The 54871-nt window shown below is 65.6% G+C and carries 49 protein-coding genes; 21 read left to right on the forward strand and 28 right to left on the reverse strand.

From position 1 onward, the window contains the following. Window positions 1-203 precede the first annotated feature (203 nt). On the forward strand, window positions 204-554 hold the full coding sequence (locus tag DWA33_RS25485) for a hypothetical protein (RefSeq protein ID WP_244601324.1): 351 nt from the start codon (window positions 204-206) through the stop codon (window positions 552-554). A gap of 464 nt (window positions 555-1018) precedes the next feature. After that, window positions 1019-1303, forward strand: coding sequence for a hypothetical protein (locus tag DWA33_RS16690; protein WP_011159765.1), 285 nt, complete (start codon window positions 1019-1021; stop codon window positions 1301-1303). 69 nt (window positions 1304-1372) lie between these two features. Here the strand turns inward: DWA33_RS16690 and DWA33_RS16695 are convergent, their stop codons facing one another. Both DWA33_RS16695 and aadR read right to left on the reverse strand, forming a co-directional pair. Further along, window positions 1373-3484 carry a molybdopterin-containing oxidoreductase family protein gene (locus DWA33_RS16695; RefSeq protein WP_114359368.1) on the reverse strand — a complete coding sequence of 704 codons (2112 nt, stop codon included), beginning with the start codon at window positions 3482-3484 and terminating at the stop codon, window positions 1373-1375. A gap of 557 nt (window positions 3485-4041) precedes the next feature. Further along, window positions 4042-4761, reverse strand: coding sequence for a transcriptional activatory protein AadR (gene aadR / locus DWA33_RS16705; protein WP_110784875.1), 720 nt, complete (start codon window positions 4759-4761; stop codon window positions 4042-4044). Between the two features lie 194 nt (window positions 4762-4955). Between aadR and DWA33_RS16710 the strand changes: the two genes are divergently transcribed. Next, window positions 4956-5270: a c-type cytochrome gene (locus DWA33_RS16710; protein WP_114359371.1), complete on the forward strand. Its 315-nt coding sequence runs from the start codon at window positions 4956-4958 to the stop codon at window positions 5268-5270. Here the strand turns inward: DWA33_RS16710 and DWA33_RS16715 are convergent. The 3 genes from DWA33_RS16715 to DWA33_RS16725 are packed head-to-tail and all read right to left on the reverse strand — an operon-like array spanning window position 5230 to window position 8366. After that, window positions 5230-6435, reverse strand: a complete 1206-nt coding sequence (locus tag DWA33_RS16715; RefSeq protein ID WP_114359373.1) for an ABC-type transport auxiliary lipoprotein family protein — start codon at window positions 6433-6435, stop codon at window positions 5230-5232. The two genes, DWA33_RS16710 and DWA33_RS16715, sit on opposite strands and share 41 nt — an antisense overlap. 12 nt (window positions 6436-6447) lie before the next feature. Beyond that, window positions 6448-7227: an ABC transporter ATP-binding protein gene (locus DWA33_RS16720; RefSeq protein WP_114359375.1), complete on the reverse strand. Its 780-nt coding sequence runs from the start codon at window positions 7225-7227 to the stop codon at window positions 6448-6450. Between the two features lie 2 nt (window positions 7228-7229). Further along, window positions 7230-8366, reverse strand: a complete 1137-nt coding sequence (locus DWA33_RS16725; RefSeq protein ID WP_181902426.1) for an ABC transporter permease — start codon at window positions 8364-8366, stop codon at window positions 7230-7232. A 162-nt stretch (window positions 8367-8528) separates the two neighbouring features. Here DWA33_RS16725 and DWA33_RS16730 point away from each other — a divergent pair, with 162 nt between their 5' ends. Then, on the forward strand, window positions 8529-8939 hold the full coding sequence (locus DWA33_RS16730; protein WP_114359452.1) for a hypothetical protein: 411 nt from the start codon (window positions 8529-8531) through the stop codon (window positions 8937-8939). A gap of 42 nt (window positions 8940-8981) precedes the next feature. Here DWA33_RS16730 and DWA33_RS16735 read toward each other — a convergent pair whose 3' ends face one another. Together DWA33_RS16735 and DWA33_RS16740 are read right to left on the reverse strand one after the other, a co-directional pair. Continuing rightward, window positions 8982-11705: a bifunctional acetate--CoA ligase family protein/GNAT family N-acetyltransferase gene (locus tag DWA33_RS16735; RefSeq protein WP_114359377.1), complete on the reverse strand. Its 2724-nt coding sequence runs from the start codon at window positions 11703-11705 to the stop codon at window positions 8982-8984. 139 nt (window positions 11706-11844) lie between these two features. Continuing rightward, on the reverse strand, window positions 11845-12273 hold the full coding sequence (locus DWA33_RS16740) for a CBS domain-containing protein (protein ID WP_181902427.1): 429 nt from the start codon (window positions 12271-12273) through the stop codon (window positions 11845-11847). Between the two features lie 252 nt (window positions 12274-12525). Here DWA33_RS16740 and DWA33_RS16745 point away from each other — a divergent pair, with 252 nt between their 5' ends. Then, window positions 12526-14088 (forward strand): bifunctional aminoglycoside phosphotransferase/ATP-binding protein, encoded by a 1563-nt coding sequence (locus tag DWA33_RS16745; RefSeq protein WP_114359381.1) that lies wholly within the window; start codon window positions 12526-12528, stop codon window positions 14086-14088. Here DWA33_RS16745 and DWA33_RS16750 read toward each other — a convergent pair. Both DWA33_RS16750 and DWA33_RS16755 read right to left on the reverse strand, forming a co-directional pair. After that, the gene (locus DWA33_RS16750) at window positions 14070-15836 is read right to left on the reverse strand and encodes a PHA/PHB synthase family protein (RefSeq protein WP_114359454.1); all 1767 of its coding nucleotides are present in this window, start codon (window positions 15834-15836) and stop codon (window positions 14070-14072) included. The genes DWA33_RS16745 and DWA33_RS16750 overlap by 19 nt on opposite strands. A 222-nt stretch (window positions 15837-16058) precedes the next feature. Next, entirely contained in the window at window positions 16059-16895 is an 837-nt protein-coding gene (locus tag DWA33_RS16755; protein ID WP_114359456.1) for a universal stress protein, read from the reverse strand. A gap of 187 nt (window positions 16896-17082) precedes the next feature. Here DWA33_RS16755 and DWA33_RS16760 point away from each other — a divergent pair, with 187 nt between their 5' ends. The 7 genes from DWA33_RS16760 to DWA33_RS16790 all read left to right on the forward strand — a co-directional run bounded on the left by DWA33_RS16760 (window position 17083) and on the right by DWA33_RS16790 (window position 24008). Beyond that, window positions 17083-17916: a universal stress protein gene (locus DWA33_RS16760; RefSeq protein ID WP_114359383.1), complete on the forward strand. Its 834-nt coding sequence runs from the start codon at window positions 17083-17085 to the stop codon at window positions 17914-17916. 85 nt (window positions 17917-18001) lie between these two features. Beyond that, on the forward strand, window positions 18002-18733 hold the full coding sequence (locus DWA33_RS16765) for a CBS domain-containing protein (RefSeq protein WP_114359385.1): 732 nt from the start codon (window positions 18002-18004) through the stop codon (window positions 18731-18733). Between the two features lie 145 nt (window positions 18734-18878). Beyond that, window positions 18879-20405 carry a sensor protein FixL gene (gene fixL / locus DWA33_RS16770; RefSeq protein ID WP_114359387.1) on the forward strand — a complete coding sequence of 509 codons (1527 nt, stop codon included), beginning with the start codon at window positions 18879-18881 and terminating at the stop codon, window positions 20403-20405. Further along, the gene (gene fixJ, locus DWA33_RS16775) at window positions 20398-21009 is read left to right on the forward strand and encodes a response regulator FixJ (protein WP_114359389.1); all 612 of its coding nucleotides are present in this window, start codon (window positions 20398-20400) and stop codon (window positions 21007-21009) included. The genes fixL and fixJ overlap by 8 nt, the downstream gene beginning before the upstream one ends. A gap of 82 nt (window positions 21010-21091) precedes the next feature. Further along, window positions 21092-21484, forward strand: a complete 393-nt coding sequence (locus DWA33_RS16780) for a response regulator (RefSeq protein ID WP_114359459.1) — start codon at window positions 21092-21094, stop codon at window positions 21482-21484. A gap of 199 nt (window positions 21485-21683) precedes the next feature. After that, window positions 21684-22376, forward strand: a complete 693-nt coding sequence (locus DWA33_RS16785; protein ID WP_114359390.1) for a helix-turn-helix domain-containing protein — start codon at window positions 21684-21686, stop codon at window positions 22374-22376. Between the two features lie 324 nt (window positions 22377-22700). Beyond that, on the forward strand, window positions 22701-24008 hold the full coding sequence (locus DWA33_RS16790) for an O-acetylhomoserine aminocarboxypropyltransferase/cysteine synthase family protein (RefSeq protein WP_114359392.1): 1308 nt from the start codon (window positions 22701-22703) through the stop codon (window positions 24006-24008). A gap of 153 nt (window positions 24009-24161) precedes the next feature. Here DWA33_RS16790 and DWA33_RS16795 read toward each other — a convergent pair whose 3' ends face one another. Genes DWA33_RS16795 through DWA33_RS16855 form a run of 13 tightly spaced genes read right to left on the reverse strand, consistent with a single transcriptional unit; the run spans window position 24162 to window position 38476 of the window. Further along, window positions 24162-25526: an NADH-quinone oxidoreductase subunit N gene (locus tag DWA33_RS16795; RefSeq protein ID WP_114359395.1), complete on the reverse strand. Its 1365-nt coding sequence runs from the start codon at window positions 25524-25526 to the stop codon at window positions 24162-24164. A 10-nt stretch (window positions 25527-25536) separates the two neighbouring features. Beyond that, window positions 25537-26979: a complex I subunit 4 family protein gene (locus DWA33_RS16800; RefSeq protein ID WP_114359397.1), complete on the reverse strand. Its 1443-nt coding sequence runs from the start codon at window positions 26977-26979 to the stop codon at window positions 25537-25539. After that, window positions 26970-29039, reverse strand: a complete 2070-nt coding sequence (locus DWA33_RS16805) for an NADH-quinone oxidoreductase subunit 5 family protein (RefSeq protein WP_114359400.1) — start codon at window positions 29037-29039, stop codon at window positions 26970-26972. Before DWA33_RS16805 ends, DWA33_RS16800 begins: the two co-directional genes overlap by 10 nt. Before the next feature lie 2 nt (window positions 29040-29041). Next, window positions 29042-29350 carry an NADH-quinone oxidoreductase subunit NuoK gene (gene nuoK / locus DWA33_RS16810; RefSeq protein WP_011159790.1) on the reverse strand — a complete coding sequence of 103 codons (309 nt, stop codon included), beginning with the start codon at window positions 29348-29350 and terminating at the stop codon, window positions 29042-29044. Beyond that, complete coding sequence (locus tag DWA33_RS16815) at window positions 29347-29853, reverse strand: NADH-quinone oxidoreductase subunit J family protein (RefSeq protein ID WP_114359403.1); 507 nt, start codon at window positions 29851-29853, stop codon at window positions 29347-29349. Before DWA33_RS16815 ends, nuoK begins: the two co-directional genes overlap by 4 nt. Further along, on the reverse strand, window positions 29850-30371 hold the full coding sequence (nuoI, locus tag DWA33_RS16820; protein ID WP_114359405.1) for an NADH-quinone oxidoreductase subunit NuoI: 522 nt from the start codon (window positions 30369-30371) through the stop codon (window positions 29850-29852). Before nuoI ends, DWA33_RS16815 begins: the two co-directional genes overlap by 4 nt. After that, window positions 30368-31327: an NADH-quinone oxidoreductase subunit NuoH gene (gene nuoH, locus DWA33_RS16825; RefSeq protein WP_114359407.1), complete on the reverse strand. Its 960-nt coding sequence runs from the start codon at window positions 31325-31327 to the stop codon at window positions 30368-30370. The genes nuoI and nuoH overlap by 4 nt, the downstream gene beginning before the upstream one ends. Beyond that, window positions 31324-33957 carry an NADH-quinone oxidoreductase subunit NuoG gene (gene nuoG, locus DWA33_RS16830; protein ID WP_114359409.1) on the reverse strand — a complete coding sequence of 878 codons (2634 nt, stop codon included), beginning with the start codon at window positions 33955-33957 and terminating at the stop codon, window positions 31324-31326. The genes nuoH and nuoG overlap by 4 nt, the downstream gene beginning before the upstream one ends. Beyond that, window positions 33954-35240, reverse strand: a complete 1287-nt coding sequence (locus DWA33_RS16835; protein WP_114359411.1) for a complex I 51 kDa subunit family protein — start codon at window positions 35238-35240, stop codon at window positions 33954-33956. Before DWA33_RS16835 ends, nuoG begins: the two co-directional genes overlap by 4 nt. Further along, a complete protein-coding gene (gene nuoE, locus DWA33_RS16840; protein ID WP_114359413.1) occupies window positions 35237-35725 on the reverse strand; it encodes an NADH-quinone oxidoreductase subunit NuoE in 489 nt (162 codons plus the stop codon). Before nuoE ends, DWA33_RS16835 begins: the two co-directional genes overlap by 4 nt. Beyond that, on the reverse strand, window positions 35722-37467 hold the full coding sequence (nuoC, locus tag DWA33_RS16845; RefSeq protein ID WP_114359416.1) for an NADH-quinone oxidoreductase subunit C/D: 1746 nt from the start codon (window positions 37465-37467) through the stop codon (window positions 35722-35724). The genes nuoE and nuoC overlap by 4 nt, the downstream gene beginning before the upstream one ends. Continuing rightward, a complete protein-coding gene (locus DWA33_RS16850) occupies window positions 37464-38090 on the reverse strand; it encodes a NuoB/complex I 20 kDa subunit family protein (RefSeq protein WP_114359417.1) in 627 nt (208 codons plus the stop codon). Before DWA33_RS16850 ends, nuoC begins: the two co-directional genes overlap by 4 nt. Further along, a complete protein-coding gene (locus DWA33_RS16855; RefSeq protein ID WP_114359460.1) occupies window positions 38087-38476 on the reverse strand; it encodes an NADH-quinone oxidoreductase subunit A in 390 nt (129 codons plus the stop codon). Before DWA33_RS16855 ends, DWA33_RS16850 begins: the two co-directional genes overlap by 4 nt. A 429-nt stretch (window positions 38477-38905) precedes the next feature. Between DWA33_RS16855 and DWA33_RS16860 the strand changes: the two genes are divergently transcribed. The 4 genes from DWA33_RS16860 (at window position 38906) to DWA33_RS16875 (ending at window position 44986) form a co-directional block, all read left to right on the forward strand. Beyond that, window positions 38906-40705, forward strand: a complete 1800-nt coding sequence (locus DWA33_RS16860) for a glucan ABC transporter ATP-binding protein/ permease (RefSeq protein WP_114359462.1) — start codon at window positions 38906-38908, stop codon at window positions 40703-40705. 208 nt (window positions 40706-40913) lie between these two features. Beyond that, window positions 40914-42275 (forward strand): D-alanyl-D-alanine carboxypeptidase family protein, encoded by a 1362-nt coding sequence (locus DWA33_RS16865; RefSeq protein WP_244601325.1) that lies wholly within the window; start codon window positions 40914-40916, stop codon window positions 42273-42275. A gap of 285 nt (window positions 42276-42560) precedes the next feature. Next, a complete protein-coding gene (locus DWA33_RS16870; RefSeq protein WP_114359421.1) occupies window positions 42561-44252 on the forward strand; it encodes a long-chain fatty acid--CoA ligase in 1692 nt (563 codons plus the stop codon). A 248-nt stretch (window positions 44253-44500) separates the two neighbouring features. After that, the gene (locus tag DWA33_RS16875; protein ID WP_114359423.1) at window positions 44501-44986 is read left to right on the forward strand and encodes a peroxiredoxin; all 486 of its coding nucleotides are present in this window, start codon (window positions 44501-44503) and stop codon (window positions 44984-44986) included. Between the two features lie 150 nt (window positions 44987-45136). On the opposite strand, the gene rnhA is transcribed toward DWA33_RS16875, so the two are convergent. From rnhA to ispH, 3 genes are all read right to left on the reverse strand, one after another. After that, window positions 45137-45604 (reverse strand): ribonuclease HI, encoded by a 468-nt coding sequence (rnhA, locus tag DWA33_RS16880; protein ID WP_110786319.1) that lies wholly within the window; start codon window positions 45602-45604, stop codon window positions 45137-45139. After that, window positions 45601-46584 (reverse strand): homoserine kinase, encoded by a 984-nt coding sequence (locus DWA33_RS16885; protein WP_114359425.1) that lies wholly within the window; start codon window positions 46582-46584, stop codon window positions 45601-45603. The genes rnhA and DWA33_RS16885 overlap by 4 nt, the downstream gene beginning before the upstream one ends. A 102-nt stretch (window positions 46585-46686) precedes the next feature. Further along, window positions 46687-47649 carry a 4-hydroxy-3-methylbut-2-enyl diphosphate reductase gene (ispH, locus tag DWA33_RS16890; protein WP_114359428.1) on the reverse strand — a complete coding sequence of 321 codons (963 nt, stop codon included), beginning with the start codon at window positions 47647-47649 and terminating at the stop codon, window positions 46687-46689. Between the two features lie 259 nt (window positions 47650-47908). Here ispH and DWA33_RS16895 point away from each other — a divergent pair, with 259 nt between their 5' ends. Further along, window positions 47909-48625, forward strand: a complete 717-nt coding sequence (locus DWA33_RS16895; protein ID WP_114359430.1) for a DUF1013 domain-containing protein — start codon at window positions 47909-47911, stop codon at window positions 48623-48625. Window positions 48626-49128: 503 nt separating this feature from the next. On the opposite strand, the gene DWA33_RS16900 is transcribed toward DWA33_RS16895, so the two are convergent. After that, window positions 49129-49506, reverse strand: a complete 378-nt coding sequence (locus DWA33_RS16900) for a hypothetical protein (RefSeq protein WP_114359431.1) — start codon at window positions 49504-49506, stop codon at window positions 49129-49131. A 543-nt stretch (window positions 49507-50049) separates the two neighbouring features. After that, a complete protein-coding gene (locus tag DWA33_RS25735; protein ID WP_114359433.1) occupies window positions 50050-50280 on the reverse strand; it encodes a lysozyme inhibitor LprI family protein in 231 nt (76 codons plus the stop codon). 229 nt (window positions 50281-50509) lie between these two features. On the opposite strand from DWA33_RS25735, the gene DWA33_RS16910 reads away from it, so the two are divergent. The 4 genes from DWA33_RS16910 (at window position 50510) to yidD (ending at window position 53470) form a co-directional block, all read left to right on the forward strand. Next, window positions 50510-52207 carry an AIPR family protein gene (locus tag DWA33_RS16910; RefSeq protein ID WP_114359435.1) on the forward strand — a complete coding sequence of 566 codons (1698 nt, stop codon included), beginning with the start codon at window positions 50510-50512 and terminating at the stop codon, window positions 52205-52207. 193 nt (window positions 52208-52400) lie between these two features. Further along, window positions 52401-52646, forward strand: coding sequence for a hypothetical protein (locus DWA33_RS16915; protein ID WP_167443227.1), 246 nt, complete (start codon window positions 52401-52403; stop codon window positions 52644-52646). A gap of 138 nt (window positions 52647-52784) precedes the next feature. Then, window positions 52785-53084 (forward strand): hypothetical protein, encoded by a 300-nt coding sequence (locus tag DWA33_RS16920; protein ID WP_114359439.1) that lies wholly within the window; start codon window positions 52785-52787, stop codon window positions 53082-53084. Then, window positions 53081-53470, forward strand: a complete 390-nt coding sequence (gene yidD / locus DWA33_RS25740) for a membrane protein insertion efficiency factor YidD (protein ID WP_114359441.1) — start codon at window positions 53081-53083, stop codon at window positions 53468-53470. The genes DWA33_RS16920 and yidD overlap by 4 nt, the downstream gene beginning before the upstream one ends. A gap of 131 nt (window positions 53471-53601) precedes the next feature. On the opposite strand, the gene DWA33_RS24930 is transcribed toward yidD, so the two are convergent. Beyond that, entirely contained in the window at window positions 53602-54132 is a 531-nt protein-coding gene (locus DWA33_RS24930) for a RipA family octameric membrane protein (RefSeq protein ID WP_147270250.1), read from the reverse strand. Between the last annotated feature and the right edge of the window lie 739 nt (window positions 54133-54871).

Genomic DNA, 54871 nt, shown 5'->3' on the forward strand with positions numbered 1-54871 from the left:
CGTCCCGCAACGCGGCAGATGTCCCAAGGATCGGCCGCAAGAATTCGGCGGTGAGCAGAGCCGATCTGCTGTCTGCGAGTCGCGCTGCCGGCTACCTCTCGGACCGCAACCTGGCGGCGATTTATCCACCATTGCAGTACGTAGCCGGTGCATTTCGATTGACGCATCTGATCAGCGCTCCAATGATGCGATGAGGGACCGCAATGACATCATCGCAATTGCCAGGCAACGCATTCGCCGAGAATGCCGACGAAGGTTCGGAGCAACAGGCTCGGAGTTCGGCGGCGACGTCGGCTATTGCTGTCGTGCAAACTGCGATGGACCCAAAGTTCCAGGCCGCGGCGAACGGACCGATTCCTCCGCATCCCCTCCCGGCCGCAGGCCGACCGCCGAACCGGCGCGAATCGTCCGCCGAACGCGATGAGATCGCAAAACGCATTGCAGCCTTCCGGAATTTGCAGATCAGTCTGAAGCGCGAGCGCGAGGATTATTACGAGCGGACTCTCGCCCGCACCCGCGCTGCACTCGCGTCCGACGCGAAATCAGCACGCTGAGCAATCACGCCTTCCGCGCAGCGCCGCACGCTGATCGGCCCTCCGCTCGCTACGTCTTTGGTTGGATGACACCGGGCACGGGCTCGCGCTAACCAGCGCTCCGGGCCGGGTAGCCCCCCTCACTCGCGACAAATCGTCTCCATCGCCGCCGCTCGCTGCGAAATACACGCCCCATGACCGGTGATTTGCACCAATCCGCGGCACGCTTCCACATTGCGGGAAAACACGGCAGTCCTCAGGCCGACCACGACGTAACGCACTGTCCAGCCTGCGCGACACTCATCACTATCGACCAAACGACGATTGCCACTACGCGCCATCTACCTATTTTGGCCAAAATCGAAACTACACACACTTAACGAATGCTAACCGAAGCCGCCTTGATCACTTCGAAGATTCGAAATTCTCAATTGTCGGCACGAAATGAGTGTAGTAGAAGGGCGCTTCACTAAAGGAGCCTACGCGTGGCAAAGAAAGCGAAAGCAAAGACTGCGAAGACCGCAGCGAAGTCGAAGAAGGCCAAGAAGGTGGTGACCAAGGCTGCGGCGAAGACCGCTACCAAGGCCAAGGCCGCCAAGAAGGGCAAGATCACTCGCCGCGAGTACACCAAGGAAGACATCAAGGAGCTGAAGGCGCATTCCAAGGCGCGCACTCCGGTGGCGGAAATCGCCCGTCTGACCAATCGGACCGTCGGCTCGCTGCGCCAGAAGGCGCTGAAGCTCGGTATCGGCCTCGGCCACCAGCGCTGAGACTAGACGCGCAGCTCGCGAAGCGAAAACGACGACCGAACGCCGGTCAGGACCGCAAATTCGGCCCTCTCAGTCGCGCTTCGCGAGCGGCGCAGTCACTTTCTTCACCCAGACTTTGTTGTCGTGGAACGCCGCACCGCCGTGCGGCGCGACTGTTTCTGCGCTGGTCAGCACGTTGATTCCGCGCCCTCCGCGATGAGCCCGGTTCGGAAACACTGATTCGGCGACCAGAACGCCGCGGCGCAGCCCGCTGCTCAGCCGGACGGTGAGCAACGTCTCCCCCCGGATATTCCCCAGCATCACGACTTCTCCGTCACCGACGCCGATCTCGGCGGCGTCGTCCGGATGCATCAGCACGTTCGGTTCGCCCTCGCGCGCTCGCGACGACGGCGTTTCGTTGAAGGTGGAGTTGAGGAAGCTGCGGGCCGGACTGGTGGCGAGCCGGAACGGATGCTCGGCGTCCGCCTGTTCGGTCACAGCCCAATGGTCCGGCAGGCTCGGCATCGCCTGCCACGGCCCGAGCCTCAGCTTGCGCGCGAGGTCGACGTTGCCCCAGTCGACCCGGAAATGAAACTTGCCGTCCGGGTGCCCGAAGCCGTCGAGGAAGTGAGATGCGCGGAAATCCGGCTGCAGATCGCGCCACAGCTCGGCCTCGAGCTGGTCGATGCCGCCGTGGCCGCTGGATTTCAGCGTCGCGTCGATCACTTCGCGCGGCGACATGGCGAACGCCGGATGATCGACGCCGAGCCGCTGCGCCAGGCCCTGCAGCACCTCGTGATTGGACCGGCATTCACCCGGCGGATCCACCAGCCGGGCGCCGACCGAAATGTGCTGATGGCCGCCGCCATAATACAGGTCGTCGTGCTCCAGGAACATCGTCGCCGGCAGCACGATGTCGGCCATCAGCGCAGTCTCGGTCATGAACTGCTCGTGCACCGCAACGAACAGGTCTTCGCGGGCGAAGCCGGCGCGAACCAGCTCCTGCTCCGGCGCGACGGTCATCGGATTGGTGTTCTGGATCAGCATCGCCTTGATCGGAGCGCCGCCGTACAGCGCCTCGGCGTCCCCGGTCAGGATGCGGCCGATCTGGGACTGATCCAGCGCGCGCGTCGCCGGATCGAGCTGATCGAGCCCCTCGATCAGCGTCTTGTCGAAGCCGAAGATCGCGCCGTTGTTGAAGAACGCGCCGCCGCCCTCGTACTGCCACGCACCGGTCACCGCCGGAATACAAAGTGCGGCGTGCATCTGCGCAGCGCCGTTGCGGCTGCGGGTGAAGCCGTAACCGAGCCGGAAGAAACTGCGGTTGGTGTGGCCGACCGCATGCGCGAAAGCTTCGATCTCGGCCTCCGGCACGCCGCAGATCGCCGACGCCCAGGCCGGGCTTCGCGCCGCCAGATGGGCTTCGAGATCGTCCGGACAATCGGTGTAGCGCGCCAGATACGCACGATCGGCGAGGCCGTCACGAAACAGCACGTGCATCACGCCGCAGGCGAAGGCGCCGTCGGTCCCCGGACGCAGGATGATGCGGATATCGGCCTGCTGCATCGTTTCGTTGTCGTAGATGTCGACCGCCGCGATCCTGGCGCCGCGCTCTTTGCGGGCGCGGGCCGCGTGGGTCATCACGTTGACCTGGGTCGAGACCGGATTGGTACCCCAGATCACGATCAGATCCGACCTCGCCATTTCGCGCGGATCGACACCGGCGACCTTGCCGACGCCCGCCGCATAGCCCGCCCAGGCGACGTTGGCGCAGATCGTCGAGTAGAACCGCGAGTATTTCTTGACGTTGGCGAGCCGGTTGATGCCGTCGCGCATCACCAGGCCCATGGTGCCCGCATAGTAATACGGCCACACCGCCTCCGCGCCGTACTCCGCCTCCGCGGCATCGAACCGCGCTGCGATTTCGTCCAAGGCTTCGTCCCAGCCGATCCGTGCAAAGGCGCCGGAGCCCTTCGGCCCGGTGCGGCGCATCGGGTAGGTCAGCCGATCGGGATGATGAATGCGCTCCGCGTAGCGAGCGACTTTGGCGCAGATCACGCCCGCCGTGTAAGTCTGCCGTTTGGAGCCGCGAAGCCGTCCGATGGTCGAACCGTCGATCACTTCGACGTCGAGCGCGCAGGCCGACGGGCAATCGTGCGGGCAGGTCGAGTGACGGATGTCGATCGCGGCACGCTGGTTCATATGCGAATCGTTATCATGAGTTTTGCCGGCTGAGAATGACTTCGCGTTCTGGCTCGGGCGCGATCAGCCGAGCTGCAACCTTTGCCCGTCTGGTTCGTTGTGGCGGACGAGACAGCAGGGATGGACGTGGCAAATGCATCAAGCGCGGCAGATCGAATTCAATCGCTTGGCCACCGAGATGGAGGCTTGGCGCGCAGTTCCGTCGGACGATCGCGCACCGGCTCCGGGCTGGTGGTGGGGGCCAGCGATGGCACTTCGCCATGCCAAGCAGCCGCTGTCGCCCGAAGACTGCCGCAGATTCGGCCTGCCGGCTGGCGCCTCGTTCGCCGACGCCGGAAACAAGGTAATGGCGTTTCTTGCAGCGCAGCGGTCGCTGGGCCGTCCGAGCGATTTCCCGAAGCGGCGCTCCCGCGAGCTTGGGCTCGGTCGCGAGCGATTCGCTGTCGCGGCGGAGTGAGAATCGGGCCGGATCGTCGAACGCAAGGGCGTGCCGCAGCACGTCGCGCGTCCAGGGGATCAGAGTGGTCCGGCAGAAGGTCCGATCACCAGCGGCAGCATCAGGCCGCGGCGAGCGCGTCGAAACGTTTCGGGTCGAGCACGCGAACGCCGTCCGGGACGATCACGATCAGCTTCTCCCGCTCCAGCTTGGTGAAGGTGCGGCTGACGGTTTCGATCGTCAGGCCGAGGAAGTCGGCGATGTCCTGACGACCCATCGGCAGGCTGACGGTTTTGGTGACGCCTTCCAGGCGCGCGAGCCGCTCCCGCCAACCGACCAGGAAGGCGGCGACCTTTTCTTCGGCCGAGCGGCGGCCGAGCAGCAGCATCTGATCCTGCGCGAGGCTGAGTTCGCGGGTGGCGAAATCGTTCATGCGGAGCAGCATCTGCGGGCGATTTTCGATGAACCGCAGGAACGGACCGCGGAAGAACTTGCAGACGGTAACGCCGCCGATCGAATCGGCCGAGAACGAGTAGCGGTTACCGGGAGCCATGCCGAGGAAATCGCCCGGAAGCGCGAAGCCGATGATCTGGCGACGGCCATCGGGCAGCAGCTTGTAGAGGCGGGCGATGCCCTCGATCAGGCTGTACACCGAATCGGCGACTTCATCCTCGGAGAACAGTGCCTCCTTCGGCCCATACCGGACGTGCTGAGCAAGCCGCTCGAACTCCTCGTGTTCGGCCGGTCCGAGTTCGCCGCAAATGGCCAGCCCACGGACCGCACAATGCGTCTCACACCGAAATCCCTCGCAAGTCGTCGTCGGATAAGCGAGATGCGGCATTCATCACTCCATTCGGTCGCGAGACTGAACTCTTCCGGCGCGTGTCGCCGTCGACCGACCGCCCCTCTGCGCCAGGAGGGCCAATATGTCGCCAAATCGTCAAGACAGCTTGACACAGATCAAGGTGATGCCACGCCCTGGATGCATCGTGCAAGTTGTTCTATGATGAACTGTGATACCGACCGGGCGGCTTGATGCGACGTCTTTTCGCCGGTGCGGCGATCCTCTTGATGATGGTAGGCCAAGCGGCGGCGACGTCGTCGGAAAGGCGCGGCCTGAACTTCGCGAAATCGCATTGCGCGCGCTGTCATGCGATCGGATATTCGGGCAAAAGCCGGCTCAAGCAGGCGCCGCCGTTCCGCACCCTGCACAAGCGGTATCCGGTTGAGACGCTGGCAGAGGCGTTTGCCGAGGGCATCTATACCGGGCACCCGCGGATGCCGGAATTTGAACTCGATCCCGACCAGATCAACGACCTTTTGTCGTACCTGAAGACCTTGGAGCGGTAGGCGCCGGAGCCGTCGTCGGCCTCGCGGCTGCCGGCTCGGCCTCGCTATGGCCGGATGCGAGCGCCTGCGCGGCCCACGGCACCAGCTCCTTGGCAATCGCATCGAACGATTTGTCGAACGCGGTGACGGCCGCAGCCGGCTCCGGCTTGTCGAGCGGCGTCGCGTGCTGAAACAGCTTGGCTCCGATCAGCTTGCCGTCCTTGTCGATGATCTTGGCGCTGAAGGCGATCTCCGCCGTGAGGTCGGTGCCCTCACCCACGACCTGGAAGCTGCGGATATCGGTCAGCAATTGATAGTCCGGCTGCACGGAGTCGTTGGGACGCATCGGGGCGTGGGCGATGTCGTAATTCTCGAAGCTCTGGATCAATTTCTCCTGCAGCATCTTCGGAATGCTGTCGCTCCACTGCGCGCCGGCGAAGGCCGGGATCTCCAGCCCGGGCGACAGCAGCACCTTCTGGCTGTCGAACAGGATCACGGTGTTGGATTCCGGAATGACGAGCTGTCCCTTCAGCGGCGGCGACGGCGGCGGGAAGCCGGCTGCGGCGGACAGGTCATAGACGACCTTCTTCACCTCCGGCTCGTTGGCCCCGGTCATCCGCTCCACGCCGCCGAGAATTCCATCGAGCTTGCCGGTCTTGCTCGACAGCCACTCCGAGAACGTCCTGAAATTTGCGATGGTGTCCTTCAGCGGACCGGCGTTCTCGCCGAGCACGCTGTCGACCTTGCGCAGCGCCTCGCGGGCCGCCTGGGTCATGCTCATCCCGGCGCCCGGCTCGGCCACCAGCGTGGTGGCGATCGCCGAGCCGGTGAGCTGCTTGCCGCCCTCGAGCGCCACGACCGGCACACCGGTCAGGCCCTGAAAATCCAGCCCGACCTTGGTGTCCGGCCGTATCGGTGTCGACGGCGCCACCGCGATCGTCGCATCGACCCGCCGCGGATCGTCCGGCGCCAGCGCCAGCGCGGTGACCTCGCCGACCCGGATGCCGTTGAACAGCACCGCCGCACCGACCAGCAGACCGGGCACCGGGTCGCGGAACTGGATGTGGTAGCTGGTGCGCGCGCCGACACCGGAGGTGTTGTGCAGCCAGAACACGAAGCCGAACACCGCGAAGATCGCCGCGAGCACGAACGCGCCGACGATCACAAAGGGAGCACGAGTTTCCATGGGCGTGGCGTCCTAGTTCTGTCTGGGCTGGAGCATCGCCGAGCGTTTGCCGTGGAAATAGGCCCGCACCCAGGGATGGTCGGATTGCAGCAGTTCGCTCATCGGCCCCACCGCCACGATCTTGCCGTCGGCCAGCGCCGCGACGCGGTCGCAGACGACATTGAGGCTGGCGAGATCGTGCGTCACCATGAACACGGTGAGTCCGAGCGTGGTCTGCAGGGTTTTGATCAACTGATCGAAGTCGCCGGCGGCGATCGGATCGAGGCCGCTGGTCGGCTCGTCGAGAAACACGATCGAGGGATCGAGCGCCAGCGCGCGTGCCAGCGCCACGCGCTTGGTCATGCCGCCGGAGAGCTGTGACGGGTACTTGTCCCAATCGTCCGGCGCGATGCCGACCATCTCCAGCTTGGCGGTGGCGATCTCGTCCTGCAGCTGCTCCGACATCTCGAGCATCTCGCGCAGCGGAAACTTGACGTTCTGCCGCGCGGTGAGCGAGGAGAACAATGCGCCCTGCTGGAACAGGATGCCCCAGGTCGCCGCCACCGACGCGCGGGCGCGGCCGAAGCCGCGCTCGGTGTCGTGGCCCATCACTTCGATATGGCCGCTCTGCTTCGGGATCAGACCGATGATGGTACGCATCAGCACCGACTTGCCGCCGCCCGAGGCGCCGACCAGCCCGAGGATTTCGCCGCGGCGGACATCGAGCGACAGATGATCGAGCACGGTCTGCCGGCCGAATCCGACCACGAGGTCGGCGACGCGGATGGCGTAGATCTCGGCGAGCGCGTCCATCGCTACATCCCGATCGAGGCGAAGAACACGGCGAACAGCCCGTCGAGCACGATCACCAGGAAGATCGACTTCACCACCGACGTGGTGGTCTGCAGGCCGAGCGACTCGGCGCTGCCCTTGACCCGCAAGCCTTCGCTGCAGGCGACGATGCCGATCACCAGCGCCATGAACGGCGCCTTCCACATCCCGACCTCGAACGAATTCAGCGACACCGCCTCGTGCAGCCGGGCGATGAACACCGACGGCTGCATCCCGCCGTAGAACCACGCCGTCAGCAGGCCGCCATACAGCGCCGACATCGAGCCGATGAAGGCGAGGATCGGCAGCGCGATCACCAGCGCGATGATCCGGGGCAGGATCAGCACCTCGACCGGATCGAGCCCCATGGTCGAGAGCGCATCGATCTCCTCGCGCATTTTCATCGAGCCGAGCTCGGCGGTGTAGGCGCTGCCGGAGCGGCCGGCGACCATGATCGCCACGATCAGCACGCCGATTTCGCGCAGCACCAGAATGCCGACCATGTCGACGACGTACGAGTCCGCTCCGAATTTGCGGAAATGGAAAATGCCCTGCTGCGCGATGATGGCGCCGATCAGGAAAGTGATCAGCACCATGATCGGGATCGCCTGCCAGCCGACTCTGTACACCTGGTAGGTCAACGAGGTCAGCCGCAGCGAGCGCGGCCGGCGCAGCACGCCGAGCAGCGCAGCGCCGAGCGCACCCATCATCTGCAGGAATACCGCGACATCGGCGGTCGCGCTCCATGCGGAGCGGCCGATCTCGTCGAGCTTGGCGACGATCGGATTGGGCTTGGGGTGCGGCGTCGGTCCGCGGCGGTTGAGCTGGCGCACCTCGTCGATCAGCTCTGCGTAGCTCGCGTCGATGCCCTCGAACCGGGCGGTGCGGCCGGCTTGCACGGCGCTGCGCGACAGTCGCTCCAGCACCCAGGCGCCGATGGTGTCGATCTCGCCGATCTCGGCCATGTCGATGGTCAGCGACTTCGCCGCGGCGATCTGCGGCGCGACGTCGTCGGAGAGCCGCTCCATGAACTTGCTGTTCGTCGCCGTCCAGGCCCCTGCCGGCTTGAGCTCCAGCGTGTCGCCGTCGGTCTTGGCACTCAGCGCGGGCACCGAACTCACGGCTGGTCCAATCCGGTCTCGAAGGTCAGCATGCGCTGCTCCGTTTCGATTCGCGCCGAGGCATTGCGGTGCACAGTTTGCGTCGCGCACCGCGATTGATGCAAATCAATTATGGTCCATCTGCTCTGCGCCAGCATTGCAAACAACGCCAGGAGCGAAACAATGACCAAGGCCACGCCCTCCGCCATTCTCAATACCTCCTTGCCGGCGTGCTTTCGCCAGATCCGACTCGAGCTCGCGCGCGAGCCCGGCCATCCCGAAGGCGAAGCCAATATCGCCTATGTGATCGTCGCGCCGCTCGACAGCGACGACCGGATCGACGCCGAGATCTGGAAGAAGCACCGCGAAGCCTGCCGCGTCGCGCGGCAGCGGCCGCATCAGCCGGACAGCCTCGGCCATCTGGTGCACCGTCCGGGCGGATCATGGGCATTTCAATATGACAGCTCCACGAAGTTGCCCGACGAAGCCGGCTATCACTTCGCCGACGAACGATTCGTCCAGGGTGAGTACGTGTCGCTCCGCGAGGAAGGCGACATGCACACCTTCCGTGTGGTCTCGGTCAGCCGGCTGTAGCGACCAGCAGGACAGCGGCACCGGTGCGGTGCGTCACCGTCGTCATGCCGACTTGGCGGCGCGGGCCGCTTCTTCGGTCAGCGGTAACCGAACGTTGAGAATATCCGGCTCGGACGCATCGGTCTTGGTTTCGAAGCCGAGATCGCGGCACATCCGCAGCATTGCGGAGTTTTCGCGCAGGACCTGGCCGCAGACATAGTGCAGGCCTTCGGAGCGGGCGTATTCGATGATCAGCTTCATCAGCGCCCACCCCAGTCCTTTGCCCTTGAGATCCGAGCGCAGCAGGATCGCGTATTCGCCGCTCTCGTAAATCGAGTCGGAGTGGATGCGGACCACGCCGAGCATTTCGCCGGTGATCTCGTCGAACGCCACGAACGCCATCGCGCGGGCGTAGTCGATCTGCGACAGCCGCGCGATGAAGGCGTGGCTGAACTCCTTCATCGCCGCAAAGAACCGCAGCCGCAGATCCTCCGGCGTGACGTGCTTGAGGAAGTCGTGGATCGCCGGCTCGTCGTCGGGGCGGATCGGCCGCGCCAGCACCCGCCAGCCGTCCTTCACGGACAGATGCCGCTCCCATTCGGTCGGGTATGGCTTCACGGCAAAATGCGTGTTGCCGCGGCCGGCGAATTTGCGCTCCGGCGGCCGCACCACGACGCGGGCATCGATCGCCACCACGCCGCTGTCGTCGGCGAGCAGCGGGTTGACGTCGAGTTCGCGGATTTCCGGCAGGTCGGCGGCCATCTGCGACAGCTTGACCAGAGTCAGCGCCACCGCGCTGCGCTTGACCTCCGGCACGTCGCGATAGGCACACAACAGCTTGGAGACCCGGGTGCGCCCGATCAGCGATTCCGCGAGCGGCAGATCGAGCGGCGGCAGCGCCAGCGAGCGGTCGTCGATCAGTTCGACCCCGGTGCCGCCCTGCCCGAACGCGATCACCGGCCCGAAGGTCGGATCGTCGGCGATGCCGATGGTCAGTTCGCGCGCCTTCGGCCGCAGGATCATCGGCTGCACCATCACGCCGTCGAGCTTCGCATCGGGGCGCAGCCTGGCGGCACGCGCCAGAATCTCGTCGACCGCAACGCGCACCGCTTCGGCGCTGGTGAGGTTGAGCACCACGCCGCCGATGTCGGACTTGTGCGGAATGTCGCGGGACAGCACCTTCACCACCACGGTGACGCCCTGCGACAGGAACGAGCTCGCCCACGACACCGCCTCTTCGGCATTGGTGGCAGCGAGCGTCGGAATCATCGGGATCTGATAGGCGGCAAACAGCCCGCTGATCTCCAGCGGATCGAGCCAGGAGCGGCCCTCGCGCAGCGCCTTCTCGACGATCGCGCGGGCGGTTTCGGTGTCGGGGTCGAAATCCTTCGGCAGGCTGGGCGGCACCTCGGTGAGCAGCTGCACCGCCTCGCGGTAGCGCACCATGTTCATGATGCTGCGGACCGCGTCGTCCTCGGTCGGATAGTTCGGGATCGAGGCGGCGTCGAAGCCGTGGGTGACCGCCTCCTCGGCGCCGACCCAGACCGCGAATACCGGCTTGAACAGCGTGCGGCGGACGCGCTCCTCGCCGACTACGCGGATCACCTCGCGGGCGATGTCGCCCGGCGAGGCGACCGCGGTCTGCACGTTCATCACCAGAACGGCGTCGTTGTCGGGATCGGCGAGCAGCATCGACAGCGCCGCCGAATAACGCTCGGCATCGGCGTCGCCGGTGATGTCGATCGGATTGAAGCCGGACCACGAGGTCGGCAGCACCGCATCGAGCTTCTTGTGCAGCTCGGGCGACAGCGCCGCGGGTTCGCCGCCGAGTTCGACCAGCCGGTCGACCGCGAGGATGCCGATGCCGCCGCCATTGGTGAGGATCGCGACCCGCTTGCCGCGCGGCGCGCTGACGCGGCCGAGCGTCTCGGCGCAATCGAACAGCTCGCGCAGATCGTACACCCGCAACATCCCGGCGCGGCGGAACGCGGCTTCGTACACCGCATCGGCGCCGGCGAACGCGCCGGTGTGGGTCGCCGCGGCCTTGGCGCCGTGCGCCATCCGCCCTGACTTCACCACCACCACCGGCTTGACCCGCGCGGCGGCGCGCGCCGCCGACATGAACTTGCGGGCGTCGGTGACGGCTTCGATGTAGAGCAGGATCGCGCGGGTCTCGAGATCGGCGGCGTAGAAGTCGAGCATGTCGGCGATGTCGACGTCGAGCTGATCGCCGATCGACACGATGCCTGAGAACCCGATCTCCTTCACCGCCGCCCAGTCCACCATGCCGGCCGCGATCGCGCCGGACTGCGAGATCAGTGCCAGGCTGCCCCGACGCGGCATATGGGCGGCGAAACTGGCGTTGAGATTGGCGCCGGGAATCATGATGCCGAGACAGTTGGGGCCGATCAGCCGGATGCCGGATTTCCGCGCGGCACGATTAGCGGCTTCCGCATAGGAGCCTTTGCCGCGCCCCATCTCCGAACTGATGATGATCGCGCCGGCGACGCCGAGCTCGCCGGCTTCGGCCACGACCTTCGCCACCGAACGCGGCGGCGCGGTGATGACGATCAGGTCCGGAACGAAGGAGAGCTCCGCCAACGACCCGACGGTCTTGAACCCGCCGATCTCCGGGTAGCGCGGATTGACGACGCCGACCTGCCCTTTGAATCCCGCCTCGCGCAAATTGGTGAGGACGGCGCGACCGAGAGAGGCCGGCCGCGGACTGGCGCCGACGACCGCCACGGCTCCGGGCGACAGCAGGGTGCTCAATCGATAAGTCGACATCTCACCTCGACACCGGTCGGCTGGCCGCGAACGGCAGCCGACGCACGATCCGGACTTCGCGCGCGAGATGTGTACGACAGTTGCTGCAACAAGCCAATGTCGGGCCGGCGCGGCGGAGAGACGCGTACCGCTCGCGCCGTCAGCGGACCTTGGTGAAGCCCGCCAGCGCCTTGATGACGTCCTCGCGCGAGATGATACCGTCGAGCTTGCGATCGGCATCCAGCACCGGAATGCTGCGGGTCTGGTGCTCGACCATCAACTGCAACACCCGGGTGAGCTTGGTATCGGAGTGCACGTAGAGGAAGTCTGGCGACATGATGTCGCCGACGGTCCGATTCATCAGATCGTCGTAATGCGGCAGCATCTGGGTCGGATGGAATGCGAAGCAACTCAGGAAATCGTACTTGGTCACCATGCCGATGACACGCTGATCCTCCACCACCGGATAGGCGTTGAAGTCGTCGTGCTCGAACTTGTCCTCCAACTCGCGCATGGTCAATTCGCGCGACACGGTCTTCACCGTTCGCGTCATATGATCGGCAACAGTTGCCTCTAGAAACTTGTACAAGACCGGACCCAATCACTCGGAATTTTCACCGACGACTTCCGGCGACCCAATGGCGGCCCTGCTAATCGTCGTTGCCGTGCAAATTGACCGCAGCTCCGGCGAATTGAATTGATCAAGGTCAAACCAGCAGCAATTCGCGGCACCGCTTGTTTTTCGTACAACAATGCTCATGATCTGCCGCCCGGCTTGCATATTCGGAATGCAACGTGATCGATCCCGGGCGGTTCCTCGCCCCCCTAAGTAGTAATCCCGATGTCCGAGACCGCTCTCTCGCCCGACGGATCCTCGCAGCGGGAAGTCTTCGACTTCCTCGGCCGCGGCGGTGGCGATCCGTCCCCGACGAAGCAGATCGACACCCACGGCGCAGCGGTTTTTCTTCAGGGAAACCGTGCTCTGAAGATCAAACGTGCCGTTAAATTCCCATTTTTGGATTATTCGACGCTCGCTAAACGCAAGACGGCCTGCGAGCAGGAACTCGAGATCGGCCGCCGATTCGCGCCGACGATCTATCGCCGTGTCGTCCCGATCACACGCACTGCCAAGGGAGCCTTACAGATCGGCGGCGACGGGCCGGTGGTGGAATGGGCCGTCGAGATGGCGCGCTTCGACGACAGCGCGACGCTCGATCACCTCGCCAGCGCCGGAGCGCTCGGACCCGAGTTGATCGACGCCGTCGCCGATGCGATCGCGGCTTCTCACCGCGCTGCACCCTTGGCGGCGACCGCGCCGTGGCTGACGTCGATCGAACCGATCCTGACCGACGACACGACCGAGCTTGCCGCCGGCGGGTTGGCGGCGACCGACGTCGCGGCGCTCGATCAGGGCAGCCACGCTGCGGTTGCGCGGTTGCGGCCGCTGTTGCAGCAGCGCGGCGCGGGCGGCTTCGTGCGCTGGTGTCACGGCGATCTGCATCTCGCCAACATCGTGATGATCGACGGCAAGCCGACGCTGTTCGACGCCATCGAGTTCGATCCGATCATGGCGTCGGTCGACGTGCTGTACGACCTGGCCTTCCCGCTGATGGACCTGCTGCATTACGGCCGTGGCAGCGACTCCGCACAACTTCTGAACCGCTATCTGGCGGTGACGGCGGACGACAATTTCGATGCGCTGTCGGCGCTGCCGCTGCTGCTGTCGATGCGCGCCGCGATCCGCGCCAAGGTGATGCTGGCGCGGCCGGCTGCCGACGACTCGATCAGGCATTCCAATCGGGCAATCGCCGAATCCTATTTCGCTCTGGCGGTCCGGCTGATCGCGCCGCCGCCGCCCCGGCTGATCGCCGTCGGCGGGCTGTCGGGTACCGGAAAATCCGTGCTGGCACGGGCGCTGTCCGGCCACATTCCGCCGCTGCCGGGTGCCGTGGTGCTGCGCTCGGATGTGGCCCGCAAACGACTATACGGCGTCGCCGACACCGACCGGCTGCCCGTCACCGCCTATGCGCCGGACGTCACCGACAAGGTGTATCGCGGCCTCGCCGACCGCGCCGCCCACGTCCTGCAGCAAGGCCACTCGGTGATCGTCGACGCGGTGTTCTCCAGGCCCGAGGAACGCCAGGCGATCGAAGCGATCGCGACCAGGTTCGGCGCGCCGTTCCACGGCCTGTTTCTCAGCGCCGATCTCGACACCCGGATCGCGCGGGTCGCCGGCCGCAGCGGCGACGCGTCGGACGCGACGCCGGAGATCGTCCGGCAGCAGCACAGCTACGCGCAGGGCGTGATCGGCTGGACCGTGATCGACGCCGGCGGCGCTCCGGCCGAGACGCTGTCGCGGAGTCTGGCGGCGTTGCCGCGGGCCGCTCAGGTCTGCAGCACGTAGCTGCCCGGCGCATCCGGCAGGGCCCCGGGATCGACGTCCGGCAAGCCCATCCGCGGCGGCGCCACCGGTTCGCCGGAGCGGGCGCCGAGCCACTGCACCCATTCGGTCCACCACGAGCCTTCGGCGTGCGGCGCCTGCTGCAGCCAATCGTCCGGCCCGACATACGGGCCGTCGGCCTCTTTGGTCATCACCTGGTAGCCGTGCGCCTTCGGCGACGGCGGCGAGACGATCCCGGCGTTGTGGCCACCGCCGGTCAGGCAGAAGGTGATCTCTGCGTCCGCGAGCAGATGGATCTTGAAGGCCGAACGCCACGGCGCGACGTGATCGCGCTGGGTCCCGACCACGAACACCGGCGTGTGAATGTCGGACAGCGCGATCGGGCGCCCGTCGACCACATAGCGGCCTTCGGCGAGATCGTTGTCGAGAAACAGCTTGCGCAGATATTCGGAGTGCATCCGATACGGCATCCGGGTGGCATCGGCATTCCACGCCATCAGATCGTTCGGCTCGGACCGCACGCCCATCAGGTAGTCGTGCACCAGCCGCGACCAGACCAGATCGTTGGAGCGGAGCATCTGGAACGCGCCGGCCATCTGGGTGGTGTCGAGCACGCCGCGATTCCACATCATGTCTTCGAGAAACGCGACCTGGCTCTCGTTGATGAACAGCGTCAATTCGCCGGCTTCGGTGAAGTCGGTCTGCGCCGCAAACAGCGTGATCGACTTCAGACGTTCGTCGTCGTCACGGTCCATCGCCGCCGCCGCGATCGACAGCAACGTGCCGCCGAGGCAATAGCCGGCGGCATGGATCTGCCGCCCCGGCAGAATCCCGCCGATGACGTCGAGCGCCGCCATCACCCCGAGCCTGCGATAATCCTCGAGCGACACGTCGCGGTCCGCGGCGGTCGGATTGCGCCACGAGATCATGAACACCGTGTAGCCCTGCTCGGTCAGGTATTTCACCAGCGAGTTGTGCGGCGACAGATCGAGGATGTAGTATTTCATGATCCAGGCCGGCACGATCAGGATCGGCTCGGGCCGCACCGTTTCGGTCGCCGGCGCGTATTGGATCAGCTCGATCAGCCTGTCGCTGTACACCACCTTGCCGGGCGTGACCGCGACGTCCCTGCCGACGACGAAATCGTGCTTCGGCTCGTGCGCCATCAGTTCGAGCAGGTCCTCCCACCAGTTGCGAAAGCCATCGGCGAGATTGCGACCTTCGGTGGCCGCGGTGCGGCGAAGCACTTCCGGATTGGTGAGAGCGAAGTTCGACGGCGCCCAGACATCGAGCATCTGTCGGGTGGCGAATTCGACGATCTTTTCGTTCTGCTCGGATACGCCGCGAATCTCGGTGGTGGCATCGTGCCACCACTGCTCGGTCAGCAGAAACGCCTGGGCCATCAGGTTGAACGGCGGTTCGCGCCATTCCGATGCGGTGAACCGGCGATCCTGCGGCTGCGGCGCGATCAGCGACCACGGCGCGCTCTGATCGAGCGCGGCCTCCGCCAGTTGCGTCGCCCGTCGCATCGCGTCGTTGGCGAGATCCATCCGCCGGGTCGGTGCCCAGAACAGATGCGACAGCCAGTCGGAATAGGCCAGTGCCAGCGCCGTCGGCGACAACCCGCCGGTCAGCGGGGCCAGCGTGGCGTGCAACGTGCGGTCACTGTCGCTGGCGCGGCTGAACGGAGCCGGGGCCCGGTCCGACTGCGGCGCGCCGCTCGGCGCCGCCAGCAAAGGAGTCTGCAACATGGTCCACCTCGTCGGCGCTGCGGTGCTGAACGGCCATCGCAGCATGCCGGACATATACACCCGCCGAACGGCGATCCGTCAGGTCCGTGCTATCTCCATATATAGGACGACCAGAACGTCATCTTGCGGTCATCCACGAGGTCCGGACCGGGGGCGGCGAAGATGGTTAAGCCGTGGTAGCAGCCAGGCGGGACCGGACGGCAGTCAAGCCGGCCTGTGTCCCTAGCGAGCCAGCAGCGCGCAACGCGAGGTTTGCTCCAACAGATGCTGGGTGACACCGCCGAGGATCCATTCGCGGAAGCGCGAGCGGCCGTAGGCGCCCGCGACCACGATCCCGGCACCGACACGGCGGGCGACATCGGTGATCTGCCGCGACACGTCGCCGACCGGCTCGGGCACTTCGCCGGTTGCGCGGATGTGGTGGCGAGACAGCCAATCGACGACGTCGTGAACGCCCGCGAGCGCGGTCGCGCGGCCGTCGTCCTCCTCGCTTTCGACGATCTCGATCACGGTGACCCGGGTCGCCTGCCGCAACAACGGCAATGCGTCGACGATCGCGCGCCGCGCTTCCGGATTGTCCTTCCAGGCCACCAGCACACTCGACAGATCGATCCGGCAGACGTTCGGCGGCACCACCAGCAGCGGCCGCCCGATCTCCATCACCAGATCGGCCGGATCGGCCAAGGCAAACGGATCGGTCAGAATGCCCGGTGTGCCGGCGCCGCACACCACGAGATCTGCGGCACGGGCCTGCTGCACCAGATATCGCGACGGTTGCTCGATCGCGCTGCGCCATTCCGCCTCGCGGGCGTGGCCGTTCATCGCCTGACGGAACTCGACCTCCAGTTCGCCGAGTCGCTGCTTGATAGTGGCGAGCCCCTCCACCATCAGCCGCTCGGCCTGCGAGCCGCTCATGTAGTAGACCGGCGGGCTCAGTTCCGAAGCCGCAATGCCGATCAGTCGCGATTCGAAACGCTCGGCCAGCTCCGCGGCGATGGCGAGCCGACACGCGTTGGGCTGGTCGAACGCAAGCGCGACCATCACCGTCGAGTATGTCATCGGCACCTCCCCGACACCGCCGCGGCAACAACACCCCGAAGCCACCGCTCGGCGCTTGCGGCCACCGTAGTCGATTTATGATCCCGCAACAAACCGCCTCGATACGATGAGCTAGATCAAAGCGACCGGTGGGCGCGGCCATATATTCCGCACCGATCAGCGATGGATGCAGCGGGGAGAGCTTGCAATGCCGAGTGACATCGTCGTCCACATTCCGGCCGATCGACCGGCCGACGGCGTCGTCGCCTGCGCCGTTTCCGTAGCCAAGGCGTTCGACGCGCATCTCGACGGCATTGTCTGCACCTACCAGCCGATCAATCCGGCTATCATGGTCGGCGCCTCTGCCGCGTACTACGCCGCCGCCACACAATACAACACCGATGCCGACGACGCCGCGGCCAGACTCGATCAATTCGAAATCGCCGCGCGCGCCGCCGGGGTGACCCACGGCGCCCGCTCGATCTGCGATACGCCGGTACTGGCCAATCAGGCGCTGGCGGAAATCTCGCGGCTGTACGACCTCACGATCCTCGCTCAGCCCGACCGAGCCCGACCGGGCCATCAGGATCCGCTGCCCGAAGCCGTGCTGTTCAATTCCGGCAAGCCGATGCTGATGGTGCCGTACATCCACACCGGACCGCTGGCCCTGGATCGCGTCCTGGTCTGCTGGGACGGCGGACGGCCTGCGGCGCGGGCGGTGCACGACGCCATGCCGTTCCTGGCGCGGGCGAAGACCATCGATGTCGTAGCTGTCAACGAGGACGAGGACGTGGTCGGACAGGCGTCCGCGAACGCGCTGCTGGCGCATCTGCTTCGCCACGATCTCGCGGCGACAGGCCACCATCTCACCGCGCCGCCGAGCAACATTCACAACACCATCCTGTCGTTCGCAGCCGATACCGGCGCCAATCTGCTGGTGATGGGCGGCTACGGTCATTCGCGGCTGCGCGAGTTCATCCTCGGCGGCGTCACCCGAGGTATCTTCAGATCGCTGACGCTGCCTGCGCTGATCTCGCATTGACGCCCCGCCGGGGCAGCGACACAACAAGCCACGGCGCGACCGGCGTGGCGTTCCGGCATCGGTCGCGGCGAAGGGGAGACGGAAGATGCGCGCTCATCAAATCATGACCCGGCAGGTGGTCACGATCGGCCCCGAGGCCTCGATCGTCGACGCCGCCAATGCGATGATCGACAATCACGTCAGCGGCCTGCCGGTACTCGACGCCGACGGCAAGCTGATCGGTATCATCTCCGAGGGCGACTTCATCCGCCGCGCCGAAATCGGCACCGAGCGCAAGCGCGGACGGTGGTTGCGGATGCTGCTCGGGCCCGGCACCTGCGCCGGCGACTTCGTCCACGAGCACGGACGCAAGGTCGGCGAGGTGATGACGCACCATCCCTACACGGTCTCCGATGACACCTCGATCGAGACCATCGTCAGGCTGATGGAGAAGCACCACGTCAAGCGCTTCCCGGTGATGCGCGGCGACCTCTTGGTCGGCATCGTCACCCGCAAGAACCTGCTGCGCGCGGTCGCCGATCTGGCGCGCCAGGCGCCCGAGCCGAACGCCGCCGACGACAAGATCCGCGACAAGATCATCGCCGAGATCGAACGCAACGACTGGCGGCCGTTCGGCCTCAGCGTCTTGGTGCGTGACGGCGTGGTTCACCTCAATGGCGTGATCACCGAGGAGCGCTCGCGCCAGGCCGCGATCGTGGTTGCGGAAAACGTCTGCGGCGTGCGCGAAGTGCACGACCACCTGTGCTGGGTCGACACCATGTCCGGGTTCTATCTGAACTCACCGGAGGACGATCGGGCGGCCAAGAAGGCGAGCTGAAATTCTGCCTGCCGAGATGTTACTTTATTCCTGAGCGAAGCCGGTCGTCCACGCTCCGACGCTGGTGAGTCTGCGCCGGTTCGCCGTGTTGCGGACCAGAATGCCGTTGTGTTAAGAGCGGCAAAGAGAGCATTTCAGGCGTCGCGTGACCGAACGAACCACACCGTCGACCGAACTCCTTGCGCGCGAACGCCGGTTGCAGCAGGGCATCGACGGGTACGGCGTCGGTACCTGGGACTTCAATCTCGCGACGCGGGATTTGGCTTGGTCCGCGACCACGCGGAAACTGTTCGGCGTGGCTCCCGACGCTCCCGTCACCTACAACCTGTTCCTGTCGCTGATCGACCCCGAGGACCGGGAGCAGGTTGCGCGTGCAATGCAGCGATCGATCGAGCACGGCGACCAGATCGACGTGACCTTCAGGGTTGCGGAGAACGACCTGCCCCGCCACTGGCTCCGCTGCAGGGGGGGCCTCGTTCACGAGGAGGGCATCTCCTATCTGTGCGGGATCGTGCTCGACATCGATCAGCAGAAGGTGCTCGAGCAGGAGTTGCGGCTGCAGCAGGGCCAGTTGCGCTCGATCCTGGACACCGTCCCGGACGCAATGATCCTGATCGACGGCCGCGGCATCATGCGGTTTTTCTCGCGGGCGGCGGAGCGGATGTTCGGCATGACCGAACGCGAGGCGATCGGCCAGAACATCAGCGTCCTGATGCCGCGGCCCGACGCCACTCGCCACGACCAGTATATCGACCGATACAACAACACCGGCGAACGCCACATCATCGGCATCGGCCGGATCGTCACCGGCCGCCGCAAGGACGGCAGCACCTTCCCGATCCATCTGTCGATCGGTGAAATGGAATCCGGCGGCGAGCGCTACTTCACCGGCTTCATCCGCGACCTCACCGAGTATCAGCAGACCCAGGCGCGCCTGCACGAGCTGCAGGCCGAGCTGGTCCACGTCTCGCGGCTCACGGCGATGGGTGAAATGGCTTCGGCGCTGGCCCACGAACTGAACCAGCCTCTGTCTGCGATCAGCAACTACATGAAGGGCTCGCGCCGGCTGCTCGCCGGCAGTACCGATCCGAACACCGCCAAGATCGAAAGCGCGATGGAGCGCGCCGCCGAGCAGGCGCTCCGCGCCGGGCAGATCATCCGTCGGCTGCGCGATTTCGTCGCGCGGGGCGAATCTGAAAAGCGGGTCGAGAGCCTCGCCAAGCTGATCGAGGAGGCCGGCGCGCTCGGGCTCACCGGGGCTCGGGAACAGGGCGTGGTGCTGCGGTTCAACCTGGATCCGGCAAACGACCTGGTGCTGGTCGACCGGGTCCAGATTCAGCAGGTGCTGGTCAATCTGTTTCGCAATGCGCTGGAAGCGATGGCGAATTCGGATAAGAAGGAACTCTGTGCAGGCAATGCGCGGGTCGCGGACGATATGGTCGAGGTCAACGTTTCGGACACCGGCAGTGGCTTGCCGGAGCAGGTCAAAGCCAAGCTGTTTCAGACGTTCTTCACCACCAAGGAAACCGGGATGGGGGTCGGACTTTCGATCAGCCGTTCGATCATCGAGGCTCATGGCGGCCGAATGTGGGCGGAAACCAACAGCGCCGGCGGCGCGACGTTTCGTTTCACGCTGCCGCTGGCTCCGGTCGGGGATTTGACTGATGCCTAAAGGTACCGTGCATGTGATCGACGACGATCTGGCGATGCGGGAATCGATCGATTTCCTGCTGAGCTCGGCCGGCTACGAGGTCAAACTGTACGAGTCCGCGCAGTCGTTTCTCGACGCATCGGACGTGGAGTTCGGTTGCATCCTGTCCGACGTGCGAATGCCGGGAATCGACGGTCTCGACCTGTTGAAACGGCAGAAGGCGGCGGGCAGCAAGCTGCCGGTGCTGATCATGACCGGTCACGGCGACGTGCCGCTCGCGGTCGAAGCGATGAAGCTCGGCGCTTCCGACTTCATCGAAAAGCCGTTCGACGACGACCGCCTGATCGGACTGATCGAGCTCGCATTGAGGCAGGCGCAGGAAGGTGCCCGCAGCGAAGCGGTGACCCAGGACATTGCGGCGCGGATCGCCTCGCTCAGTCCGCGCGAACGCCAGGTGATGGACGGACTGATCGCCGGCATGTCCAACAAGGTGATCGCCCGCGAATTCGATATCAGCCCGCGAACGATCGAGGTCTATCGCGCCAACGTGATGACTAAGATGCAGGCTTCGAGCCTGTCGGAACTCGTGCGAATGGCGATGCGCGGCGGCGTCATCAAGGATTGAGACAGATCAAACTGCCGCCGCAGCCTGCCTCTATGGTGCCGTTACGAAACTGTCGCAGCCTTGATCGGTGCTGAGGTTGATGATGCCGGGCGCGTCGGCAAAAACCATCGTTTATGTCGTCGACGACGATCAGGGCGTGCTCGGATCGCTGCGGTTCCTGCTTGAAACCGACGGCTTTGCGGTGCGCACGTTCCGCAGCGGACCGGCCCTGCTGGATGCCATCGACCAGGGCCCCGTCGACTGCATCGTGATCGACTACAAGATGCCCGGCATGAACGGCATCGATCTGGCCCGCGGGCTGCGCGACCGCAAGGTGCACGCCCCGATCGTGATGATCACCGGCTATCCCGATGAGACGATCTCCAGCCGCGCCAGCGTGGTCGGGGTCCAGCACGTGGTGGTCAAACCGCACCTCGAAGAGAGTCTGGTGTGGCACATCCGGGCCGCATTGCAGGAAAACGGCGCGCCGGCCTGAGCGTGCCGCCAGCCGGCCTTCGCCGCCGGATTTAAGACATTGTCAATACATCATTTTTTCTGCGAGAGCGGCGACAGACACGCGCCCAAAACTCCGTAAATCTACTTAGGGGAACCCACTTAAGATATGGAGCGAAATACCTCGTCCGCGCAATCTTCCGTACAACGCTGGCCATCCGATCCCACCAGGAGATGGCCAGATGCTGAACCAGTCGCTCAGGACCCCCGCCACCGCCGCCAACGCCCCGATTGATCCTTCCTGTTCTCCGGCTGAGCAGTTCTTCGCCACCACCGGCCATGCCGGTCTGATCGCCTCCGAATTCACCTACAAGAAGGAAGAGGAAATCTACGGCGAGGACGAGCCGTCCGAATATGTTTATCAGGTCGTGTCCGGCGCGGTGCGCAGCTACAAGCTGCTGTCCGACGGCCGCCGTCAGATCGGCGCCTTCTATCTTCCGGGCGACGTGTTCGGGCTGGAGTCGGGACCGACCCATCGCCTGACCGCCGAAGCCATCGTCGACACCACCGTCCGCCTGATCAAGCGCCGCAGCCTCGAACAGGCCGCCGCCACCGACGTCAACATCGCCCGCGGCCTGTGGTCGATGACCGCCGGCGAGCTGCGCCACGCCGAAGACCACATGCTGCTGCTCGGCCGCAAGAACGCGATGGAGCGGGTCGCCAACTTCCTGCTGGAAATGGACCGCCGCCTCGCCGTCGCCGGCATGATGGCGCTGCCGATGTGCCGCCGCGACATCGGCGACTATCTCGGCCTGACCCTCGAAACCGTCTCCCGCGCGCTGTCGCAGCTGCAGAGCAAGGGCATTCTCGGCTTCTCCGGCGCCCGCCAGATCGAACTGCGCAATCGCGCCCAGCTTCGCAATCTCGACGCCTGAGGCCGGCTTCGGCGGCTTCCCTGCCGCCGCATCTTCCTGCAATCGGATCGGACAGACAGGCCGCCAGCGATGGTGGCCTTTTCTGTTATGGGCTGGGATCACCCGCGGGCGCCCGCCCCGCCAATCGGAAGATTTTTCTCTTTCATCCCGCGATCAGCAAAGAACGAACTCACCGCCATCGCCATATCGCCGAGACGGAGATTTTTATTTCGCACGCGCGATTGACTCGAGGGACTTGCGCCGTCCTGATGAACACTCGTGGACCTGCATCGCCGTTGTCGGCGCGCGGTCACAGCCGGTTTTCATTGCCCGAAGGATGTCGCCATGACCCAGAAGCTCCACCCCGAAACTCTCCTGCTGCATGCCGGCTGGCGCGCCGACCCTTCGACCGGCTCGGTGGCGGTGCCGCTGTTCCAGACCACCTCGTATCAGTTCCGCGATACCGAGCACGCCGCGAACCTGTTCGCGCTGAAGGAGCTCGGCAACATCTATACCCGGCTCGGCAATCCCACGACCGATGTGCTGGAGCAGCGCGTCGCCGCGCTGGAAGGCGGTGTCGCCGCGCTCGCGGTGGCGTCAGGTCAGGCCGCTTCGGCCTACGCGATTCAGAACCTCGCCCGGGTCGGCGACAACATCGTGTCGTCGACCGACCTGTATGGCGGCACCTGGAATCTGTTCGCCAACACCCTGAAGGACCAGGGCATCGAGGTCCGCTTCGTCGATCCGTCCGATCCGCAGGCATTCGAGCGCGCCACCGACGAGCGCACCCGCGCCTACTATGCCGAGACGCTGCCGAATCCGAAGCTGGCGGTGTTTCCGATCGAGGAGGTCGCCGCGATCGGCCGCCGGCACGGCATTCCGCTGATCGTCGACAACACCGCCGCGCCGCTGCTGGTGAAGCCGCTCGAACACGGCGCCGCGATCGTGGTGTATTCGGCGACCAAATATCTCGGCGGCCACGGCACCTCGATCGGCGGCATCATCGTCGATGGCGGCAACTTCCCCTGGGAGCAGTTTCCGCAGCGCCAGCCGGCGCTCAACACCCCGGACCCGAGCTATCACGGCGCGGTGTGGGTCGAGGCGGTGAAGCCAATCGGCCCGGTCGCCTATATCATCAAGGCGCGCACCACGCTGCTGCGCGACCTCGGTGCGGCGCTGTCGCCGTTCAACGCCTTCCAGATCATCCAGGGTTTGGAGACGCTGCCGCTGCGGATCGAGCGCCATGTCCAGAACGCCCAGAAGGTCGCCGACTATCTGGAGAAGCGCCCCGAAGTCGTGAAGGTGATCCATCCGTCGAAGCAGAGCGGCGTCGCCCGCGAGCGCGCCGAGAAGTATCTGAAGGGCAAGTTCGGCGGTTTGGTCGGCTTCGAACTCGCCGGCGGCCGTGAGGCCGGTCGTAAGTTCATCGACGCGCTCGAACTGCTGTATCACGTCGCCAATATCGGCGACGCCCGCAGCCTGGCGATCCATCCGGCCTCGACCACTCACTCGCAGCTCTCGACCGAAGAGCAGCTCGCGACCGGCGTGTCGGACGGCTATGTGCGGCTGTCGATCGGCCTGGAACACATCGACGACATCCTCGCCGACCTCGACCGCGGCCTCGCCGCGGGACGCCTGGCGAGCGCGGCGTAGCCCCAAGCACGGCCGGCTCCCTCTCCCGCTTGCGGGAGAGGGCTGGGGTGAGGGCTGACGCGAGCACTGACTCTCTGCCTCGCGGAGACGCTCCCTCCCCCGGAAGGCTGCGCCATCCGACCTCTCCCCGCGCGCGGGGAGAGGTGAGCGCAGCTACGGCGTCATCGTCGCGGCGACCACGTTCAGCAGCCCGGCCGGAGCGACGCCGAAGATCACGATCAAGGCGATGCAGACGATCAGCAGGCCGCGATCGAGCTGCGGCAGCGGCTCGGATTCGTCGTGAGTGTGGCCGACGAACGGCGCGGTGAAGAACTTCGCGTAGTAGAAGAAGCCGAGCGACGAGCCGGCGACCACGATCCCGACCAGCACCCACAGCCCGCCATCGATCAGGACCCGCAGCAGGAACAGTTTGGCGATGAAGCCGCCCGCCGCCGGCAGGCCGGCGAGCGATAGCAGCGACAGCGACAGCGCGATCGCCTCCAGCGGGCGCCGCTTCATCAGCCCGTGCAGATCCGGCAGCGTCGGGGCGCGGCCGAGCGCGGCGGACACGCACAGCGCACCCAGCATCGCCGGCGCATAGATCGCCAGATAGAACAGCACCGCCTCGCCGGCATGCGGCGTGCCGGAGGCGATGATCAGCGCGATGTAGCCGGAATGCGCGATCGTCGAATAGCCGAGCATCCGCGGCAGTTGCGGCTGCCGCAGCGCCAACAGGTTGCCGATCAGCACCGAGGCGCCGCCGAGTGCGGCGAGCCCCTGGCTCCAAACCGGCTCAGGCAGATGGCCGCTCAGCGCCAGCCGCAGGATCACGATCGCCACCGCCGATTTCGACACCACTCCCGCCAGCGTGGCGGCACTGGCCGGCGCCGCCTCGAACGCGTCCGGCGTCCACATGTGGAACGGCACCAGCGAGAACTTGAACGCGAGACCGGCCAGCAGCAGCGCGGTGCCGAATGCGGTCAGCGCACCGCGGCCGCCCCAACCGGCGAAATCCAGCGCGCCGGTCTCGGCGAAGATCAGGGCAATGCCGAGCAGCAGCGCCGAGGACGCCAGCCCGCTCATCACCAGAAACTTGTAGGCCGCCTCCAGCCCCTGTCGGGTGAGGCGAAATGCGAACAGCGCGATCAGCGACAGGCTCAGAATCTCGACGCCGAGAAACAGCGTCGCGGCGTGGCCGGCACCCGCTAATGTCGCGGCGCCGATCGCCACCAGCACCAGCAGCGACGGCGCTTCCTTGGCCGGTCCGCCGGTGCGCAGGAAGACGAGCGCGCCGAGCGACACCAGGCAGGCGAACGCGATGCCGAACCGCGCCGGACCGTCGTCGGTGAACAGCGCCCCCATCGGCGCGGCCGGCGCGCCGATCCGCAGCAGCACCAGCGCGGCGGCCAGCGCCAGCCCCGCCGCGGCGGCGGCCTGCACGATCTGCAGCCGCGCCAGCGGCACCAGCATCATCGCCGCAACGGCGGCGATGGCCAGCACCACGAGTGGCGAAAGCGCGGCGAATTGGGCTGCGGTCATGGCGCGGCGATCACGGCGTTTGGATCAGCGCGGCCTTGATCGCCGGCTCGAGCAGCGCCAGCAGGCTCTGCGGATACAGGCCGACGATCAGCGTGCCGATGCCCATCACCAGGATCGGCCAATATTCCCGCCAGGTCATGTCGGCGAGCGGCGGCTTCGGCTGCGGCAGGCCGAACACCAGGCCCTTGAGCAGCCGCGTCGCGTAGATCACCGAGACGATCAGCGTCGACAGCGCGAGCAGCGCGAACACCCAATTGACCTGGAAGATGCCGACCACCACCAGCGCCTCGCCGACGAAGTTGGCGGTGCCGGGCAGCGCCAGCAGCGCCGAACAGAACAGCGCGAACGCCGCGGCGAATTTCGGCGCGGTCTGCTGCAGGCCGCCGAGCTGGCGCAGGTCGCGGGTATGGGTGCGTTCGTACAGCGCACCGATCAGCAGGAACAGCGCCGAGGCCGAGAACGAGTGCGCGATCATCTCGACCGCGGCGCCGGCCAGCGCGTAGTGCACGCCGGCGGAGATGCCCATCAGCACGATCGACATGTGGGCGATCGACGTATAGGCGACCAGCCGCTTGGCGTCGTTCTGGCCGCAGGCGACCAGACCGCCATACAGCGCGCCGGCGGCGCCGAGCGCGATGCCGTAGGGCGCCACCGCGGCGAGACCGTCCGGAAACAGCATCGGGGCGAACCGGAACAGGCCGTAGGCGCCGGTCTTCAGCAAGAGGCCGGCGAGCAGGATCGAGCCGGCGGTCGGCGCCAGCGTGTGCGCCTCCGGCAGCCAGGCGTGGAACGGCGGCACCGACAGCTTGACCATGAAGGCGAGCGAGAAGCCGAGCAGCATCCACACCTGGACGTGGGTCGAGAGCTTCATCTCGGCGAGTTCGAACGCGCTGAAGGTCATGTGATCGGCCATCGCCGCCAGCGCGAACGACGCCGCCAGCAGGCCGAACCCGGCGGCCGCGTTGAAGATCAGGAATTTCAGCGCGGCGCCTTCCTTGTCGCCGTGGCCCCACACCGCGATCAGTGTGAACGCCGGCACCAGCATCGCTTCCCAGAAGAACGCGAAGATCAGCAGGTCGAACGACAGGAACACGCCGACGGTGGCGGCGACCGTCCAGCACAGGCTGGCGTGAAACAGCCCCGACTGGGTGCGGATCTCGCTCCACGACGCCATCACCGAGATGATGCCGAGTCCGGCGGCGAGTGCGATCATCGTCGCCGACAGGCCATCGATCGCGAATTCCAGCGAGATGCCGAACGAAGGCACCCACGGATACGACACCTTGTCGTACCAGCGGCCATCGCCCCCGGTGGCGACGACGACGAACAGCAGCACCAGCATCAGCGCGAAGGTCGCGATCGTGACCCAGCGCTCACGCTCGCCCTGGCCGGCGACGAGGAATGCGACGAGGCCGCCGATCGCAGGCAGCAGGATGAGCGCAATCAACGCCATGACGTCCCCCAGGCAAACAACAGAAGTCCCGCGCACCCGAGCGCGATCCACAGCGAGTGATCGCGGACGCGGCCGGTTTGCGTCCGCCGCGCCAGCGCCCAGGCGTGACCGGCACCGCCGGCCAGGCCCATCCAGGCGCGATCGATCCGGTCCGGATTGAACCGCGCCACGAAGAATCCGACGAACAGCCGGGCGGCGACGATCAGCAATCGGCCGACCGGGTCGCCGGCCACCATCCGCACCACCGGGGTCTGACCGTCGGTGGCGCGGGTGATCAGGTCGGTGCGAATGCCGCGAACCTGGCTGGCGCCGCGGCCGAGCGGATCGTCGGTGACGAGTCCCGGCACGTCAACGCCCTCACGGCGCAGCGCGACGGCGTCGGCCACCGCCTCGGTGCCTTCGGCATTGCCGAGCACGGTTGCGACGCGGCGGAAGCGCCGGACGAAGTAATAGTAGTACAGCACCTCGAAGCGGAAGATGCGGACGTGGCGCATCCGCTTCGCCAGCGCTTCGAGCTCCTGCGGGTGCTTGACCAATTGCCGCGCCAGCAGCACGCCGAGGATCGGCGCGGCGGCGCCGAGCAGCGTCGGCAGCAACGGCGTATGCACCGGCGCGCCGCCGGTGAATTGGATCAGCGCGCCGACCGACAGGCCACCGATCACCGCCACCAGCGTCAGCACCGTCAGCGGCACCACCACGGCGAGACCGCCCCAAGCGGGAGCTGCGAGATCGGCCGTCTGGCTGGCCGCGACGAACACCACGCGGAATGCGTAAGCGCCGGTCAGAACCGCAGCGGTCGCAGCCAGCAGCCATAGCGGCACGCCCCAAGGTCCGCTGCTCCACACCGCGGCGAGCACGGCTTCCTTCGAGTACCAGCCTGCGGTGATCACCGGCAGGCCGGCGAGCGAAGCGGCGCCGACCGCGAAGCTCCAGAACGCCAGCGGCTGGCGATAGCGCGAGCCGCGCAGCGCCTCGATCGCGGTCGAGCCGCCGGCGGCGTGGCTCATCACGCCGGCACTGAGGAAGAGCAGCGACTTGAACACCGCGTGGATGGCGAAATGCGACAGCGCCACCGCCGGCGCGCCGAGTCCGAGCGCCAGCACCATGAAACCGATCTGGCTCATGGTCGAAAACGCCAGCAGCTTCTTGACGTCGGTCTGGATCAGCGCGACCAGCGCGCCGAGCGCGGCGGTGAGGATGCCGAGCATCGCCACCATGGCGGAGATTTCCGGCGCGGCGGCGAACAGCGGCGCCAGCCGCGCCAGCAGGATCACGCCAGCCGCCACCATGGTGGCGGAGTGCAGCAGCGCCGACACCGGCGTCGGGCCGGCCATCGCACTCGGCAGCCAGGTGTGGAACGGAAACTGCGCCGACTTGCCGAGCGCGCCGAGCGCGATCAGTCCGGCGATCGGCGCCAGCCGCCACGGATCGATTCCCGGCACCGCCGCGAGCATGCCGTCGAGCCGCGTGGTACCGGCGTTCAGGAACAGCATCATCAGGCCGGCGAGCAGCAGGCTGTCGGCGACGCGGGTGGTGATCAGCGCCTTGCGTCCCGACGCCACCGCCTTCGGCAGCTTGTCGTAGAACGCGATCAGCATGAAGCTGCACAGGCCGATGGTTTCCCAGCCCAGGAACAGCAGGATGACGTCGGCGGCGAACACCACCGCCAGCATCCCGGCCAGGAACAGGTTCATCACGGCGAAGAACCGGCGCAGATCCGGCAGCGGCTCGGACGCCATATAGGCGCCGGAATAGACCAGCACCAGCGCACCGACCAGCACCACCGTCCCGCCGGTGACCATGCTGAGCGGATCCATCGACATCGCGATCTGGGCGACGAACACCCCGGTATCGATCGACAGGATCGGCACCGTCGCGCCGGCGACACAGACGCCCTCGATGCAGGACAGCGCCACCGGGAAGAACAGGATCGCCGGCAGCACAGCGGCGCCGACGCCGAGCGCGATCACCGCGGCGCGCGACAGCGGCACCGGGACCAGCGACAAAATCACGAAGCCGAGCAGCGCCGGCACCGGGACGAAGGGAAGCAGATGCGCCATGCTCAGCCCTTCAGCCCGCTGATGGCATCGCTGTCGTCGGTGCCGGTGAGGCGGCGCAGCCGCAGGAACAGCGCCAGCCCGACCGCGACCTCGGCGGCGGCGAGCGTCAGCACCAGGATGAACATCCCCTGCCCTTCGGGATCGGCGTGATAGGCGCCGGCGGCGATGAAGCCCAGCGCCGGGCCGCTGAGCGCGACTTCCAGCGCGACGAGCTGGAACAGCATGCCGCGGCGCGCCAGCACGCCGAACACGCCGACCGCGAACAGGCCGGCGGCGAGGATCATGATGCCGATCAGGTCGGACCCGGTCATGATCCGCTCCTCGGGCTGCGATCGCTGCGACCAATGTGGCGAACGCCGATCAGGCCGGCGAGCAGCAGCAGCGAGGCGAGCTCGACCGCCAGCGCCCACGGCCCGAACAGCAGCCTGCCGACCTCCTGGGCCGACACCGGCGCGGGCTGTCCGGTGGAGGTGAGACCGAATTCGCCGAATACGAAGGGCGCGACGATCAGCACCGACATCAGAACCGGTAACGGCCAGGCGCGGCGCAGCAGCGCACGCTCGCGGGTGATCGCCTCCGGCGAAATCGGCAGCGTCATCACCACGAAGACGAACAGCACCACGATGGCGCCGGCGTAGATCATGATCAGCAGAACCGCCGCGAATGCCGCGCCGAGCGCGAAGAAGCACACCGCCAGCGCCAGCAGCGTCACCACCAGATACAGCAGCGCATGCACCGCGTTCGGCCGCGTCACTGACAGCGCCGCCGAGATCAGCGCGAAGGCGCCGGCATAGATCGCAAGCAGCGAACTCATGGCAGCAGCCCCTTCAGGTTCACCGGCGGCGCCTCGTGTTCGGCCTCGCCCTTGTCCTTGCCGGGGATCGCCTTGCCGGCGAACGACCAGTAGCGATAGCCGCGGACCTTGCCTTCGCCGGAGATCAGAAGATCGTGCTTCTCGTACACCAGCGCGTCGCGGCGCCACTCGGACAATTCGTAGTCCGGCGTGAGCTGGATCGCTGCGGTCGGGCAGGCATCCTCGCAGAAGCCGCAGAAGATGCAGCGGGCGAAGTTGACGCGGAAGTGTTCCGGGTACCAGCGGCCGTCGTCGGCCACCGCCTTGGAAAGATCGATGCAGCCGACCGGGCACACCGTCGCGCACAGATTGCAGGCGACGCAGCGCTCCTGGCCGTCCGGATCGCGGGTCAGCACGATCCGGCCGCGGGCGCGCGGATACAGCTTCGGCTTCTGTTCCGGATAGAGCTGGGTTTCCGGCTTGACGAACAGCTTGCGGCCGACCCGCAGCAGGGCTTCGAGCCATCCGAATCCGATCATGACGCGCTCCTCGCCACCACGACGACACCGGTCAGCATCAGATTGAGCAGCGACAGCGGCAGCGCCACCTTCCAGGCGAAGCCGAGCAACTGATCGTAGCGCGGTCGCGGCAGCGTCGCGCGGATCCAGACGAACGCGACCGCGATCGCCGCGGTCTTCAGCCCGAACCACACCGGGCCGGGCAGCCAAGGCCCGAGCCAGCCGCCGAAGAACAGCGTCACCGCCAGCGCCGACACCAGCAGCACCGCGAGATATTCGCCGAGGAAGAACAGGCCGAACGACATGCCGGTATATTCGGTGATGAAGCCGGCGACGAGATCGTTCTCGGATTCCGGCAGGTCGAACGGCAGCCGGTGCGCGGCGGCGATCCCGGCGATGGTGAACAGCGCCATGCCGAGCGGCTGCAGCACCACGAACCAGACGCCGCGCTGCGCCTCGACGATCTCCGCCATGGAGAACGAGCCGGCGATCATCACCACGCCCATCAGCGACAGGCCGAGAAACACCTCATAGGCCAGCATCTGCGCCGCGGCGCGCATGCCGCCGAGCAGCGAGAACCGGTTGTGCGACGCCCAGGCGCCGAGTACGGCGGCATAGGCCGTCAGCCCCAGCATCCCGAGCAGGAACAACAGCCCGACATCCACCGACGCCAGCGCCCACCCGTCGCCGATCGCCACGACGCCGAAGCCGGCGAGCACCGGCGTCGCCGCCACGGCGGGCGCAAGGATGTAGGACAGCTTGTCGGCACCGGGCGGCGGCCGATCCTCCTTGGTGAGGATCTTCACCGTGTCGGCGACCCATTGCAGCGAGCCGAACGGGCCGACGCGGTTCGGCCCGTAGCGTTCTTGGACGAAGCCGAGCAGCCGTCGCTCCACCCAGGTGAAAGTGCCGGCGAGCACCAGCAGCGCCATGATCAGCGCGACCGAAATGGTGGCGGTGATGATCATCCCGATCATGGCGCCGCCTCGACCTTGACCCGGCGCAGCGGGCCGCGCGGCTGGCAAGAGCCGGCGCTGATCACCACGGTGCCGCGCGGCACCATGGCGTCCAGCGTCACCACCGGCGCGCAGGGATTGCCGTCGACCTGCACCGCTGTGCCGTCACGGAAACCGTGCAGCGCCGCATCATCAGGATGCAGCAGCAATCGTGGCGCCGGCCGGCGCGCAGCAAGTAGCGCGCTGGCGCGGCTCAGCTCGCCGCCGGTGAAGGCGTCGTGCAGCGGGATCAGCCACAGTCCCTCGCCGGCGAGGGCCGGCTGCGGCACGGCCTCGGGCAGCGACGCCTCGCCCGGTCTGATCAGCGACGCGCCGGGATCGCCGCCGCGCAGCGGCCCGCCGACTTCTTCGAGGAAGCGCGTGACGTTATTGGCCGAGTGCAGGCCGGAGGTCTTGTAGCTGGTGATCAGGGCCGGCGGCACCGCAGTGCCGCGTGCGCCCTTGATGCCGAACGTCAGCGGTCCGTCGTGATCGACCGGGATCACCGCATCGGCAAACTGTCCGGCGCGATCGTCGGCGGTGCGCCCGGTATAGGGCCGCGGCGCGCGAGTGACCTTGCCGTCGGCCATTCCGAAATCTTCGCCAGGCGCGGCATCGGCCACCGCCACGAGATCAGGACGCTCGACGATCAGATCGCCGATCAGCGCGTCGAGCCCGTGCCAGTCGCCGGCACCGAACGCATCGAGCCGGCGCCAGCTCGCCGGTGCGGACTCCTGCGGCGCCACCGCGGCGAAGAACCGCTGTGCCCGGCCTTCGTAGTTGACGAAAGTGCCGGTCGCCTCGGTGAACGGCGCCACCGGCAGCGCGACTGCCGCACGCGCCGTCGTCTCGGTGGCCATCGAATCCAGCGCGACCACGCCCTTGGCCGCGGCGAACAGCCGCTCGACACTAGCGCGCGGAGCACGGTCGAACAGATCGTTTTCGAGCACGATCGCGGTCTTGGCTCCGCCGTGTTCGAGCAGCGCAGCAGCGCTGTCGAGGCCGTCGCCGCCGAGCAGCGCCAGACCGATGCTGTTGGCCTCCGGCGCCAGCAGCACGATCCGCGCCTTGGCACCGAGCGCAACGACAATGCGCGCCGCGGCTTCGATGATCTCGGGCGACATCAACGCACAGCCGGCGACGATCAGCGGCCGCTCGGCGTTCGCCAAAATCTCGGCAACTCTTGCGGCTTCGGAATGCTCCTCGACCTCCTCGGCGCCACCTGCGCCGAGCGCAGCCGCAACGCCAACGCCAAATGCGGCGATGCCCTGCGGATCGAGCCGTAGCGACAGCGCGGCGAGATCGTCGAGCGCATCGGGCAGCGGCGTCGCCAGCACGATCGGCGAGCGTCGTCCTTCACCGGCGGTACGGACCGCCGGATCGAGGAAGGCGTGCACGCCCTTCTGCGCGGCGAGCTCCCGCTCGGCGCCCCGTGCGGTCTGCCGCAGCGCCAAGGCCAGCCGCGGCGCGGTGCCGGTGAGATTCTCGCCAAGCACCAGGACGGCGTCGGCATGCTCGACCTCGTGCAGCGAGGCGATCTTGGCAGGCCCAGCGCGCAGGATTTCGACAATGCGGCGCACCAGGCCGGCTTCGACGTCGGACACTCCGGCAAAGAACCGCTCCGGCCCTACGAGACGCTGCAGCGCGTAGTTGGCTTCCAGCGAGGCGCGCGGCGAGCCGATCCCGATCGCGCCTTCGGCCACGATGGCATGGGCGGCGGAGGCGGCGTCGTGGTCGCTGGCGGGCGCGCCGCCGATCAGCGGCTGCCGCAGCCGGTGTTCGGAGATGACGTGCAGCGGGCCATAGCGACCGCGATCGCAGATGAAGTAGCCGTTGAGGGCACCGTGGTAGCGGTTCTGCACCCGCTTCACCCGGCCGTCGCGCTGGTCGACCAGGATGTTGCAGCCGAGCGAGCAATGCGGGCAAATCGACGGCGTCGCCCGCATGTCCCATTTGCGCGCGTAATCGCGCGACCAGCCTTTGTCGTTGAACACGCCGGTCGGACAGACTTCGGCGAGATTGCCGGCAAACGGGCTTTCCAGCGCGCCGTCCTCGGCGCGACCGAAATACACGTTGTCGTGGGCGCCGAACACGTCGAGATCGCGCCCGCCCGCATAGTCGCGATAGAACCGGGTGCAGCGATAGCAGGCGATGCAGCGATTCATCTCGTGCGTCACCAGCGGCCCGAGATCCTGGTTGCGATGAGTGCGCTTGGTGAATTTGTAACGGCGATCGATATGGCCGGTGGCGATCGTCATGTCCTGCAGATGGCAGGAGCCGGCCTCTTCGCACACCGGGCAATCGTGCGGATGGTTGACCATCAGCCATTCGATCACCTGGGCGCGGAACGCCACGGCTTCCGGATCGGACACGGACACCCGCTCGACATCGGCGACCGGCGTCATGCAGCTCATGACGATGCGGCCTTCGGTGTCGTCCGGGCCGGAATACACCTTCACGGCGCATTGCCGGCAGGCGCCGACCGAGCCGAGCGCGCCGTGCCAGCAGAAATACGGCACGTCGATGCCATGGGTCAGGCACGCCGACAGAAGGTCCTCGCCGTCCTTGGCTTCAATGACGCGGCCGTCGATCTCGATCTTCTTCTTGGTCATGGGCGGCCCACCGGACAGAAGCCCTGCAGGTGGGCCGTGAAGATGTCGCCGAAACGCTCGAGGCCGCTGCGCAGCGGCGTCAGCGCGCCGGTGTTGAGATCGCAATAGGAGCGGCCGGACGGGCCGGACAGCGCGACGTGCTGGTGCAGCACCTCGATATCGCCGCGCGTGCCCTTGCCGGCTTCGAGCGTATCGAGCAGCTTCGACACCCACGGCAGACCGTCGCGGCACGGCGTGCACAGCCCGCAGCTCTCGCGCGCATAGAACCGCATATGACGCCCGATCGCCGCCACCGGACAGGCGCGATCGTCGAGCACGATCAACGCTCCGGTGCCGAGCGAGGAGCCCGCCTTCTTGGTGCTGGTGAAATCGAGCGGTACGTCGAGTTCGGCCTTCTCGAAGAACGCGGTGGCGCCGCCGCCGGGCTGGAACGCCAGCAGCGCGCGGCCATTGCGAATGCCGCCGGCGCGATGCAGCAGCTCGCGCGCGGTCGAGCCCATCGGCGCTTCGATCAGTTGCGGGCGCTCGACGCAGCCGGAGACACCGTACAGCTTGGTGCCGCCTTCGTCGGTGAACGACAGCGACCGATACCAGTCGGCGCCGTTCTCGATGATCGACGGCACCGACGACAGCGTCTCGACGTTGTTGACCGTGGTTGGCCGTCCCCACAGGCCGCTGACCGCCGGATAAGGCGGACGATGCCGCGGCACCGGACGCTCGCCCTCGATCGCTGCGATCAGAGCGGTCTCTTCACCGACGATGTAGCGGCCGGCGGAGGCATGCACCCGCATCGTCAAATCGAAACCGGAGCCGAGAATGTCGCGTCCGAGCAGGCCGCTCGCTTCCGCCTCCGCAATCGCGCGGCTCAGCGCAGCGGTGGCGGCGCGATATTCGTCGCGCACCAGGATGATCACTTCGGTGGCGCCGATCGCATAGGCCGCGATGGTCGCGCCCTCGATCAGCTGATGCGGCAGCGCCTCCATCAACAGCCGGTCCTTGAACGAGCCCGGCTCGGTCTCGTCGCCGTTGACGCAGAGATAGCGCGCGCCCGGACCGGCCTTCTCGCTGCCGGTGCGCATGAAGCGCCATTTGTTGGCGGTCGGGAAGCCGGCGCCGCCGCGGCCGCGCAGGCCCGCAGCTTCGACCATCGCGATGATCGCCTCCGGGCTGTGGCGCTTGAGCGCCAGCGACAGCGCCGCGTAGCCACCGAGCCCGCGCCAGGCGGCGAGGCTGTGCGGCTGACGGTCGGCGCGGGCGCGGCCGGTGAGCGGCTTGTCGCTCATGGCGAGCCTCCAACCGAGAGGCCGCCGATCAGCGCATCGAGATCGTCCGGCGTCAGCGGACCGACCAGCTTGCGCTCCGGGCCGACCAGCGCCACCGGCGCACGATCGCAGCCGCCGACGCAGCAGATGTTGATCAGGGTGAACTTGCCGTCCGGCGTGGTTTCGCCGAAGCCGATGCCGAGCTTGCTCATCACCGCATCGCGCACCGCATCGCCGCCGCACAGATAGCAGCTCAGCCCGTCGCACAAGAGGATCACCGTGTCGCCGACCGGTGAGCGGAAGATCTGGCTGTAGAAGGTCGCCAGCGCGTCGATCTCGGCAGGCGTGACGCCGAGTACGTCGGCGGCTTCCTTCAGGTGCGCGTCGGACACCCAGCCTTCGGCTTCCTGCACCAGCTTCAGCGCTTCCACCATCGCAGCCTTCGCGCCGCCATGAGTCGCGGCGGCGTGCTGGATCGCGGTCTTGAGGGCGGGACTGAGGCTCATCGGTCGACGTCCGACATCACGTAGTCAATGCTGCCGAGATAGGCGACGAGATCGGCCACCATCATGCCGGGGGCGACCGCGGAAATCATCTGCAGATGCGCGAACGACGGCGTGCGAATCCGGGTGCGATAGCTCGACGGCTCGCCGTCCGAGATCAGCGCGAACTGCGTCAGACCACGCACCGTCTCGACCTGGCCGGTGTATTCACCCGGCGGCAGCACCGGCCCCCAACTGGTGCTGACGAAGTGATGGATCATGGTCTCGATGTCGTGCAGCATCCGCTCGCGCGGCGGCGGCGTCGTCAGCGGATGATCGGCCTTGATCGGGCCGGACGGCATGTTGTCGACGCACTGCCGGATGATCTTCAGCGACTGCCGGATCTCTTCGACCCGTACCACGGTGCGGTCGTAGCAATCGCCCGTATGGCCGACCGGAATCTCGAAGTCGAAGTTCTCGAAGCCCGCATAGGGCCGCGCCTTGCGCACGTCCCAGGCATAGCCGGTGGCGCGCAGCCCCGGACCGGTGACGCCCCAGTCGAGCGCCATCGCGGTGTCGTAGGCCGCAATGCCCTTGGTGCGGGCGCGGAAAATCTCGTTGCGCAGCACCATGCCTTCGTAATCGTCGAGCCGCGACGGCATCCAGTCCAGAAACTCGCGAACCAGCTTGTCCCAGCCGTCCGGCAGATCCATCGACAGTCCGCCGATGCGGAAATAGCCGGGATGCATCCGGGCGCCGGTGATCGACTCGATCACCCGGTAGCCGCGCTCGCGGTCGGTGAACATGTAGAACACCGGCGACATCGCGCCCGTATCCTGGGCCATGGTGCCGTAGAACAGCAGGTGGTTCATGATGCGGAACATCTCCGACAGCATGATCCGCACCGTCAGCGCGCGGTCCGGCACCTTGATGCCGCAGGCCTTCTCGACCGCCTGCAAATAAGGCATCTCGCCCATCACCCCGCCGAGATAGTCGACCCGGTCGGTGTAGGGCAGGAAGTTGTGCCAGGTCTGGCGCTCGGCCATCTTCTCGGCGCCGCGATGATGGAAGCCGATATCGGGACGCGCCGCGACGATTTCCTCGCCGTCGAGCGCCAGCACGATCCGGAACACGCCGTGGGTCGCCATCGAATGCGGCCCGTAGTTCAGGATCATCAGCTCGACGCCGTCGCGATGCGTCGGCAGGCCGAACTTCTCCGGATCGGCGGCGAGCGCATGTTCCTTGGCGTCGAACAGCGACGCCGTCATGTTGAACAGCGGCCGCTCGGTGGCGCGGCCCGGCTGGGTCTTGCGCATCGGGTGGCCTTCCCAGCCCGGCGGCAGCAGGATGCGCAGCGAGTGCGGCTGGGCTTCGAACTCGACCCCGAACATGTCGTAGGCTTCGCGCTCGTACCACGGCGCGTTGGGATACACCGAGCCGATCGACTTGGCGCGCGGATACTCGGCATCGAGCGCGATCTTGATCCGGATGTCGGCATTGCGCTCGTGCGACATCAGATGGCTGGCGATGGTGATGCCGGACGGCGGCAGGCCGTCGCGATGCTTGCGCGCGGTCTCGTCGATCGCCCACAGGTCGACCAGCATCCTGAACGGCCGGTCGATCTCCTGCTTCAGGAAGCGATGCACGTCGATCGTCGCGTCCGGCCGAATCCAGACGGTCGGAAACCGATCGGCAGTAACCTGCTGGCCCAGCACCGCATCCTTGAAGCGCGTGCTGAGCTCGGTGACGAGTTCGGATGCGCTCACAATGACTCCGGCGGATCGAGCAGGGTCTGCGCCATGCGTTCGTCGCGGCGCTGGTCGCGCCGGCGCGGCGCATCGAAACCGAGACCGGCGGTATTGCCGACGGTGACGCCGAGCGGCCGCCGCTCGCTGCCGACCTGCTGCTGCAGCATGATCAGCGCGTCGAGCACCGCCTCGGGGCGCGGCGGGCAGCCGGGGATGTAGACGTCGACCGGAATGAAGCGGTCGACGCCCTGCACCACCGAATAGATGTCGTACATGCCGCCCGAGCAGGCGCAGGCGCCCATCGCGATCACCCAGCGCGGCGCGCGCATCTGCTCGTACAGGCGCAGCAGCGGCGCCGCCATCTTGTGAAACACGGTGCCCGAGACGACCAGCAGGTCCGCCTGACGCGGCGAAGCGCGGATCACCTCGGCGCCGAACCGCGCCTGATCGTACACCGGCGTCAGCACCGTGACCTGTTCGACGTAGCAGCACGACAGCCCGAAATTGAAGGGCCACAGGCTGTGCTTGCGCGACCAGGCGGTGAGGTCTTCGAGCGTGGTGAACAGGCTCGACAGCGCCATATGTTCTTCGACCGAGACGTCCTCGGCGGGCTGCGACGGATGTTGCGGCGTCATCGTCATCGGCGCCGCCCCTTGACCCAGTCGAGGGCGCCGTCGAGCCACAGATACACCAGCGCCAAAAGCAGCACACCGATGAACACCGCGGCCTCGATCAGACCGAGCCAGCCGGTGTCGCGCGCCGCGACCGCCCAGGCGAACAGGATCGCGGCTTCCATGTCGAAGATCACGAACAGCGCGGCGATCAGGAAATACGGCGCGTTCAGCGGGCCCTGCTGCGGCTGCGCCGGCAGCACGCCGCCTTCATAGGGCACGTCGGGCCGCGCACCGGAGCGCTTCTCGCGCAGCCAGGCCGCGACCACGATGATCGCCGCGACGATCCCGGCCGACAGCGCGACGTGGATGGCGAGTGCGGCGCCCGAATTGATCGGAAGGGTCAGATCACCCACCGGCAAGGCTCCAACAAACAAGCGGAAGAGCGGATCGCAAACGATCCGACGTAGGGTGTAGAAGTCGGGTTGTTAACGCATCGTCACCATGCCACCCCGCCCGTCAAGGCTGGTTGACGCGGATCAACTCCGCGACCACGATACCGTGAGAATCCCGCTGTGATTTCCGTTAGTTGGAACCCGTCAAACGGCCATCAGAAAGGTCGATGAAGCCGCGTTTGGACGCCTCGCTGCGAGCGGGTGCGGCGCGGCGAATCGGCAGCGCCGTCAGTCTGCGGCACGTTGCCACGTTGGGCTTCGATGGCAGCGAAACGCGCGGCGGGAGATGCGCTACGCGCCCGCCTCGAAACGACGCGTGGACATCCGCGCGGACGCATTTCGCTGGGAACGGAAATGATCTAACCATAATCGTCTCGTTTGGGCTGGCCGATGTCGCTGCTTCGTCTTTACACCCGGGTGCTGCAACTGCTCGGCGGAGAGGCGCGGCTCGGCTGGGTTCTGGCCGTCGCCAATCTGCTGCTCGCCACCGCGCAATTCGCCGAGCCGGTACTGTTCGGCCGTATCATCGACGTGATGAGCGGCAATCTCGCCACCGGCGCACTTGTGCCGGAAGCGCGTTCGCCCTGGCCGCTGCTCGGCGCATGGGCCTGCTTCGGACTGTTCACCATTCTGTGCTCGGCGGTGGTCGCGCTGCAGGCCGACCGGCTCGCGCATCGGCAGCGCCAGGCGGTGCTGACCAGCTATTTCGAACACATCCTGCAACTACCGATCAGCTTCCACACCGGCACCCATTCGGGCCGGCTGATGAAGGTGATGCTGCAAGGCACCGACGCGCTGTGGCGGATGTGGCTCGGCTTCTTCCGCGAGCACTTCGCCTCGATCCTGTCGCTGGTCGTGCTGCTGCCCCTGTCGCTGTACATCAACTGGCGGCTGGCGACCCTGCTGTTCGTGCTGTGCGTGCTGTTCACGCTGCTCACCACGCTGGTGGTGCACAAGACCTACGGCATGCAGGGCGAGGTCGAGGCGCAATACAGTGACCTGTCGGCGCGCGCCTCCGACGCGCTCGGCAATGTCGCGCTGGTGCAGAGCTTCGTCCGCGTCGACGCGGAGGTTCAGAGCCTGCGCAACGTCTCCGGACGGCTGCTGGCGGCGCAGATGCCGGTGCTGTCGTGGTGGGCGCTGGTGACGGTGATCACCCGCGCCTCCACCACCATCACCGTGCTGGCGATCTTCACGCTCGGCATCTGGCTCAATCAGCAGGGCCTCACCAGCGTCGGCGAGATCGTGATGTTCGTCTCGTTCGCGACGCTGCTGATCCAGCGGCTCGAGCAGGTGGTGAATTTCATCAACAACGTGCTGATGGAAGCGCCGCGGCTGCGTGAATTCATCGCGGTCCTCGACACCGTGCCGGCGGTGCACGACCGCGCCGACGCGATCGACCCCGGCCGGCTGTCGGGGCTGGTCGAGTTCCAGAACGTGTCGTTCTCGTACGATGGCAAGCGGCCGGCGGTGGAGGATCTGAGCTTCACCGCTTTACCGGGCGATACGATCGCGCTGGTCGGCGCCACCGGCGCCGGCAAGTCGACGGCGATCGCGCTGCTGCACCGGGCGTTCGATCCGCAATCCGGCGTCGTCAAGATCGACGGCATGGACATTCGCGGCCTGACGCTGGCCGGCCTGCGACGGAACATCGGCGTGGTGTTTCAGGAGGCGCTGCTGTTCGACCGCTCGATCGCCGACAATCTGCGGGTCGGCAAGCCGGACGCCACGCTCGACGAGCTTCGTCTCGCTGCCGAGCGCGCCCAGGCGCTGGAGTTCATCGAGCGCAGCGAGCACGGGTTCGACACCAACGCCGGCGAGCGCGGCCGGATGCTGTCCGGCGGCGAGCGGCAGCGGCTGTCGATCGCCCGGGCGCTGCTGAAGGATCCGCCGATCCTGATCCTCGACGAAGCCACCTCGGCGCTCGATGCGGTGACCGAGGCCAAGCTCAATCTCGCGCTCGACGAGGTGATGAAGGGCCGCACCACCTTCGTGATCGCACACCGGCTGTCCACCATCCGCGACGCGACCCGTATTCTGGTGTTCGACAACGGCAAAGTGATCGAGACCGGAACGTTCGACGAACTGGTAGCCGGCGGCGGAGCTTTCGCCGAATTGGCGCGGGCGCAGTTCATGGTGCACGAAAGTACGCGCGCCGCCGTCGCTTCGGCCGCCGACGCGCAGCTCTGAGCGGTCGAATTTCAGCCCTTTTCGTCCACGATTACCGGGACCCAGGCCCTGTTCTGCGGGCGCGAGCCGGTATAGGGTCGGGTTTGCTGGGGCCACCGCCTGAAACCCGAACGCCACCGCGCCGCGATCGTCTCGCCGGCCGCGACGGAACTCACCGGACTGGAATCGGAACGCGCCTTTGATCATCGCACAGCCTCGCCGCTCATCGTTGTTTCTGTGTCTCGTCGCGGCAACACTGCTGTCGCTGGCCCTGCTGCCGCGCGCCGCGAGCGCCGAGGCGCTGCTGCTGGTGGAGGCCGACACCGGCAAGGTGCTGCAGGCGGACAACGCCACCTATCCATGGCATCCGGCGTCGGTCACCAAGCTGATGACGCTGTATGTGACGCTGCAGGCGGTGAAGCAGGGCCGGCTCACCACCGACTCGCTGCTGACGGTGTCGCCGATCGCAGCCGCGCAGTCGCCGTCGAAAATGGGCTTCCGCGCCGGCACCCAGATCACCGTCGACAACGCGCTGAAGATGATGATGGTGAAGTCGGCCAACGACATGGCCGTGGTCCTGGCGGAAGGCGTCGGCGGATCGGTCGACGGCTTCTCGGCGATGATGAACGACACCGCGGCGCGGCTCGGGATGACCCAGACCCACTACGTCAATCCCAACGGGCTGCCGGCCGACGAGCAGGTGACCTCGGCGCGGGATCTGGCGATCCTCGCCCGCGCCATCATCCGCGACCTGCCCGAATACGAGTATTACGTCCACATTCCGGCGATCCGCTTCGGCAAGCGGGTGACGCGAAACTTCAACAAGCTGATCGGCCGCTATCCCGGCGCCGACGGCTTCAAGACCGGCTTCATCTGCGCCTCAGGCTACAACTTGGTGGCGAGCGCCACCCGCAACGGACGGAGACTGATCGCCGTGGTGCTCGGCGCCAATTCCGGCCAGGACCGCGCGGTGAAGGCGGCGCAGCTGCTGGAGCGCGGCTTCTCCACCAACACGCTGGCCTGGCTGACCCCGTCGCTCGGCACCGTCGACAATCTCGCTCCGATCGCCGCCACGCCGCCAGACCTGCGCGACGAGATGTGCGGGCCGAAGCGCAAGCGCCCGGCCAGCGACGACGACGAGACCGTCGCCAACGCGCTGTCCGGCAATCCGGTGATGTCGATGTTCCAGCCGCCGACGCTGCGGCCGGTCGACATGATTGCCGCCGAGCCCGAACCGACCCAGCCAGTGCTGGTTTATACCGGACCGACCCGGAGCGGACCGGCGCTGATCGCGGCCGAGAGCAACGACGCCGAGCAGCACACTGCCAAGCCGGCGAAGAAGAAGGCCCGGGCGGCCAAGAAGAAGGATGCCGCGCCGGCCAGCGACGAAGCCAGTGCCGCCAAGGACGGGAAAAAGCCGAAGCCGCGTACCGCGGTGATCGTCGATACCAGCAAGCCGGCCGGTCCCAAGCATACGACCGCCAAGCCCGACGCCGCCGCCGATAAGCCCGCTGCGGCCAAGCCGAAGCCGAAGGCCGCTGCGAAGCCGGCGCCGAAGAGCGCCACCGGCGAGACAAAACCGAAATCCTGATACCGCCGCCGACAACCGGCGGTGAGTCCTCTGCCTGTGCGTCGGCCGCTGTCATAGCGGGCGTTGGCGACGTCGCCCTGCTGCGGCGTGAGGCCGCTTGCGTTCGCTGATCGCTTCGCTCAATACTCGCCACAACGGGCGTCGGACGCGGTCTTGGCGTATTTCTTTCGCAGCGCAGCAAACGACCCGCGGCGTCTTTCTGCCAATTCGCCGCCCCCGACCGATATGCAACAATCATAATGCACGGAGCGGTGCGCTACGTGCAGGCGACACGAGGAACACACCATGGAGCGGACCTGGCTCAAGCACTACCCGGCAGGCGTACCTGCCGACATCGACGTGACGCAGTACCCCTCGCTGGTCGACCTGTTCGAGGAGAGCTTCCGCAAGTTCGGCGACCGCAAGGCCTTCATCTGCATGGACAAGGCGATCACCTATCGCGAGCTCGACGAGATGTCGGCCGCGCTCGGCGCCTATCTCCAGGGCAAGGGCCTGCAGAAGGGCGCGCGCGTCGCGCTGATGATGCCGAACGTGCTGCAGTATCCGGTGGCGATCGCCGCGGTGCTGCGCGCCGGCTTCGCGGTGGTCAACGTCAACCCGCTGTACACCCCGCGTGAACTCGAGCATCAGCTCAAGGATTCCGGCGCCGAAGCGATCATCGTGCTGGAGAACTTCGCCCACACCGTCGAGCAGGTGATCGCCCGCACCCCGGTCAAGCACGTCATCGTCGGCGCGATGGGCGACATGCTGGGCTTCAAGGGCGTGATCGTCAATCTGGTGGTACGCAAGATCAAGAAGATGGTGCCGGCGTTTTCGCTACCCGGCGCGGTCTCGTTCAACGACGCGGTGTCGGCCGGTCGCGGCCAGAAGTTCACCAAGCCGCCGATCGGACCGGACGACGTCGCCTTCCTGCAATACACCGGCGGCACCACCGGCGTTTCCAAGGGCGCCACGCTGCTCCACCGCAACGTCGTCGCCAACGTGCTGCAGAACGACGCCTGGCTGCAGCCGGCGCTGGCCAAGCCGCCGCATGTCGACCAGCTGTTCATCGTCTGCGCGCTGCCGCTGTATCACATCTTCGCGCTGACCGCCTGCTACCTGCTCGGCATGCGCGCCGGCGGCGTCAACCTGTTGATCCCGAACCCGCGCGATATTCCGGGCTTCATCAAGGAACTGATGAAGTATCAGGTCAACAGCTTCCCGGCGGTCAACACGCTGTACAACGGCCTGCTGCACGCGCCGGGCTTCGACAAGGTCGACTTCTCGAAGCTGAAGATCTCCAACGGCGGCGGCATGGCGGTGCAGCGTCCGGTGGCCGAAGCCTGGCTGAAGATGACCGGCTGCCCGATCGCCGAAGGCTACGGCCTGTCGGAGACCGCGCCGGTGCTGACCTGCAACCCGGCGACCGTTACCGAATTCAACGGCACCATCGGACTTCCGATGCCGTCCACCCTGCTCTCGATCCGCGACGAAGAAGGCAACGAGGTGCCGTTCGGGACCCCTGGCGAAATCTGCGCCAAGGGGCCGCAGGTGATGAGCGGCTACTGGAATCGGCCGGACGAGACCGCGCTGGTGATGACCGCCGACGGCTTCTTCCGCACCGGCGACATCGGCGTGATGAGCCCGGACGGCTTCACCAAGATCGTCGACCGCAAGAAGGACATGATCCTGGTCTCGGGCTTCAACGTCTATCCGAACGAGGTCGAGGAAGTGGTCGCCAGCCATCCGGGCGTGCTGGAATGCGCAGTGATCGGCGTGCCGGATTCCCGCACCGGCGAAGCCGTCAAGGCCTTCGTGGTGAAGAAGGATCCCGACGTCACCGCCGAGGACATCATCAAGTTCTGCCACGGCGAACTGACCAACTACAAAGTGCCGCGGCAGATCGAATTCCGCACCACGCTGCCGAAGACCAATGTCGGCAAGATCCTCCGCCGCGAACTGCGCGACGAGAAGAAGAGCAATCAGGCGGCGGCGTAAACGCCTGCTCTCCTCTTGCCCCGCCATGTCATTCCGGGGCGCGGCCGTCAGGCCGCGAACCCGGAATCCCGCAGTTATCGTGCCCGTTTCGGATTCCGGGTTCGCTCGCTTTGCGAGCGCCCCGGAATGACGGCGGTGTGCTTGGACGGCGTGCCGCCGCCTACCCGCACAAACCTCACCGATCCCGCGACATTGTCACTGTCATACGCGCGGGCTAGAAATCATCCGCACAACAGGGAGAGATACCGATGACCATCAAGGTTGGCGACCGGCTGCCCGACGTCCAGTTTCGCGTGATGACCGAGGAAGGCCCGCAGGTGAAAACCACCGACGAGATCTTCAAGGGCAAGAAGGTGGCGCTGTTCGCGGTTCCGGGCGCCTACACCGGGACCTGCCACAAGATGCATCTGCCGAGCATCTTCCTCAACGCCTATGCGATCAAGGACAAGGGCGTCGACACCATCGCGATCGTCTCGGTCAACGACGCCTTCGTGATGAACGCCTGGAAGCGCGACACCGACCAGCGCGACGAAGCGATCTTCCTGGCCGATGGCAATGCCGAGTTCACCAAGGCGATCGGCATGGAAATGGACGGTTCGGGCTTTGGCCTCGGCACCCGCTCGCTGCGCTACTCGATGCTGATCGATGATGGCGTGGTCAAGACCCTCAACCTCGAGCCGAACCCCGGCAAGGTCGAAGTCTCCGGCGGCGACACGCTGCTCGGGCAGCTGTGAGCTGATTGCGGGCACACTTCGCTCCAACGACCAACGTCATCGCCCGGCTTGTCCGGGCGATCTCGTATTCCAGGGCGTTCGTGCCGAACTAACTGGCTCTCTGGGATACTGGGTCACCCGCATGCGCGGGTGACGACGACAGTGAAGCGGTTACTTCACCCGAGATTTCATCCGGTTTTCCGCCAGGCCATCCCGCGCGAGCTGATCGGCGCGTTCGTTTTCGGCGTGGCCGGCGTGGCCTTTGACCCAGTGCCAGCGGATGCTGTGGGTCTTCAGCGCGGCATCGAGGCGCTGCCACAAATCGACGTTCTTCACCGGCTTCTTGTCGGCGGTCTTCCAGCCGTTGCGCTTCCAGTTGTGAATCCAGCTGCCGATGCCGTTCTTGACGTATTGGCTGTCGGTATAGAGATCCACCGAGCACGGCCGCGTCAGCGCTTCGAGCGCAGAGATCGCCGCGAGCAGCTCCATCCGGTTGTTGGTGGTATGGGGCTCCCCGCCCTTCAGCTCTTTTTCGACGTCGCCGAACTTGAGGATGGCGCCCCACCCCCCCGGGCCGGGGTTGCCGGAGCAGGCGCCGTCGGTGTGGATGATCACCGGCTTCTGGTCGGCCTCGCTCACGCCACCGCCCCTGCGATCTCGACTCCATAGTCGCGAATGCTGGCGACATTTTGCTGGAAGCGCAGCTTGCGGACGTATTCCATCGGGTCCTTCGGCTTGACCAGCGCGCCCTCGGGCACGTTCAGCCAGTCGACCAGCCGGGTCAGCAGGAAGCGCAGCGCGGCGCCGCGGGCGAGCAGCGGCAGCGCGGCCTGCTCGGCGGCATCGAGCGGGCGTACGCGCGTATAGGCGCTGAGCAGCGCCTGCGCCTTGGTGACGTTGAAGGCGTGGTCGGCCTCGAAGCACCAGGCGTTCAGGCAGATCGCGACGTCGTAGGCCAGCAGGTCGGTGCAGGCGAAGGTGAAGTCGATGATGCCGGAGACCTCGTCGCCGATGAAGAACACGTTGTCCGGAAACAGGTCGGCGTGGATCAGCCCCTGCGGCAGATCGGAAGGCCACACCCCGCTTTCCAGATAGTCCAGCTCGGCGGCGAGAAAGTCGCGCAGGCCCGGCTGCACCTCGTCGGCGCGCGCTTCGGCTGCGGCGAACAACGGCCGCCAGCCGGCGACCGACAGCGCGTTCGCCCGCTTCATCGCAAAGTCGCGGCCGGCCAGATGCATCTTGGCGAGCGACTGGCCGACGCCGGCGCAATGCACCACGCTCGGCTTGCGCGGCCACACCCCATCGAGAAAACTGATGATCGCCGCCGGGCGACCGGCAAGCGTCGCCAGCGTGCGGCCTTGGCGATCGGCGACCGGCTGCGGGCAGTTGATGCCGCTTTCGGCCAGGTGCGTCATCAGCGACAGGAAGAACGGCAGATCGTCGCGGGCGACGCGCTTTTCATACAGCGTCAGGATGAAATAGCCGCGCGAGGTGTGCAGCAGGAAGTTGGAGTTCTCGACGCCTTCGGCGATGCCCTTGTAGGACAACAACTCGCCGATATCGTAGGAGCCGAGAAAATCCGCGAGCTCGTCGGCGGCGACGTCGGTGTAGACCGCCATGGCGTGATCCGATCAGAAGGAAAAAAGCTGGCGGCTTCCTAGACCAAGACGGGGCGCGATGAAAGGCCGCCCCCGGGGGAGGCCCCCCGGGTCTCGCCGCGGTTATTCCGCGGCGTCGGGGCGCAGCACCCGCGGCACCGGGAAGAACTCGTTTTCCTCGGCCGCCGACACGGTCTCGACCGACAGGTCGAAGCGCTCGGCGAAGGCGCCCATGATCTCCTCGACGATCACCTCGGGGGCGGAGGCCCCGGCGGTGAGGCCGAGCACCTTGATGCCCTCGAACTGGCTCCAGTCGAGATCCGAGGCGCGCTGCACCAGCACCGCGACCTTGCAGCCCTCGCGCTCGGCGACTTCGCGCAGCCGCTGCGAGTTCGACGAATTCGGCGCGCCGACCACGATCATGGCGTCGACCACCGGCGCCACCTTCTTCACCGCGGCCTGGCGGTTGGTGGTGGCGTAGCAGATGTCTTCCTTGTGCGGCCCGGAGATGTTCGGGAAGCGCTCGCGCAGCACCGCGACGATGCCGGCGGTGTCGTCGATCGACAGCGTGGTCTGGGTGACGAAGGCGAGGTTGTTGGGGTCCTTGGGCTGATACGCCTCGGCATCGGCCGCGGTCTCGATCAGCGTCACCGCGCCCTCGGGGAGCTGGCCGAGGGTGCCGACCACTTCGGGGTGGTGGGAATGGCCGATCAGCAGGATCTCGCGGCCGCGCTTGAAATGGATCGCCGCCTCGCGGTGCACCTTGGTGACCAGCGGGCAGGTAGCGTCGATCGAGAAGAAATTCCGCGACAGCGCGTCTTCCGGCACCGACTTCGGCACCCCGTGGGCGGAGAACACCACCGGAGCCCGGGTGTTGGGGATCTCCTCCAGTTCCTCGACGAAGATCGCGCCCTTGGCGCGCAGGCTGTCGACCACGTATTTGTTATGGACGATTTCGTGCCGGACATAGACCGGGGCGCCGTACATCGCGAGCGCCCGCTCGACGGTATCGATCGCCCGCACCACGCCGGCGCAGAACCCGCGCGGCGAGCAGAGAACGATTTTCAGCGGGGGTTTGGCGAGCATTGGCAGCGATCCGGGGGCCTGGGCGCCGAGCAGAACCGGCGGAAAACAGGCGCACGCCAACGGCGTTGCGCATGGGTCGAACGTGGTAGGAATTGGGCCGGGTTTGCGGCACTGTCAAGGCCGCGGGCCCTGCACTTTAGCAAGGCTCCTTGCGCGGCGAGCCCCGAACGGCATATATAAGCGGCAATTCCCGTCATCCCCGACGACCCGCCTTGCCTCAGGACGATTCCGGAGGGGCAAGGGACAAAGGAGATTTGCCATGAGCAACGCACCGCTGATGCCGAAGGCCACCGCCGTCTGGCTGCTCGACAACACGGCGTTGACGTTCGATCAGGTCGCCGACTTCACCAAGATGCACGTGCTGGAGGTCAAGGCGATCGCCGACGGCGACGCCGCCCAGGGCATCAAGGGCATGGACCCGATCTCGACCGGCCAGCTCACCCGCGACGAGATCGAAAAGGGCGAAGGCGATCCGGACTACCGCCTCAAGCTCGCCGAGAGCAAGGTGGTGCTGCCGCAGGCCGCCAAGAAGAAGGGCCCGCGCTACACCCCGGTGTCGCGCCGCCACGAGCGGCCGAGCGCGATCCTGTGGCTGGTGCGAAACCACCCCGAGCTGAAGGACGCGCAGATCATGCGGCTGGTCGGCACCACCAAGACCACGATCGCTTCGGTGCGCGACCGCACCCACTGGAACGCCGCGACCCTGACCCCGATGGACCCGGTGACGCTCGGCCTGTGCTCGCAGCTCGACCTCGACTTCGAGGTGCAGCGCGCCGCCAAGGAGAAGCCGACCGACCAGCAGTACGGCGGCGCCACGCTGCTGCCGGCCTCCGAGACCACCCGCAAGGAAGCCGAGTTCGAAGCGGCGTCCTCCGGCAAGAGCCAGGAGGATCTCGACGTCGACGCGGTGTTCGCCAAGCTCAAGACCATCGGCGGCAAGAAGCCCGAGGACGAAGACGAAGAAGGCGGCTTCTGAGCCGCCGACCCTCCCCGTCATCGCCCGCGCAGGCGGGCGACCCAGTATTCCAGAGCGTGAATTGCCGACCGCAGACTCTCTGCAATACTCGATCCTCCGCCTGCGTGGAGGATGACGGACCCAGCGCGTTGCGACCCCGCGGCCGGCATCCGCGCAAAGCGCCCTCCCCACCCTCACCGTCATCGCCCGCGCAGGCGGGCGACCCAGTATCCCAGAGCGTGAATTGCCGACCGCAAACTCTCTGGAATACTCGATCCTCCGCCTGCGCGGAGGATGACGGACCCAGCGCGTTGCGACCCCGCGGCCGGCATCAGCGCAAAGCGCCCTCCCCACCCTCCCCGTCATCGCCCGCGCAGGCGGGCGACCCAGTATCCCAGAGCGCGCGTTGCTGATCGCAAGCTCTCTGCAATACTCGATCCTCCGCTTGCGCGGAGGATGACGGACCGAGCGCGTTGCGGCTCCGCGGCTGGCATCAGCGCAAAGCGCCCGCCCCATCATCGCCGTCATCGCCCGCTCCCCGCCTTGCGCCCATCGCGCATCGGCTCGCCGTGCTGCCGCCACGCCAGCGCCTGATCGCGGCGGCGGCGCTGCAGGTTGGTGTACAGCGTGTCGATGATCTTCCACTGCGGCTCGGTCGGCGGGTCCATCGGCACGACGGCGCAGAGCATCGGGGTGCGGCAGCCGCGCGCCCGGCGGCAGTCCTTCACCGGGCAGCGCTTGTGCGCCTGCGCTTCATCTGCCAGCGCGCGCTGCAGCGCGCGGCGTGCCGCCAGCATGTCGACGTCGAGCCGAAGCTGCGCCCGCTCGGCGCTGGCTTGCTGCTCGAGCGCATCCAGCCGCGCGTGATCCCAACTGAGGTGTTCGGTCGGCCAAGTCGGCATCGCTCCCTCCTGATGCTGATACCAGCGGGCGCGCGCGCATGCGGCGGCGTTGCCCGCAAAAGCCTTGCGTGAGTGGTGGGTTCAGGGGGCCTCCGGTCGGCCATCGGGCCGAGGGAGGTGGAGCGCCGAAAGACGCGCCTTTGGTAGTACCCGCGGCCTCATGCCTCGGATCGCCGAAGCGCGAGCGCCGCGGAAACGTCTTTCGACGCTCCACCGTGGCGACTTTTGGCTGAAGGACCGTGCTTCCGGGACACGGCGAGCTTGCGGGCTTTCCCCGGCCTCTACCGTACCCGTCCAGCCTCTGTCGCGGCGGCCGCTCGTAGTAGCGGCGGACGGCGACCCTCAGCCTCCCGGAGGTACAGGGCGACGTCCACCCCACACCCGCAGGCGCCACACCCCGCCCCGCGACGACCAGCGTCCCGGCAACGCGCCCCTCGATGGGGCGGGATGAATGCGCTTTTATTCCTATCTCGATAGGATGTCAACTTCAAATTTGTAGGTTACTGCACCGCATTCACGGGACACAATCCGCATGTCCCTGCGTTAGGCCGCATCGTGCTCGCGCATCTCCTCCAGCAGACGCCTCAACTCGCCCGTCCGACTCACAGTTATGGATTCCAACTCACCTGCGAAAATGACAGGAGCCATTGAACCGCCTTCACATTTCGCGGAAGCAAATTCCGCCTGTGATTGCGCGTACTTCGTCCATTGCTTTTGCGTCTCCTTAAGCGCCCACCCGCCGAATTCACTCGCATTCCCGTGCGGCGCTGCCATTCGGGCGACGTTTCAGCGCACCATCTTAAGAGGCGAACAAAGAACAGACTCCAAAGAAGCCCGTAGGACGGATTAGCTCAGCGTAGTCCGCCCCATCAACCGAACACGCCCCTTGAGCGCCTCCGAAAATACCATTCTCGACGACAGCCTCTTATCACAACTAATAATTGAAGATCGATATATGCACCGCTAGCGTTCGGTTCGAAGCTTAGAAACCGAGCAAGACGCAATGTCATCTCTAAAAGTCAATCAAATCAAAGTTCGACTACGTGAACTGTTTGAGCCGCACCTGAATGTTTCTGACATTTCGCCGCGAGACGCGGAAAGGGATCAGAAGGTATTAACGAGATGCTTAGCGGCCCTCGCCGTCTCCACGGTCGCCGGTTGCACACCGAAACAAGCCGCAGAGTCGGTATGGGACGGGAGCGGCGACAACGGAATCGATGCAGCCTACTATGATCCATCGGACCAATCCGTGGTCTTTGTCCAATCGAAATGGATCAACGCCGGGACAGGCGAGCCGGAGGCGAAAGACATCGGGACCTTTGTCACCGGCGTTCGCGATGCGATCGAACAGAACGTCGATGCATTCCACAGCCGACTGCACGCCAGTCTTCAAGACATCTTCGCTCAAATCAATACGCCCGGCACCTCCGTCCACCTGGCAGTCGTCACCACCGGCGTGAGTCAACTTGCGAAGCCGAGCACTTTGCATTTTGAACGACTGCTATCAGAACTCAACGGCAACGACCCGCACGAGCTGGTCTCGTGGGAACTCTTGGGTTTGAACGAAGTCTACACTCGCCTCGCAAGCGATCCAGAAGGCGGCCGCGTCACGTTAGAGGCGCAAATACTCGATTGGTCTCGCGTCAATTCTCCTTATGCCGCGTATTTCGGCATCGTTGATGGGTATCAGTTAAAGACATGGTGGAAACGCCACGGGAAGAGCTTAGTAGTCTCCAATATTCGTCACTCCCTCGGCGGAACCGACGTAAACAACGAAATTAGACAGACCGCACTCAATTCGCCCGAGAAATTCTGGTATTTCAACAACGGAATCACCTTGATCGCCGAGGAGGCCGTCGTTGCTCCAGCCAAGGCCGCAACCCAATCCGCCGGACAGTTTCGTTTTCGAGGGGCGTCGATCGTTAATGGCGCCCAAACCGTCAGCTCTCTCGGGCGCATCGAGAACGATACGAACCTCGGACTAGTTCGAGTACCAATCCGAGTCATCCTCCTAGAGTCGGCGCCCGTAGGCTTCGGAAAAGAGGTCACACGAACCAACAACCTTCAGAACCGAATAGAATCACGAGACTTCGTTGCACAGGACCCCGAACAGAAGCGCCTCAAAGAAGAGATGGCGGTCGAAGGCGTCGACTATCAATTCTTGCGCAGCGAGGAGGTCAGCCCCTCGGCTAGCAGTTGTGAGCTGATCGAAGTCACTGTCGCTCTTGCATGCGCGTCCGGAGACCCAGTTCTCGCGGTGCAGGTAAAGAGCGGAATCGGGAAATTCTTTAACGATCTTCAGAAAGCTCCGTATCGGACGATCTACAATCCCTCGACAAGCGGAGCTCGTGCCTTCAATGCAACGGCCATGAACCGTCATATTGATGGATGGATCGAACGCAAAAAGAAAAGCTCATCAAAGAAGAATGGTGCGGCCTGGGGCGTTCTAGTTCACGGAAACCGCATTCTCTCGACTGCTGTCTTCCGACTATACGGCTTGAACCGACTGTCAAAGCCAATCAGCGATTTCAGAAGCGAGATCAACGATCCGGCGCCAATCTATCGACTCTGCAATGATGTGCACGCGCGAATGACCTCCGCGATCGAGAAAAAGTTCCCGGACAAATTCCTCGCTGTTCTGTTCAAGAATCCATCCCACAGCAAAGTCGTCTTTGAGGATGCGATTCAGGCAAATCGTTAGCCCGTAGAGCACATTAACATAGCGTAATCCGTCGCTTTCATTGACGTCGCACATCGGCGGGTTACGCATTCGGCTGACTGCCCTACGTGCTGCGCTCGACACGGCGGCGCGGTCCACTCAACCAACATTCAATCCAACGTCGAGTTGCAGCTCTGCTCCATTGCGTGTCAGCCTGAGCCCATTGATTTGGAGTTTGAGCATGGCGGTATTTCTCAAGATCGTTTCAGGTGCCTACCTCATCCTGGTGTGGCTGTCGTTCTTCATCGGGCTGCAATCGCCGCTTGAGCGCGAACTACAAATGCCGATGGGAAGCGCGACGATCGCGCTGTTCCTGATCGCGGTCCTGCTGTCGATTCCCGGCGTTGCACTGTTCGCGTTCGGCCAATTGGTCGGCGACGTCAGGGCTATTCGCAATTCTTGCCGGCAGCCGCAGCAGTAGCTCAATCCCGCATGATACGTCCGCAGTTTCGATCTGCTGCGGCTCTATCGCTCTTCCGGAACTCCGATCGAGCGACGAACGACGCGATAGAGCACGGATCAATGCTGAGATTTCTGCAATTGTTTTTCAGAGGATAAGATGGCGCTGATCGCAACCGGAAATATCAATTATCCTTATGAGGTGCTGGGAGTCGTTCATGCCACCGTCAGCCGGACACCGACAGCCGGCGGCTGCGGCAATTCCGGCAGACTTCCGATCCAGGAAGCCTACGAAGAGGTGACACAAGCGCTCTACGATGCAGCTCTTGCGTCCGGTGGTGACGGTGTCATTCACGTCGGCTACGACTACCGCATGTCGAGCGCCAATCTCGGATGCAACAACACTCAGCCGGTGTTCGAGGTGTACGGTTGGGGTACGGCGATCAGAATGATCGGATGACATTGATCGCTAAGGTCTGCTGCTGGGCAGTCAGAGCGGCGGCCAGTCGGCCAGTCCCACACCTGATCGAGCCGGCCGCGACGCGACTCGCAATTGGGACAATCCGACTGTACCGCCGATCGCTGTCTCGGCATACCAACCGGACCTGTCTTTTCAATCCGACATGCTCACAACGGGCGCTGGAGGCGATCGAGCAACACGGATTTTCCGTGGGAATGAAGCTCGCAGCCGCGCAAATCAATCGCTGTGGCGGCAGTTATACGTTGAGCGTCACCGCATCGGGCGAGACGTGGCTCGTGACCTCGGATGGCCTGCGATTTGGCCCGGACGAGATCGCAGATGTCTTGAAGGCCTCGCGCACTCGGTCCATATCGAGCACGCCGTAGGACGAAAGAGCACGCGTAAGGTGAGCAAAGGCGCCGAGCGCCGCGGCCACGTCACACGAACTGGCATCACGTGCTCAAGGGTGGGCATGCTGCGCTTTGCCCACCCTACAAATCAATCCGTCATTCGACTTCTATAAGGTACAATCCAGCAGCACGCACTGCTTCTTGCCATTCCAGGACTTCTCCACGATCGGTTTGATCTCGATGATGAACCCCGTCGCTCCGGAGAAGAAGATCAAGAGCCAGACAACCATGAACGAGCTCGCAAGCCACACCAGCGAATGATGAAATGATGGGGCATGCCAACTATGTGAAGCGAACGATGGATGTGAAAAGATCCGAGTACTTGGCGCGTTTCGACCTGCAAAGGCCGCATTTTCGATTTCGCACAAACGATCATTCCAAAAATCTATCCATCTGTTGGCTCTTTGCGTAATCAAATACCAAAGCAAAGATATCAAGAAGCCGAACACGGATAGACCGACGATCGCCAAATACATGAACGACTTCAGCTCGGTGAGGTGACTCGCAATGAACGGAATAACCGTCAGCGACGCAGTATTGACTAAGAGGAACAGTTGAGCCCTGGACCACCTGAGATTCGCATCTGTATTCCGAGAGTTTGCGACAGAAACATAGATATCGCTATCATCAATCGACATAGCCACGCCTCCAACAGCGAATGGGATCGGAAATTGGACGAAGCTCTATTGTCTATTTCGCACAATCCATCTGATAATTAGTTGAGTTCACGATTTGAGCGGTGAGGCGCTAAATGCGGACCTGAATGGTCGAGCGCTATCTATCGGCCAAGCCTTGCAGCAAGCCTAGCCCGCGCGAGCGAATGCGACCGCGGGTCTTTTGCATGGACGCCGTCTATGACGAACGAGCGGAGGCGGTCCGGCATCGCTCAGGACGCCGAAGGGACGCCGGCACACCCGCGCCGGACATGGCTCGGACCGGACGCGATCTGGTCGGTGCGATGCAGGCCTCGCCTTGTCGAGATGTCGAACTTACGCCGCGTCGGACGAGACTTCCGGTACGTGACGTCGATCCGTTCGCGACATTCTCCGAATGGCTTTCGGAGTTCGACGAAGCGGCCTGTCGCGATCTGTGAGCGGCGCTTCGTCCCGGGTTTCGCTACGCTCGTGCCGGCTACACGCCAGACTCACTGCCCGCGTCGCCCTCACCCCAGCCCTCTCCCGCAAGCGGGAGAGGGAGCGCGCTGCGATCTGCGGCATGGCCCGTCGTTCAAACTCATAGGGGGTGATCCTTATCACAGCGTCGAGATTCCTGTATCTGCGAGGTGCTGGTGCATAGTCAGCACGACAGAGGCCGCTCGGTAGATTCCCGGCCGATCATCTCGCCGTAACCCGGTGCGGGCGCCTCTGTCGGTGTTGC

Source organism: Rhodopseudomonas pentothenatexigens (genome assembly GCF_900218015.1).
GTDB classification, from domain to species: Bacteria; Pseudomonadota; Alphaproteobacteria; order Rhizobiales; family Xanthobacteraceae; genus Rhodopseudomonas; species Rhodopseudomonas pentothenatexigens.

Coding starts and splice junctions, on each gene's coding strand:
- DWA33_RS25485 (WP_244601324.1), top strand. CDS start 204: ATGACATCATCGCAATTGCCAGGCAACGCATTCGCCGAGAATGCCGAC.
- DWA33_RS16695 (WP_114359368.1), bottom strand. CDS start 3,484: ATGAACCAGCGTGCCGCGATCGACATCCGTCACTCGACCTGCCCGCAC.
- aadR (WP_110784875.1), bottom strand. CDS start 4,761: ATGCCGCATCTCGCTTATCCGACGACGACTTGCGAGGGATTTCGGTGT.
- DWA33_RS16710 (WP_114359371.1), top strand. CDS start 4,956: ATGCGACGTCTTTTCGCCGGTGCGGCGATCCTCTTGATGATGGTAGGC.
- DWA33_RS16715 (WP_114359373.1), bottom strand. CDS start 6,435: ATGGAAACTCGTGCTCCCTTTGTGATCGTCGGCGCGTTCGTGCTCGCG.
- DWA33_RS16720 (WP_114359375.1), bottom strand. CDS start 7,227: ATGGACGCGCTCGCCGAGATCTACGCCATCCGCGTCGCCGACCTCGTG.
- DWA33_RS16730 (WP_114359452.1), top strand. CDS start 8,529: ATGACCAAGGCCACGCCCTCCGCCATTCTCAATACCTCCTTGCCGGCG.
- DWA33_RS16735 (WP_114359377.1), bottom strand. CDS start 11,705: ATGTCGACTTATCGATTGAGCACCCTGCTGTCGCCCGGAGCCGTGGCG.
- DWA33_RS16745 (WP_114359381.1), top strand. CDS start 12,526: ATGTCCGAGACCGCTCTCTCGCCCGACGGATCCTCGCAGCGGGAAGTC.
- DWA33_RS16750 (WP_114359454.1), bottom strand. CDS start 15,836: ATGTTGCAGACTCCTTTGCTGGCGGCGCCGAGCGGCGCGCCGCAGTCG.
- DWA33_RS16755 (WP_114359456.1), bottom strand. CDS start 16,895: ATGACATACTCGACGGTGATGGTCGCGCTTGCGTTCGACCAGCCCAAC.
- DWA33_RS16760 (WP_114359383.1), top strand. CDS start 17,083: ATGCCGAGTGACATCGTCGTCCACATTCCGGCCGATCGACCGGCCGAC.
- DWA33_RS16765 (WP_114359385.1), top strand. CDS start 18,002: ATGCGCGCTCATCAAATCATGACCCGGCAGGTGGTCACGATCGGCCCC.
- fixJ (WP_114359389.1), top strand. CDS start 20,398: ATGCCTAAAGGTACCGTGCATGTGATCGACGACGATCTGGCGATGCGG.
- DWA33_RS16780 (WP_114359459.1), top strand. CDS start 21,092: ATGCCGGGCGCGTCGGCAAAAACCATCGTTTATGTCGTCGACGACGAT.
- DWA33_RS16785 (WP_114359390.1), top strand. CDS start 21,684: ATGCTGAACCAGTCGCTCAGGACCCCCGCCACCGCCGCCAACGCCCCG.
- DWA33_RS16790 (WP_114359392.1), top strand. CDS start 22,701: ATGACCCAGAAGCTCCACCCCGAAACTCTCCTGCTGCATGCCGGCTGG.
- DWA33_RS16795 (WP_114359395.1), bottom strand. CDS start 25,526: ATGACCGCAGCCCAATTCGCCGCGCTTTCGCCACTCGTGGTGCTGGCC.
- DWA33_RS16800 (WP_114359397.1), bottom strand. CDS start 26,979: ATGGCGTTGATTGCGCTCATCCTGCTGCCTGCGATCGGCGGCCTCGTC.
- DWA33_RS16805 (WP_114359400.1), bottom strand. CDS start 29,039: ATGGCGCATCTGCTTCCCTTCGTCCCGGTGCCGGCGCTGCTCGGCTTC.
- nuoK (WP_011159790.1), bottom strand. CDS start 29,350: ATGACCGGGTCCGACCTGATCGGCATCATGATCCTCGCCGCCGGCCTG.
- DWA33_RS16815 (WP_114359403.1), bottom strand. CDS start 29,853: ATGAGTTCGCTGCTTGCGATCTATGCCGGCGCCTTCGCGCTGATCTCG.
- nuoI (WP_114359405.1), bottom strand. CDS start 30,371: ATGATCGGATTCGGATGGCTCGAAGCCCTGCTGCGGGTCGGCCGCAAG.
- nuoH (WP_114359407.1), bottom strand. CDS start 31,327: ATGATCGGGATGATCATCACCGCCACCATTTCGGTCGCGCTGATCATG.
- nuoG (WP_114359409.1), bottom strand. CDS start 33,957: ATGACCAAGAAGAAGATCGAGATCGACGGCCGCGTCATTGAAGCCAAG.
- DWA33_RS16835 (WP_114359411.1), bottom strand. CDS start 35,240: ATGAGCGACAAGCCGCTCACCGGCCGCGCCCGCGCCGACCGTCAGCCG.
- nuoE (WP_114359413.1), bottom strand. CDS start 35,725: ATGAGCCTCAGTCCCGCCCTCAAGACCGCGATCCAGCACGCCGCCGCG.
- DWA33_RS16850 (WP_114359417.1), bottom strand. CDS start 38,090: ATGACGATGACGCCGCAACATCCGTCGCAGCCCGCCGAGGACGTCTCG.
- DWA33_RS16860 (WP_114359462.1), top strand. CDS start 38,906: ATGTCGCTGCTTCGTCTTTACACCCGGGTGCTGCAACTGCTCGGCGGA.
- DWA33_RS16870 (WP_114359421.1), top strand. CDS start 42,561: ATGGAGCGGACCTGGCTCAAGCACTACCCGGCAGGCGTACCTGCCGAC.
- DWA33_RS16875 (WP_114359423.1), top strand. CDS start 44,501: ATGACCATCAAGGTTGGCGACCGGCTGCCCGACGTCCAGTTTCGCGTG.
- DWA33_RS16885 (WP_114359425.1), bottom strand. CDS start 46,584: ATGGCGGTCTACACCGACGTCGCCGCCGACGAGCTCGCGGATTTTCTC.
- ispH (WP_114359428.1), bottom strand. CDS start 47,649: ATGCTCGCCAAACCCCCGCTGAAAATCGTTCTCTGCTCGCCGCGCGGG.
- DWA33_RS16895 (WP_114359430.1), top strand. CDS start 47,909: ATGAGCAACGCACCGCTGATGCCGAAGGCCACCGCCGTCTGGCTGCTC.
- DWA33_RS16900 (WP_114359431.1), bottom strand. CDS start 49,506: ATGCCGACTTGGCCGACCGAACACCTCAGTTGGGATCACGCGCGGCTG.
- DWA33_RS25735 (WP_114359433.1), bottom strand. CDS start 50,280: ATGGCAGCGCCGCACGGGAATGCGAGTGAATTCGGCGGGTGGGCGCTT.
- DWA33_RS16910 (WP_114359435.1), top strand. CDS start 50,510: ATGTCATCTCTAAAAGTCAATCAAATCAAAGTTCGACTACGTGAACTG.
- DWA33_RS16920 (WP_114359439.1), top strand. CDS start 52,785: ATGGCGCTGATCGCAACCGGAAATATCAATTATCCTTATGAGGTGCTG.
- yidD (WP_114359441.1), top strand. CDS start 53,081: ATGACATTGATCGCTAAGGTCTGCTGCTGGGCAGTCAGAGCGGCGGCC.
- DWA33_RS24930 (WP_147270250.1), bottom strand. CDS start 54,132: ATGTCGATTGATGATAGCGATATCTATGTTTCTGTCGCAAACTCTCGG.